The sequence below is a fragment of the Bradyrhizobium sp. UFLA05-153 genome (assembly GCF_054185185.1).
Genome location: NZ_JBBIAM010000003.1, coordinates 140,334 through 196,200, shown reverse-complemented (window position 1 = coordinate 196,200; position 55,867 = coordinate 140,334). Strand labels below are relative to the sequence as shown.

54 protein-coding genes, 1 tRNA gene and 1 pseudogene (1 of these 56 running past the window's edge) are annotated in these 55,867 nt (G+C 64.0%); 28 read left to right on the top strand and 28 right to left on the bottom strand.

Annotation, left to right across the window (positions count from 1 at the left end; translation table 11 throughout):
• The 3 genes from Q2941_RS03590 to Q2941_RS03580 form a co-directional block, all read left to right on the top strand.
• Window positions 1-221, top strand: partial view of a DUF1330 domain-containing protein gene (locus Q2941_RS03590; protein WP_035663427.1) — the 3' portion only. Its footprint begins 85 nt before the window's first position; the window shows 221 of its 306 coding nt (coding positions 86-306); its start codon lies beyond the left edge, outside the window; the stop codon is at window positions 219-221.
• 190 nt (window positions 222-411) lie between these two features.
• Complete coding sequence (gene dapB / locus Q2941_RS03585; protein WP_254109714.1) at window positions 412-1,227, top strand: 4-hydroxy-tetrahydrodipicolinate reductase; 816 nt, start codon at window positions 412-414, stop codon at window positions 1,225-1,227.
• Between the two features lie 30 nt (window positions 1,228-1,257).
• Complete coding sequence (locus Q2941_RS03580; RefSeq protein WP_027525154.1) at window positions 1,258-1,881, top strand: 2,3-bisphosphoglycerate-dependent phosphoglycerate mutase; 624 nt, start codon at window positions 1,258-1,260, stop codon at window positions 1,879-1,881.
• 104 nt (window positions 1,882-1,985) lie between these two features.
• Here the strand turns inward: Q2941_RS03580 and Q2941_RS03575 are convergent, their stop codons facing one another.
• Window positions 1,986-2,882: a methylated-DNA--[protein]-cysteine S-methyltransferase gene (locus Q2941_RS03575; protein WP_458191672.1), complete on the bottom strand. Its 897-nt coding sequence runs from the start codon at window positions 2,880-2,882 to the stop codon at window positions 1,986-1,988.
• Between the two features lie 54 nt (window positions 2,883-2,936).
• A complete protein-coding gene (locus tag Q2941_RS03570) occupies window positions 2,937-3,455 on the bottom strand; it encodes a DUF2244 domain-containing protein (RefSeq protein ID WP_254109718.1) in 519 nt (172 codons plus the stop codon).
• A gap of 22 nt (window positions 3,456-3,477) precedes the next feature.
• Here Q2941_RS03570 and nth point away from each other — a divergent pair, with 22 nt between their 5' ends.
• The 3 genes from nth (at window position 3,478) to Q2941_RS03555 (ending at window position 7,135) form a co-directional block, all read left to right on the top strand.
• Window positions 3,478-4,260 carry an endonuclease III gene (gene nth / locus Q2941_RS03565; RefSeq protein WP_458191671.1) on the top strand — a complete coding sequence of 261 codons (783 nt, stop codon included), beginning with the start codon at window positions 3,478-3,480 and terminating at the stop codon, window positions 4,258-4,260.
• A gap of 120 nt (window positions 4,261-4,380) precedes the next feature.
• Complete coding sequence (locus Q2941_RS03560) at window positions 4,381-5,520, top strand: HlyD family secretion protein (RefSeq protein WP_458191670.1); 1,140 nt, start codon at window positions 4,381-4,383, stop codon at window positions 5,518-5,520.
• Complete coding sequence (locus Q2941_RS03555) at window positions 5,507-7,135, top strand: MFS transporter (protein ID WP_458191669.1); 1,629 nt, start codon at window positions 5,507-5,509, stop codon at window positions 7,133-7,135. Before Q2941_RS03560 ends, Q2941_RS03555 begins: the two co-directional genes overlap by 14 nt.
• Before the next feature lie 170 nt (window positions 7,136-7,305).
• Here Q2941_RS03555 and Q2941_RS03550 read toward each other — a convergent pair whose 3' ends face one another.
• The 3 genes from Q2941_RS03550 to Q2941_RS03540 all read right to left on the bottom strand — a co-directional run bounded on the left by Q2941_RS03550 (window position 7,306) and on the right by Q2941_RS03540 (window position 10,063).
• Window positions 7,306-7,752, bottom strand: coding sequence for a hypothetical protein (locus Q2941_RS03550; RefSeq protein WP_063621741.1), 447 nt, complete (start codon window positions 7,750-7,752; stop codon window positions 7,306-7,308).
• A 309-nt stretch (window positions 7,753-8,061) separates the two neighbouring features.
• Window positions 8,062-8,802, bottom strand: a complete 741-nt coding sequence (locus Q2941_RS03545) for a sulfate transporter family protein (protein ID WP_254109726.1) — start codon at window positions 8,800-8,802, stop codon at window positions 8,062-8,064.
• Between the two features lie 88 nt (window positions 8,803-8,890).
• On the bottom strand, window positions 8,891-10,063 hold the full coding sequence (locus Q2941_RS03540; protein WP_027525161.1) for a phosphorylase family protein: 1,173 nt from the start codon (window positions 10,061-10,063) through the stop codon (window positions 8,891-8,893).
• A 271-nt stretch (window positions 10,064-10,334) separates the two neighbouring features.
• On the opposite strand from Q2941_RS03540, the gene Q2941_RS03535 reads away from it, so the two are divergent.
• Together Q2941_RS03535 and trpS are read left to right on the top strand one after the other, a co-directional pair.
• Complete coding sequence (locus Q2941_RS03535; protein WP_458191668.1) at window positions 10,335-11,957, top strand: S53 family peptidase; 1,623 nt, start codon at window positions 10,335-10,337, stop codon at window positions 11,955-11,957.
• A gap of 339 nt (window positions 11,958-12,296) precedes the next feature.
• The gene (trpS, locus tag Q2941_RS03530) at window positions 12,297-13,325 is read left to right on the top strand and encodes a tryptophan--tRNA ligase (protein ID WP_458191667.1); all 1,029 of its coding nucleotides are present in this window, start codon (window positions 12,297-12,299) and stop codon (window positions 13,323-13,325) included.
• 73 nt (window positions 13,326-13,398) lie between these two features.
• Here the strand turns inward: trpS and Q2941_RS03525 are convergent, their stop codons facing one another.
• The 3 genes from Q2941_RS03525 to Q2941_RS03515 all read right to left on the bottom strand — a co-directional run bounded on the left by Q2941_RS03525 (window position 13,399) and on the right by Q2941_RS03515 (window position 17,061).
• The gene (locus Q2941_RS03525) at window positions 13,399-13,800 is read right to left on the bottom strand and encodes a hypothetical protein (RefSeq protein WP_458191666.1); all 402 of its coding nucleotides are present in this window, start codon (window positions 13,798-13,800) and stop codon (window positions 13,399-13,401) included.
• 285 nt (window positions 13,801-14,085) lie between these two features.
• A complete protein-coding gene (gene nikR / locus Q2941_RS03520) occupies window positions 14,086-14,532 on the bottom strand; it encodes a nickel-responsive transcriptional regulator NikR (protein WP_027525164.1) in 447 nt (148 codons plus the stop codon).
• A 69-nt stretch (window positions 14,533-14,601) separates the two neighbouring features.
• Window positions 14,602-17,061, bottom strand: coding sequence for a heavy metal translocating P-type ATPase (locus Q2941_RS03515; protein WP_458191665.1), 2,460 nt, complete (start codon window positions 17,059-17,061; stop codon window positions 14,602-14,604).
• Between the two features lie 63 nt (window positions 17,062-17,124).
• Between Q2941_RS03515 and Q2941_RS03510 the strand changes: the two genes are divergently transcribed.
• Window positions 17,125-17,400: a metal-sensitive transcriptional regulator gene (locus Q2941_RS03510; RefSeq protein ID WP_027525166.1), complete on the top strand. Its 276-nt coding sequence runs from the start codon at window positions 17,125-17,127 to the stop codon at window positions 17,398-17,400.
• A gap of 186 nt (window positions 17,401-17,586) precedes the next feature.
• Here Q2941_RS03510 and Q2941_RS03505 read toward each other — a convergent pair whose 3' ends face one another.
• Window positions 17,587-18,570 carry a YiiX/YebB-like N1pC/P60 family cysteine hydrolase gene (locus Q2941_RS03505; RefSeq protein ID WP_458191664.1) on the bottom strand — a complete coding sequence of 328 codons (984 nt, stop codon included), beginning with the start codon at window positions 18,568-18,570 and terminating at the stop codon, window positions 17,587-17,589.
• Between the two features lie 190 nt (window positions 18,571-18,760).
• Between Q2941_RS03505 and Q2941_RS03500 the strand changes: the two genes are divergently transcribed.
• The gene (locus tag Q2941_RS03500; protein ID WP_458191663.1) at window positions 18,761-20,143 is read left to right on the top strand and encodes a flavin monoamine oxidase family protein; all 1,383 of its coding nucleotides are present in this window, start codon (window positions 18,761-18,763) and stop codon (window positions 20,141-20,143) included.
• A gap of 245 nt (window positions 20,144-20,388) precedes the next feature.
• Here Q2941_RS03500 and Q2941_RS03495 read toward each other — a convergent pair whose 3' ends face one another.
• The 5 genes from Q2941_RS03495 to rpmI form a co-directional block, all read right to left on the bottom strand.
• Window positions 20,389-21,159, bottom strand: coding sequence for a sulfite exporter TauE/SafE family protein (locus Q2941_RS03495; RefSeq protein WP_458191662.1), 771 nt, complete (start codon window positions 21,157-21,159; stop codon window positions 20,389-20,391).
• 55 nt (window positions 21,160-21,214) lie between these two features.
• On the bottom strand, window positions 21,215-23,623 hold the full coding sequence (pheT, locus tag Q2941_RS03490; protein WP_458191661.1) for a phenylalanine--tRNA ligase subunit beta: 2,409 nt from the start codon (window positions 23,621-23,623) through the stop codon (window positions 21,215-21,217).
• 127 nt (window positions 23,624-23,750) lie between these two features.
• The gene (pheS, locus tag Q2941_RS03485; RefSeq protein WP_027528249.1) at window positions 23,751-24,833 is read right to left on the bottom strand and encodes a phenylalanine--tRNA ligase subunit alpha; all 1,083 of its coding nucleotides are present in this window, start codon (window positions 24,831-24,833) and stop codon (window positions 23,751-23,753) included.
• A gap of 189 nt (window positions 24,834-25,022) precedes the next feature.
• Window positions 25,023-25,382, bottom strand: coding sequence for a 50S ribosomal protein L20 (gene rplT / locus Q2941_RS03480; RefSeq protein ID WP_027528250.1), 360 nt, complete (start codon window positions 25,380-25,382; stop codon window positions 25,023-25,025).
• Window positions 25,383-25,464: 82 nt separating this feature from the next.
• On the bottom strand, window positions 25,465-25,665 hold the full coding sequence (gene rpmI / locus Q2941_RS03475; RefSeq protein WP_008539890.1) for a 50S ribosomal protein L35: 201 nt from the start codon (window positions 25,663-25,665) through the stop codon (window positions 25,465-25,467).
• A gap of 276 nt (window positions 25,666-25,941) precedes the next feature.
• Here rpmI and Q2941_RS03470 point away from each other — a divergent pair, with 276 nt between their 5' ends.
• Window positions 25,942-26,343, top strand: a complete 402-nt coding sequence (locus tag Q2941_RS03470; RefSeq protein ID WP_027528251.1) for a hypothetical protein — start codon at window positions 25,942-25,944, stop codon at window positions 26,341-26,343.
• Window positions 26,344-26,403: 60 nt separating this feature from the next.
• Here Q2941_RS03470 and infC read toward each other — a convergent pair whose 3' ends face one another.
• Window positions 26,404-26,943 (bottom strand): translation initiation factor IF-3, encoded by a 540-nt coding sequence (gene infC, locus Q2941_RS03465; protein WP_027528252.1) that lies wholly within the window; start codon window positions 26,941-26,943, stop codon window positions 26,404-26,406.
• Window positions 26,944-27,187: 244 nt separating this feature from the next.
• On the opposite strand from infC, the gene Q2941_RS03460 reads away from it, so the two are divergent.
• Both Q2941_RS03460 and Q2941_RS03455 read left to right on the top strand, forming a co-directional pair.
• Window positions 27,188-27,976 carry an alpha/beta hydrolase gene (locus Q2941_RS03460; protein WP_254109736.1) on the top strand — a complete coding sequence of 263 codons (789 nt, stop codon included), beginning with the start codon at window positions 27,188-27,190 and terminating at the stop codon, window positions 27,974-27,976.
• A gap of 138 nt (window positions 27,977-28,114) precedes the next feature.
• Entirely contained in the window at window positions 28,115-28,582 is a 468-nt protein-coding gene (locus tag Q2941_RS03455; protein ID WP_458191660.1) for a nuclear transport factor 2 family protein, read from the top strand.
• Window positions 28,583-28,741: 159 nt separating this feature from the next.
• Here the strand turns inward: Q2941_RS03455 and Q2941_RS03450 are convergent.
• From Q2941_RS03450 to Q2941_RS03440, 3 genes and pseudogenes are all read right to left on the bottom strand, one after another.
• Window positions 28,742-29,285 (bottom strand): annotated as a pseudogene (locus tag Q2941_RS03450) (acyl-CoA thioesterase domain-containing protein).
• A gap of 197 nt (window positions 29,286-29,482) precedes the next feature.
• Window positions 29,483-30,661, bottom strand: coding sequence for a tRNA epoxyqueuosine(34) reductase QueG (queG, locus tag Q2941_RS03445; protein WP_458191659.1), 1,179 nt, complete (start codon window positions 30,659-30,661; stop codon window positions 29,483-29,485).
• The gene (locus tag Q2941_RS03440) at window positions 30,610-31,302 is read right to left on the bottom strand and encodes a glutathione S-transferase family protein (RefSeq protein WP_027528257.1); all 693 of its coding nucleotides are present in this window, start codon (window positions 31,300-31,302) and stop codon (window positions 30,610-30,612) included. The genes queG and Q2941_RS03440 overlap by 52 nt, the downstream gene beginning before the upstream one ends.
• A 168-nt stretch (window positions 31,303-31,470) precedes the next feature.
• On the opposite strand from Q2941_RS03440, the gene Q2941_RS03435 reads away from it, so the two are divergent.
• From Q2941_RS03435 to Q2941_RS03425, 3 genes are all read left to right on the top strand, one after another.
• Window positions 31,471-32,277, top strand: coding sequence for an undecaprenyl-diphosphate phosphatase (locus Q2941_RS03435; protein WP_458191658.1), 807 nt, complete (start codon window positions 31,471-31,473; stop codon window positions 32,275-32,277).
• 100 nt (window positions 32,278-32,377) lie between these two features.
• On the top strand, window positions 32,378-33,715 hold the full coding sequence (locus Q2941_RS03430; RefSeq protein WP_458191657.1) for an FAD-binding oxidoreductase: 1,338 nt from the start codon (window positions 32,378-32,380) through the stop codon (window positions 33,713-33,715).
• Window positions 33,712-34,452 carry an SDR family oxidoreductase gene (locus Q2941_RS03425; RefSeq protein WP_458191656.1) on the top strand — a complete coding sequence of 247 codons (741 nt, stop codon included), beginning with the start codon at window positions 33,712-33,714 and terminating at the stop codon, window positions 34,450-34,452. Before Q2941_RS03430 ends, Q2941_RS03425 begins: the two co-directional genes overlap by 4 nt.
• A 34-nt stretch (window positions 34,453-34,486) precedes the next feature.
• On the opposite strand, the gene Q2941_RS03420 is transcribed toward Q2941_RS03425, so the two are convergent.
• Window positions 34,487-35,380, bottom strand: coding sequence for a complex I NDUFA9 subunit family protein (locus Q2941_RS03420; RefSeq protein ID WP_458191655.1), 894 nt, complete (start codon window positions 35,378-35,380; stop codon window positions 34,487-34,489).
• Window positions 35,381-35,495: 115 nt separating this feature from the next.
• Between Q2941_RS03420 and Q2941_RS03415 the strand changes: the two genes are divergently transcribed.
• From Q2941_RS03415 to ptsN, 11 genes are all read left to right on the top strand, one after another.
• Window positions 35,496-35,582 (top strand) — tRNA-Leu (locus tag Q2941_RS03415).
• A 239-nt stretch (window positions 35,583-35,821) separates the two neighbouring features.
• Window positions 35,822-37,150 carry a UbiA family prenyltransferase gene (locus Q2941_RS03410; RefSeq protein ID WP_458191654.1) on the top strand — a complete coding sequence of 443 codons (1,329 nt, stop codon included), beginning with the start codon at window positions 35,822-35,824 and terminating at the stop codon, window positions 37,148-37,150.
• Window positions 37,150-38,889 carry a DUF6798 domain-containing protein gene (locus Q2941_RS03405; RefSeq protein WP_458191653.1) on the top strand — a complete coding sequence of 580 codons (1,740 nt, stop codon included), beginning with the start codon at window positions 37,150-37,152 and terminating at the stop codon, window positions 38,887-38,889. The genes Q2941_RS03410 and Q2941_RS03405 overlap by 1 nt, the downstream gene beginning before the upstream one ends.
• 18 nt (window positions 38,890-38,907) lie before the next feature.
• A complete protein-coding gene (locus Q2941_RS03400) occupies window positions 38,908-40,248 on the top strand; it encodes a hypothetical protein (RefSeq protein ID WP_458191652.1) in 1,341 nt (446 codons plus the stop codon).
• Window positions 40,249-40,410: 162 nt separating this feature from the next.
• Window positions 40,411-41,025: a ribonuclease D gene (locus Q2941_RS03395; protein ID WP_027528266.1), complete on the top strand. Its 615-nt coding sequence runs from the start codon at window positions 40,411-40,413 to the stop codon at window positions 41,023-41,025.
• Window positions 41,026-41,164: 139 nt separating this feature from the next.
• Complete coding sequence (gene lptC / locus Q2941_RS03390; RefSeq protein WP_027528267.1) at window positions 41,165-41,902, top strand: LPS export ABC transporter periplasmic protein LptC; 738 nt, start codon at window positions 41,165-41,167, stop codon at window positions 41,900-41,902.
• A complete protein-coding gene (locus Q2941_RS03385; protein WP_458191651.1) occupies window positions 41,899-42,609 on the top strand; it encodes an LptA/OstA family protein in 711 nt (236 codons plus the stop codon). Before lptC ends, Q2941_RS03385 begins: the two co-directional genes overlap by 4 nt.
• Before the next feature lie 212 nt (window positions 42,610-42,821).
• Window positions 42,822-43,808 (top strand): LPS export ABC transporter ATP-binding protein, encoded by a 987-nt coding sequence (lptB, locus tag Q2941_RS03380; protein WP_027528269.1) that lies wholly within the window; start codon window positions 42,822-42,824, stop codon window positions 43,806-43,808.
• A 91-nt stretch (window positions 43,809-43,899) separates the two neighbouring features.
• Window positions 43,900-45,522, top strand: coding sequence for an RNA polymerase factor sigma-54 (gene rpoN, locus Q2941_RS03375; protein ID WP_458191650.1), 1,623 nt, complete (start codon window positions 43,900-43,902; stop codon window positions 45,520-45,522).
• Between the two features lie 164 nt (window positions 45,523-45,686).
• Window positions 45,687-46,280 carry a ribosome hibernation-promoting factor, HPF/YfiA family gene (hpf, locus tag Q2941_RS03370; RefSeq protein ID WP_458191649.1) on the top strand — a complete coding sequence of 198 codons (594 nt, stop codon included), beginning with the start codon at window positions 45,687-45,689 and terminating at the stop codon, window positions 46,278-46,280.
• Window positions 46,281-46,516: 236 nt separating this feature from the next.
• On the top strand, window positions 46,517-46,978 hold the full coding sequence (gene ptsN / locus Q2941_RS03365) for a PTS IIA-like nitrogen regulatory protein PtsN (RefSeq protein ID WP_027528272.1): 462 nt from the start codon (window positions 46,517-46,519) through the stop codon (window positions 46,976-46,978).
• Window positions 46,979-47,230: 252 nt separating this feature from the next.
• Here ptsN and Q2941_RS03360 read toward each other — a convergent pair whose 3' ends face one another.
• From Q2941_RS03360 to Q2941_RS03325, 8 genes are all read right to left on the bottom strand, one after another.
• Complete coding sequence (locus tag Q2941_RS03360; protein ID WP_027528273.1) at window positions 47,231-47,503, bottom strand: BQ00720 family protein; 273 nt, start codon at window positions 47,501-47,503, stop codon at window positions 47,231-47,233.
• A 51-nt stretch (window positions 47,504-47,554) separates the two neighbouring features.
• Entirely contained in the window at window positions 47,555-47,980 is a 426-nt protein-coding gene (locus tag Q2941_RS03355) for an Hsp20 family protein (protein WP_011083554.1), read from the bottom strand.
• 303 nt (window positions 47,981-48,283) lie between these two features.
• Window positions 48,284-49,375 carry a sn-glycerol-3-phosphate import ATP-binding protein UgpC gene (locus Q2941_RS03350; protein ID WP_458191648.1) on the bottom strand — a complete coding sequence of 364 codons (1,092 nt, stop codon included), beginning with the start codon at window positions 49,373-49,375 and terminating at the stop codon, window positions 48,284-48,286.
• Between the two features lie 5 nt (window positions 49,376-49,380).
• Entirely contained in the window at window positions 49,381-50,229 is an 849-nt protein-coding gene (gene ugpE, locus Q2941_RS03345) for a sn-glycerol-3-phosphate ABC transporter permease UgpE (protein WP_254109746.1), read from the bottom strand.
• A complete protein-coding gene (gene ugpA / locus Q2941_RS03340) occupies window positions 50,229-51,110 on the bottom strand; it encodes a sn-glycerol-3-phosphate ABC transporter permease UgpA (protein WP_027528276.1) in 882 nt (293 codons plus the stop codon). The genes ugpE and ugpA overlap by 1 nt, the downstream gene beginning before the upstream one ends.
• A 48-nt stretch (window positions 51,111-51,158) precedes the next feature.
• Entirely contained in the window at window positions 51,159-52,478 is a 1,320-nt protein-coding gene (gene ugpB / locus Q2941_RS03335; RefSeq protein WP_254109747.1) for a sn-glycerol-3-phosphate ABC transporter substrate-binding protein UgpB, read from the bottom strand.
• 452 nt (window positions 52,479-52,930) lie between these two features.
• Complete coding sequence (locus tag Q2941_RS03330; RefSeq protein ID WP_458191647.1) at window positions 52,931-54,136, bottom strand: CaiB/BaiF CoA transferase family protein; 1,206 nt, start codon at window positions 54,134-54,136, stop codon at window positions 52,931-52,933.
• A gap of 185 nt (window positions 54,137-54,321) precedes the next feature.
• Entirely contained in the window at window positions 54,322-54,747 is a 426-nt protein-coding gene (locus Q2941_RS03325) for an organic hydroperoxide resistance protein (RefSeq protein ID WP_027528279.1), read from the bottom strand.
• 154 nt (window positions 54,748-54,901) lie between these two features.
• Here Q2941_RS03325 and Q2941_RS03320 point away from each other — a divergent pair, with 154 nt between their 5' ends.
• Window positions 54,902-55,363 carry a MarR family winged helix-turn-helix transcriptional regulator gene (locus Q2941_RS03320; protein ID WP_027528280.1) on the top strand — a complete coding sequence of 154 codons (462 nt, stop codon included), beginning with the start codon at window positions 54,902-54,904 and terminating at the stop codon, window positions 55,361-55,363.
• A 5-nt stretch (window positions 55,364-55,368) separates the two neighbouring features.
• Here the strand turns inward: Q2941_RS03320 and Q2941_RS03315 are convergent, their stop codons facing one another.
• A complete protein-coding gene (locus Q2941_RS03315) occupies window positions 55,369-55,608 on the bottom strand; it encodes a GIY-YIG nuclease family protein (RefSeq protein ID WP_458191646.1) in 240 nt (79 codons plus the stop codon).
• Between the last annotated feature and the right edge of the window lie 259 nt (window positions 55,609-55,867).

The window sequence follows — 55,867 nt, the reverse complement described above, 5'->3', positions numbered from 1 at the left end:
TCTTCAAGAAGTTCGGCGGACGCTACGCCGTGCGTGGCGGCAAGCTCACCAGCGTCGAGGGCCAGAGCCGCGCACGCAACGTCGTGATCGAATTTCCCGACTACGAGACCGCGCTCGCCTGCTACAACTCGCCGGAATACCAGGCCAACATCAAGGTGCGCCAGCCGCATTCGATCGCCGACCTCATCGTCATCGAGGGCTACGACGGCCCGCAGCCGTAAGGCTCGCTTCAACCCGCGGCGTCATTCCGGGATGGTCCGAAGGACCAGATCTCCGAGCGCAATTGCGCTTCGGGGAATCTCGAGATTCCGGGTTCGCCCTTCGGGCGCCCCGGAATGACAGGTGCCTGTGCCCCCTCGGTTGCCGGAACAGCATCCCCCCGCTACAACGGGCCCCGAAGAGGATCACACCATGTCCGAGATGCGCTTGATTGTTGCTGGAGCCGGCGGCCGGATGGGCCGGGCGTTGACGCGTGCGATTTCCGAGACCGAAGGTGCGGTGCTGGCCGGCGCGCTGGAAGCGCCCGGCTCGGAACTTTTGGGCAAGGATGCCGGCGTGCTCGCAGGGCTTCCGGCCAATGGCGTGCAAGTGTCGGCCGATCTCTGGGCGATGTCGGCAGAGGCCGACGGCATTCTCGACTTCACCGTGCCGGCCGCGACCATTGCCAATGTCGCGATCGCCGCGCAGCGCGGGCTCGTTCATGTCATCGGTACGACCGGCCTCTCGGCGTCGGACGACGCGGTGATCAAGAGCGTCACCAACCGCGCCGTCGTCGTCAAATCCGGCAATATGAGCCTCGGCGTCAATCTGCTCACCGCGCTGGTCAAGCGCGTGGCGCAGTCGCTTGGCGACACTTTTGATATCGAGATCGTCGAAACGCATCACCGTGCCAAGATCGATGCGCCCTCGGGCACGGCACTGATGTTGGGCGAAGCCGCAGCCAGCGGCCGCGGCATTTCGCTCGGGGATCATTCGGCCCGTGGCCGCGACGGCATCACAGGCGCGCGTCGCACCGGCGACATCGGCTTTGCCTCCTTGCGCGGCGGCACCGCGGCCGGCGATCACAGCGTGAGCTTCCTCGGCCCGTTCGAGCGGTTGACGCTGTCGCATCACGCCGAGGACCGCATGCTGTTCGCCCATGGCGCGCTGAAGGCGGCGCTGTGGGCCCATGGCAAGAAGCCGGGCCTCTACTCGATGGCCGACGTGCTCGGTCTCGGCGATACCTGATCAATCGAACGCAACGAACGGAAAGCAGGAATGAGCGAACGTCTTCTCGTGCTCGTGCGCCACGGCCAGAGCGAATGGAATCTGAAGAACCTGTTCACGGGGTGGAAGGATCCCGATCTCACCGAGCAGGGCGTGGCGGAAGCCAAGGAGGCCGGCCGCAAGCTGAAGGCGAAGGGCCTCGTCTTCGACGTCGCCTTCACCTCGGTGCTGACGCGCGCCCAGCACACGCTCGATCTCATTCTCACCGAGCTTGGCCAGACCGGCCTGCCCACGTCGAAGGATCTCGCGCTGAACGAGCGCGACTATGGCGATCTCTCCGGCCTCAACAAGGATGACGCACGCAAGAAATGGGGCGAGGAGCAGGTCCACGTCTGGCGCCGTTCCTACGACGTACCGCCGCCCGGCGGCGAAAGCCTGAAGGACACGCTCGCGCGCGCGCTGCCCTATTACGTGCAGGAGATCTTGCCGGGCGTGCTCAACGGCAAGCGCACGCTGGTCGCCGCCCACGGCAATTCGCTGCGCGCGCTGATCATGGTGCTGGAAAAGCTCTCGCCCGAAGGCATTTTGAAGCGCGAGCTGGCGACAGGTGTGCCGATCATCTACCGGCTGAATGCGGATTCGACGGTGGCGTCGAAGCTGGATCTGGCGAGCTAGTAAATTGAGGCGTCATTCCGGGGCGATCGAAGGGCGAACCCGGAATCTCGAGATTCCGGGTTCGATGCTGCGCATCGCCCCGGAATGACGGAGTAGGTGGCAAGCTATTGCACCCCGAGCTGCCCCGCTTCCCAGCCCAGCATCGCCTGCTTGCGGGTGACGCCCCAGTGATAGCCGGTGAGCTTGCCATCCTTGCCGAGCGCGCGGTGGCAGGGCACGACGAAGGAGACGGGGTTCTTGCCGACCGCGGCGCCGACGGCGCGTGAAGCCTTCGGGCTGTTGATCTTGCAGGCGATGTCCGAATAGGACACCGCGCGTCCCATCGGGATCTTCAACAGCGTCTCCCACACCCGCACCTCGAAGTCGGTGCCGATCATGACGACGCGCAGCGGCTGGTCCGGCCGCCACAGCTTTGTGTCGAAGATGCGCTGGGCGAGCGGCGCGGTGCCTTCATGATCCTCGACGTAAGTTGCCTTCGGCCAACGCCGCGTCATGTCGACGAGTGCGGTCTGCTCCTCGCCGGGATCAGCGAAGGCAAGTCCCGACAATCCGCGACTGGTCGCGATCACGATCGCGGTGCCGAACGGACATGGATGGAAACCGTAGCGCAAGGTCAGGCCCGCGCCGCCGTTCTTCCATTCGCCCGGTGACATCGCTTCGTGGGTGACGAAGAGATCGTGCAGCCGTCCCGGGCCCGAGAGACCCGAGTCGAGCGCAGCGTCGAGGATGCTCGCGGAATCGCGCAGCAGGTGCTTGGCATGGTCGAGCGTCAGCGCCTGCATGAAGGCCTTTGGCGTGATCGACGCCCAGCGGCGGAACAGGTGGTGCAGCTCATCCGGCGTGACGCCGGCCGCATCCGCCATCGCCTCGATGGTCGGTTGCGCGCGCCAGTTCTCCGAGATGAAGGCGATCGCGCGGCGCACGGAATCATAGTCCCGCAGCGCGGCATTCTGGGAGCCCGGCCTGGCCAGGCGCCGGTCATGTATGGCGAGTGTCATCATGACTGGAAATGTAGGACGAGCAGGCGCTCCAAACCACCCGATTTCTGACAGGGTTCAGGTGACCGGATTGTAGGTCGGGCCGCGCTTGGCGGCGTTCAGGGCGTCCAATAAAGCTTTGGAAAAGCTGGCCTTTTCATCGGGTCCCAAAAAGGTGCCGACCGACAGGCGGCGGCCGCGCGAGACCAGATAGACCCGCTCGATGCCGAACTCCTCGTCCGCTTCGAGATCGAGCTTCACCCAGAGCGGATTGAACACCCATTCGGCGACATGGCCGCGATGGCTGATCCGCCGCACGCGCAATTCGGAGACCGTGACCACGATCTCCTCGCTCGCCCGCGCGGTGCGGAAATTGACCTTGAAGGCCCACCAGATCACCAGCACGTCGAGACCGAAAAAGCCGAGCACCGGCCAGGCGCCCATCATCAGGAAGGCGATCCCGGTGACAAAGCTGACGACGCTCAGGAAAAGCATCACGACGAGAAAGCCGGTGCGGTTCAGCGAGCGATGCGGCGTCAGCAGCGCAGAGAAGATCTGCACCTCGCTCGCGCGCTCAAATTCGTTGCCTGTGCTCATGGCCTGTCAGTATATCCCGGTCATGGCAAAAATCACCCGCAAGGCGGCCGTCCGCAAATCCTCCGTGCCGAAGAAGAAGGCAAAGGCGAAAGCCGCCAAGCCCGCGCGGGCCGCAAAGACATCGCTCAAGGCCATAAAACCCAAGACGGTCAAGCCCAAGACAATAAAACCCTGGACACCGGCCGAGATCCACGAGGTCTTTTCCCGCTTCCGCAAGGCCAATCCGGCGCCGAAGGGGGAACTCGAGCATCTCAATCCCTTTACGCTGCTCGTTGCCGTCGTGCTGTCGGCCCAGGCCACGGACGCCGGTGTCAACAAGGCAACGCGCGAATTGTTTCAGGTCGCGGACACCCCGCAAAAGATGCTCGATCTCGGTGAGGAGCGCTTGCGCGACTACATCAAGACCGTCGGCCTCTATCGCACCAAGGCGAAGAACGTGATCGCGTTGTCGGCCAAGCTGTTGACCGATTTCGGCGGCGAGGTGCCGCGCACGCGCGCGGAGATCGAGTCGCTGCCGGGTGCCGGGCGCAAGACCGCCAATGTCGTGCTCAACATGGCCTTCGGCGAGCACACGATGGCGGTCGACACGCACGTCTTTCGCGTCGGCAACCGCACCGGCCTCGCGCCCGGCAAGACGCCGCTCGAGGTCGAGCTCGGTCTCGAAAAGGTGATCCCGGCCGAGTTCATGCTGCATGCCCATCATTGGCTGATCCTGCACGGCCGCTATACTTGCCTCTCGCGCAAGCCGCGCTGTGAGGTATGCCTGATCAACGATCTCTGCCGATGGCCGGAGAAGACGGTCTGAGGCAAAGTTTCTCCGTCATTCCGGGCTCGATGCTCCGGGCCGCGCTTCGCGGTCCCGTCGCATCGTCCCGGAATGACGATGATAGGAATTGTGTTCGCGACATGATTTCGGGGTGGTGCCGTGAGTCAACAAGAACAAGTCGGTTCGCCGCCGCCTGCCGCTCCCCTCGTCGCTTCCAGGCCGACGCAACGACCGGCTCCGAGCCTGTGGAGCCGGCTCGCCATTCCGCTGTTTGCCGTCATCGTCGCGCTCGGCTTCGTCGCGTTGGCGACCCTGCGTTTCGACGAATGGGTCGGCAGCGCGGCAATCCAGACCACCAATGATGCCTATGTCCGTGCCGAGCTGACGCGGCTTGCGAGTCGGGTGACGGGCGAGGTGCTCAACGTTGCGGTCACCGATTTCCAGCGCGTGCACGCCGGCGATCTCCTGATCCAGATCGATCCCGCCGATTATCAGGCGCAGGTCGCACAGGCCGAAGCGAACGTTGCTGCCGCGCAGGCTGCGCTGGACAATCTGAGCAATCAGGTCGAGCTGCAATATGCGACGATCGCGCAGGCCGAGGCGGCGCGGCTCTCCGCCGAAGCGCTGGAGGTCGAGGCGCGGCAGGAGCAGCAGCGCCAGCAATCGCTGTCGCAGACCGAGGCCGGTACGCGGCAGCGGCTGGAGCAGGCGGTCGCATCGCTCGCGAAGGCGCAGGCCGACGTGCGTGCAAGCCGCGCCGTGATCGCCGCGCAGCGCCACCAGCTCGAAGTCCTGCAAGGAACCAAGAAGCAGCGCGCCGCCGACCTCGAAGCGGCCAAGGCGACGCTTGCAAGCGCCAGGCTCAAGCTCGGCTACACCAGGATCACAGCGCCGTTCGACGGCGTCGTCGGCGAGCGCCAGGTGCAGCCCGGCGACTACGTCAATATCGGCACCAACCTCATCAACGTCGTGCCGCTGCCCAAAGTCTATGTGATCGCGAACTACAAGGAGACCCAGCTCACGCATGTGCAGCCGGGCCAGCCGGTTGACATCACTATCGACAGCTTCCCGCGCCAGCGCCTGCGCGGCCGCGTCGAGCGCATCGCGCCGGCGACCGGCTCGCAAGTGGCGCTGCTGCCGCCGGATAACGCGACCGGCAATTTCACCAAGGTCGTGCAGCGCGTTCCCGTGCGTATCCAGCTCGACGACAACCAGCCGCTCGTCGAGCGCCTCCTGCCGGGAATGTCCGTCGTCACCAGCATCCACACCGACGGTGCAGGGACGAATGGCGGCAAATGACGGTGCCGATCGCGGACCTCTCTCGCGCGGCGGCATCGCGCCACGACCGGTCTTCGCTGTCGGGGCCGTGCTGCTCGGTTCGTTCCTTGCCAATTTCGACAGCCGGCTGACCACGGTTGGCCTGCCTGATCTGCGCGGTGCGTTCTCGCTCGGCTTCGACGAGGGAGCCTGGCTCTCCACCGCCGGCATCGGCTCGCAGATCTTCATCGCGCCCGCGGTGGCCTGGCTGGCGACGGTGTTTGGCCTGCGTCGCGTGCTCGGTATCCCGAGCCTCGTCTACGCCGTCATCTCCTTCATCATTCCCTTCGTTCACGATTTTCCGGCGCTGATCGCCCTCAGCATCGTGCATGGCCTGCTGCTCGGCACCTTCGTGCCGGCGACGTTGATGATCGTGTTCCGCAACCTGCCGATCCGCTGGTGGCTGCCGGCGATTGCGATCTACGCGATCCGCGTCGGCTTTGCGCTGGATACCTCGACCTCGCTGGTCGGCTTTTATGTCGACCATCTTGGCTGGCAATGGCTGTACTGGCAGGGCGTCGTCATCGCGCCGCTGATGGGCCTGATGGTCTATCAGGGCACGCCGAGCGAGCCGGTCAATCACGACCTGCTGCGCCATGCCGATTGGGGCGGCATGGTGCTGCTCGGTGCCTCCGTGTCGATGATCTATGCCGGCCTCGACCAGGGCAACCGGCTGGACTGGCTGGAGTCGGGCACGGTGATGGCGCTGATCACCGGCGGAGCCGTCCTGTTCGTCGGCTTCCTCATCAACGAGTCGCTGGTCCGCCAGCCCTGGGCGCATGTCAACGTGCTGTTCTCGCGCAATGTCGGAATGTCGCTGATCTTGATCCTGCTCTATACGCTGACCAGCCTCTCCAACTCGTCGCTGGTGCCGAATTTCCTTGCCACCATCGGCCTGCTCAGGCCCGAACAGAGCGGCCTGTTGCTGCTCACCTATGGCGCGCTACCGATGTTCGTGCTGGTGCCGCTCTCGATCTGGCTGCTGCGGCATTTCGATACGCGGACGGTGGTGGTCGTGGGATTTGCCTGCTTTGCCGCGGCCAATCTCTGGGGCACCCAGCTCACCCACGAGTGGGCGCGCGCGGATTTCGTCGGCATCGTGCTGCTGCAGGCGATCGGACAGTCGCTGACCCTGTTGCCGCTCATCATCACGCTGCTGTCGAACTCCGACCCGAGCCGCGCGACAGCTTTTGCGGCCTATATCCAGATCATGCGGCTTGGCGGCGCCGAGGTCGGCGTTGCACTGATGGGAACATGGCTGCGGGTCCGCGAGCAGATCCATTCCAACTATCTCGGCCAGTACATTGCAACCGGGGACGTGGACGTGGTCAGGATGCTGAAGCAGCTTGCTGGCCGCTTCGCCGCCCATGGCTTGGGCGCGGCGCAGGCCCGCGCGGTCGGCACGCTCGCGGGCTTCGTGCAGCGCGAGGCCAATGTGCTCGCCTATATCGACGGCTTCTGGCTGTGCTTCTGGCTCGCGATCACAGCGCTCGGCTGCGTCGCACTGCTCACCCGCGCGCCGCCCGGACCGTTCACGCCGGCGCCGTTCGGTTTGGCCAAGTCGGTGCTGCGCAAGTGCGGAGTGGCGGTGACGTAGAGTGTCCGGATCTTGATCGGGTCGATCTAGAGCATGATCCGGAAAAGTGTGCAGCGGTTTTCCCTCGCGACAAACGCGGAACGCGTTTGCGCGGAGATCATGCTCAAACAATAACCTGAAGCGCGATGACGATTCATCCCAATCCCATCGCGCTTTAGGCGGCGTGCGGATCAGGCGATACTTCTGTCCTCCATCATCCGGCGTTTGACAGTTTCGCAAGTCTTGCGGACATCCTCCGTAAACAGCGCGCATTCTTCGATGCGCTTGAAAATCCTCTTGGCTTCCTCGCGATATGAGGCCGCGGTATCTCGCATGAAGGCAATCGTCGTGTGCACCTCGGCGGTCATCGCCTCGCATTTTTTCGCCGCGCTGATCAACTCGGTTCCCATAGCCTCGATCTCTTTGGCCGCGGCCTCATAGTCGCGCACGACGGCCTCGGCAGTGAGCTGGCCTACACGCGAAACCCCATCTCGATGCTCGACGTAGTCAGGCAATGGCTCGGATAGAGCCGGTGGGACAACCCAGCCGGGCGACCCGGGCAAAGCCGCCGTGACATCTGCTTCAAGCTTGGCCAGATCTACTGCCTTGTTTCTCGGAAATCTTTCGATGTTCGCCATGGATCAATTCTCCTACTGGACTCTAACCCTTTAGGAAATGGAGCCAATGCGCGAGAGATTCCTGACAACAGTCGCAGGCCCCGCTATTCCGCGGGACCCCCCGCCGGAATGGCGAGCTGATTGAGAATCCTGATTCGTGGCGAAAGATTCACGAAACTGCGGCGATGGTCCATCGTGAGGACGTCCTCCCCGGACGCCCACTTTCAGGCTCTCGATCGCAGGAGCACCCCAACCTCCGCCGCAAAGCGGGAGAGGGAGCGATCTCCTTGGCGGTCCGCAACCGGACTCAGGCGATCGGTCTAATCGTCGTCAGCGCATATACCGTGCCGGCTCGATCAGCTCCGGTCGCCGGCCCGACAGGCGTTTGTGCATGTGGACCATGAAGGCCATGCCGAAGATCGGCGTCGCCAGGTTGACGATCGGGATCGACACGAAGGCGGCGATGATCAGGCCGGCGGCGAAGATGGTTGCCGCATTGTCGCGCCGCATCGCCTTGGCTTCCTCCGGCGGGCGGAAGCGCATGGCGGCAAGCTCGAAATATTCGCGGCCCAGAAGCCATGCGGTGGCGATGAAGAAGATCAGGAAGCCGGCGCCCGCCAGGAACACGAAGGGCAGCACGATCAGATAGACCAGGATGGTCAGCAGCGCCGTCTTGACGCCCTCATGGATGGCCATCGTGAACGGCAGCGCGACGCCGGGGCGCTCGGCCGGATAGTGCTCGCGCTCGACATGATCGGCGACGTCGTCGACGAACAGGCTCGCCACCAGCGAGGTGATCGCGGGCATCAGGAGGATTCCGCCGAAGACGACGCCAAGGCCGGCCGCGATCGAGACGATCCAGGACAGCACCTCGAGGGCGGAGTGCCAGCCGGGGCCGAGCAGCCCCTCGAGCCAGACCTCGCCATAGGTGGCAAACCAGCTGAGCAGACGCTGCAAGCCGACCGCCAGCACGGTGATCAGCACGAGCGCGACGCCGATCGAGCGCCACAGGATCGAGCGCATCGGCGGCGAGATGATCTGCGACAGCGCCTTGACGGCGGCATCAAGCATCGGGGTACCTCTCACGAGAATTCACTCGCGAGAGGTAGACATGCCGGCCGCTTTCGGCAAGGGAGGCTGACCTGCCGCTGCGTGCGGCCTATTCTTCGGCCGCGATGCTGGCCCAGCAGGTGATTGCGCTACAGACCGAGCTCCAGCGGCCAAAACCCTTGTAGATCTGGGCCGCGACCTGCTCCTGCTGCTTCAGCGTGCCCTCGGCCTTGATCTGAGGGTCGGAGACGTTGCGGATCGCAAGCCAGCGCGGCGCCTTCGCGCCCATGTCCTTGGCGACGAGCCCGAGGATCGCATCGCCCATCTCGGAGACGTCACCGAGGCCCTGGAGATGGAAATGATCGTCCGAGGTGTCGAAGCCGAAGAAATCGGTGGTGACCACGGACGAGCTCAATCCGCTCGGCTTCACCACGAAGATTTTTGGCGGCCGCGTATTGTCCTTCGGCAGTTGCCCGGCATTGGCCTTGAACAGCGCCTTGGCCTCTGCAAAACGCGTCGTCTTCGCCGACTTGCTCGAAAAATGCTCTTGCGCGAACGGCTGCTTCTTGAACTTCGACAGGCAGTCGAAGCGAACGATCGGGCTGACGATGACGTCGCCAACCTCGACCTGCTTGCCGATGCCGCCGGCGGTTCCCGTGGTGATGACGAGCGAGGGCTGCACCTCCTGGATGATCTGGCGCCAGACGTCGATGTTCGGCAATTGCGGGCCGTCCTGCGACATGTGCGAATCGGACTTGAAGATCACGACCTTCTTCTTGCCGATCGTGGTGGTCCAGTAGGTGCCGAGCCGCTTCAGCTCCATGGCCGGGCAGCCGTTCCGCATCTTCTTGGAGATGGTCGTGAAATTGTGCTTGTAGGGCAGGTAGTCGTTGCGGGAGTCCTTGCCCGGCGTCAGCACGCGGCTGAGCGCATGGCCCTCGTCGACGGTCCAGGTCACCACCAGCACGTCGGCGCGCGGCAACGGGCTGTTGCCGTTGCCCCTCGGCTTCGGCCCGGTCTGCGGCGCGAGCCCCTTCGGCCAGGGAATGTCGGTGAAGCGCGACAGCCCGGTCGCGGTCGAGAAGGCCATGAACTCGCGGCCCGCAGGCGATTCCGAATCGAAATCGATGATCTCGCGCTGAAAATCTTCCGGAGAAACTTTTGCGGACCGTTTCACCGCTGCGTCCGCCAGGCGCTTGACAGTATAGGTCTCGCGCGGCGGCGGCGTCGTGATCGGATCGAAACCAAGATTTCTCTGAACCCATTTGCGGTCAGCCAGCATCGCTCAACTCCTGCGCCAATTGATTTTGAGAGTATCTTCCATTGGTCGGCCAAGCACGCCGACGGTTGCAATTTTAAATTGAGTTCGCTGACATCGATTGGTCCGAGCCACTGACCAATTCTGTTCCGGATTGAGATGTCGATGTTTTGATCGGTATAACAAAGGTATTTCTGAAAAAAGATCGTCAAATATCTGAACCAATTTCGACCTCAGATTACACCTATAGTTGAATACCGGCAATCGCCCTTCCAATCACAAACGGAGGAAGTCAGTGGCGCTGGCGAACAGCGCGCGGAAGTTGCCGAAGGGGGCCAAGCTGGTTGGCGCGGCCGATCCCAAGCAGGAGATCGAGATCAGCGTCCGCCTGCGCGCCAAGCGCTCCGACGATGACACCGTGATGGCGCTGGGTGCGCAATTGCCGCGTGAACGGCAATATCTTTCCCGCAGCGAATTTGCCGAGCAGATGGGTGCCGATCCCGCTGATGTCGCCAAGATCGACAATTTTGCCCATCACCACGATCTCAACGTCAAGAGCGTGCATCTGGCCTCGCGCACAGTGAAGCTGACCGGCACGGTGAAGGCGCTGAGCGCGGCCTTCGGCGTCAAGCTCAACAAGGTCAAGCATGAGGGCGGGACCTACCGGATGCGCAAGGGCAGCGTGCAGATCCCGGCCGAGCTCGAGGGGATCGTCATTGGCGTGCACGGGCTCGACAATCGCCCGGTCGCGCGTCCGCACTTCCGGCACAAGCGGATCGGACGGGCGGCGATCGCGCGCGCGGCGCAGAGCCGCAGCTTCTCGGTCGAGCAGATCGCCCAGCTCTACAACTTTCCAGACGGCGAGACCGGCGCCGGCCAGTGCATCGCCATCATCGAGCTCAACGACATCGACCAGAAGGGCAAGCCGACAGGAGCCGGTTACAAGACATCGGACCTGAAGACATTCTTCAAGAAGGCGGGAATCCCGATGCCGCAGATCGCGCCGACGAGCGTCGACGGCGGAGCCAACAAACCCGGCCATTCCGAAGCCGACGGCGAGGTCGTGCTCGACATCGAGGTGGCCGGCGCGATCGCGCCCGGCGCCAAGATCGTGGTCTATTTTGCGCCCAACACCACCAACGGCTTCATCGATGCGGTGAAGGCTGCAGTCCACGACAGCGTGCGAAAACCCTCGGTGATCTCGATCAGCTGGGGTGGCCCGGAAGATCCGGAGAACTCGCAACAGTTCCTCGACGGTCTCAATGAGGCGATCCGCGACGCGGCCGCAATGGGCGTCACCGTCTGTGTCGCCTCCGGTGATAACGGGTCGGCTGACATGGGCGAAGGTTGGGACGGCAAGCCGCATGCTGACTTCCCGGCGTCGAGCCCGTTTGCGCTGGCCTGCGGCGGCACCAATCTCACGGCGCCGAACGGCCACATCCAGGAAGTGGTCTGGAACGGCGGGCCGGAGGATGGAGCGGGCGGCGGCGGCGTCAGCATCGTGTTCGCCCAGCCAAAGTACCAGGCCAACGCCCATGTCCCGAAATCGCCGGCACATCACAGCGGGCGCGGCGTGCCCGATATCGCGGGCGACGCCGATCCGGCCACCGGCTATCAGATCTTCCTCAATGGCGCCGGCGCCACGATCGGCGGCACCAGCGCAGTGGCGCCGCTGATGGCGGGGTTGATCGCGCGGATCAATGAAGCCACGACCAAGAAGTTCGGCAAGACGGTCGGTTTCATCAATCCGCTGATCTACGCAGCCGGCGCGCAAGGCGCGTTTCGCGACATCACCAGCGGCAACAACGACATCACCGGTCAGTTGCACGGCATGTACAAGGCCGGCCCCGGCTGGGATGCCTGTTCCGGGCTCGGCGTTCCCAACGGCACCAAGTTGCAGGATCTGCTGGCGGCGTGATTCGCGCGTGCTTCTCCCTCTCCCCGTTCTTACGGGGAGAGGTTGGGGTGAGGGGCTGCATCCGCGATCACGGAGAGAGTGAGACGCGCCGAGTGCGCCTCCTTTCCGGGGCGTGGCGTCGGTCACGCCGCATCGGCCGGCTTGCCGATGCATCCGAGCTGTGCGAATAAGCTGATATGACCGACCCGATGACCCCTTTCATCTGCACCTGGTGGCGCTCCTTCTGAAGGAGCGGCGCGTCGTCATGTCTTTCATTCGACCATCGCCGCCGTGTTCGGCATGGTCGTGATCCCAGGAACCCACTGTCGAAGCGCGGCGGCTCCAATCCCGGAGACGTCAATGCTTTCCCCTGCGCAAGACAAGCCGACCATCAAGCCGATCATCCTGACCGGTGATCGCCCTACCGGCCCGCTGCATCTCGGGCACTATGCGGGCTCGCTGCGAAACCGCGTCGCGCTGCAGCGGTCGCACCGGCAATACGTCCTCATCGCCGATCATCAGGCGCTGACCGACAACTTCGACGATCCCGACAAGGTGAAGCGCAACGTCATCGAGGTGGCGCTGGATTATCTCGCCGTCGGCATCGATCCCTCCGAGACGACGATCTGTCTGCAATCGGCACTGCCGGCGCTGGCGGAGCTGTCATTGCTTTATCTGAACTTCGTCACCGTGGCGCGGCTTGAGCGCAACCCGACAGTCAAGGCGGAAATCCAGATGCGCGGCTTCGAGCGCGACATCCCGGCCGGTTTCCTCTGCTATCCCGTCGCGCAAGCTGCCGATATCACCGCGTTCAGGGCGAGCGTCGTTCCCGTGGGCGAGGATCAGGCGCCGATGATCGAGCAGACCAACGAGATCGTGCGGCGGATCAACCGCCAGGTCGGACGAAGACTATTGCCGGAAGCCGAAGCGATGATCCCGGCCACGGGGCGGCTTCCCGGCATCGACGGCCGGGCGAAGATGAGCAAGTCGCTGGGCAACAGCATCGCCCTGTCGGCGTCGCCGGGTGAGATTCGCGAGGCCGTGCGCAAAATGTACACCGACCCCCGACATGTCAGGGCCAGCGACCCCGGACAGGTCGAGGGCAATGTCGTCTTCACCTATCTCGATGCATTCGCCGAGGATCAGGCCGAGGTGGAGGAGCTCAAGGCGCGCTATCGGGCAGGGGGCCTCGGCGACGTCAAGGTCAAGAAACGCCTGGAAGATATCTTGCAAGCCTTGCTCGCGCCGGTCCGGGAACGCCGACACCGGCTCGCGCGGGATCAATCCCATGTACTGGCAGAGCTACGCAAAGGAACCGAGCGCGCGAAAGAGGTCACGCAGGCGACGCTCGACGAGGTCAAGGCAGGCTTGGGGTTGTTTTCGTTTTGAAGCTGTGCCGAGGCGGATGACGCTCTCTTCCCTCCTCCCCCTTGTGGAAGAAGGTGGCGCGAAGCGCCGGATGTTATGTCATGCTGCCCGGCATGAAGCATCGGATGTCGATCCTCAGCACAGACGGCTCTGCATAAGACCTTATATAAACCGGCCAGACCATCGCCCGGCCAACCTGGTTCGGTTCTTTGATCACCGCATCGTCCGGGACGTCCCACCATTCACCTCCTGTACGGACGCGATAGTGGTCGTTCTTGCTTTCCCAATCGACCTCCGACAACGCTTTCCCGTCAGCGTCGGAGCAACAAAGCCCTTTACCTGACCTGAGCTTCTCGAACCAACCTTTGAGGGGAGAGTTTGCATAGCGGCCATCGACATCGCCGGCGACCGCTTTGTGAAGTGCTGAAACAGGGCCAGCGAGAATGAGTACAACGACCGACGTGGCAAGGATCGTCCTGTCTCGTGGGGCAATCATTGCGTGGATCTTTTTTTCGAGGGCTGAGCGGACGACCCCGGCTACAGGTGAGGATGACCGGGGCCGCCGACGATCCTCAGCTACAGTGCCTGAAAGGCGCCCCCCAAGGATCACGACTGATGCTTAGAAAAGAATCAAAAAGCGGTCTTGTGATTGCGCGCCAACATTTTTGCTTCTTGCGCCTCGCTTCGAGATACGAGCATTCAGTCACGCGCTTCGCGAAAGAGACCCCTCACGCCTTCCCACAAGGAGAGAGGGTGCACCGTGCGTGCGGCGAAGGCTACGTCACCCATGCTTGTGCGCGTGCTTGCGCGGCTTTGTTTGCTTGCCTTCACCCGTCGGGATCATCACCACGCGGCCGTAGCGCACGCCGCGTTCGGCGATGATGTGGTCGGCGAAATGCTTGACCTCGTCGGCTGATCCCCTGAGCGCCGTCATCTCCATGCAATTGTCGTCGTCGAGATGGACGTGCAGCGTTGCGAGCGCGAGATCGTGATGGCCATGGAATTCCTGTACCAGGCGCTTGGAGAGATCGCGCGCCGCGTGGTCGTAGACATAGACGAGGCCTGCAACGCAGGGACCCGTCTGCGCGGTGTCCTCCGCCGTCTGCTGCAACCCCGCCCTGGCGAGGTCGCGGATGATCTCCGATCGGTTCTGGTAGCCGCGCGCCTGCGCCGCCGCATCGATCTCCGCCAGCAAATCGTCCTCGATCGTGATCGTAATCCGCTGCATTGACGGCTCCCCAGCGTGCCGCGCGACCTCGCGCGGTTTGGAAGCCGTTTTACACGGATTTCGCAGGCGTCACAGCCGTGTTGCGCGAAGCCGCAGCGCGTTGCCGACGACGCTGACCGACGACAGCGCCATCGCGGCGGCCGCGATGATCGGCGACAGCAGGATGCCGAAGGCCGGATAGAGGATGCCGGCCGCGATGGGGATGCCGGCCGCGTTGTAGATGAAGGCGAAGAACAGGTTTTGCCGGATGTTGCGCATCGTCGCCTGCGACAGTTTTCGCGCGCGAACGATTCCCGTGAGGTCACCTTTGAGCAGCGTGACGCCGGCGCTTTCCATGGCCACGTCCGTGCCCGTGCCCATGGCGATGCCGACCTCGGCCGCCGCCAGCGCCGGCGCGTCGTTGACGCCGTCGCCGGCCATCGCGACGCTGCGGCCCGACGTCTGAAGCCTGGTCACGACCGCGCTCTTCTGATCCGGCAGCACCTCGGCTTCGACGTCGGTAATGCCGAGTCGGTGCGCGACGGCCTCTGCCGTGGTGCGGTTGTCACCGGTCAGCATGATCACCTTGATGCCCTCGGCGGCGAGATCCTTCAACGCCTGCGGGGTCGACGCCTTGACCGGATCGGCGATCGCGAACAGCCCGGCCAGCGTGCCGTCGACCGCCATGTTGATGACGGTGGCGCCGTCCTGGCGCAGCCGCTCTGCTTCCGCAGCGAGCGGCGTCGTGTCGATGCCTTCAGTGGCAAGATATTTTGCGTTGCCGAGCACGATGGTCGTACCGTCGACCTTGCCGGTCGCACCCTTGCCGGTCGGCGAATCGAACTCGTCGACCTGACCGATGCTGAGCTGTTTCTCCTTCGCCGCACGCAAAATCGCATCGGCCAGCGGGTGCTCGCTGGCGCGCTCGACGCTGGCGGCAAGGCGCAGGATCTCATCCTCGGCGAGACCTTCGGCCGGGACGATGGCGACGACCTTCGGCTTGCCCTCGGTCAGCGTTCCCGTCTTGTCGACCACGAGCGTGTCGATCTTTTCCATCCGCTCGAGCGCCTCGGCGTTCTTGATCAAAACGCCTGCCTGCGCGCCGCGGCCGACGCCGACCATGATCGACATCGGGGTTGCAAGGCCAAGTGCGCAGGGACAGGCGATGATGAGCACACTTACGGCGGCGACCAGGCCAAAGGCGAGGCGTGGCTCCGGGCCGAACCAGGCCCATGCGGCGAAGGCGATGATGGCGACGGCGATCACCGTCGGCACGAACCAGCCGGCGACCTGGTCGGCTAGGCGCTGGATCGGCGCGCGCGAGCGCTGGGCGTCGGCGACCATCTGCACGATCTGCGACAGCAGCGTCTCGCGCCCGACCTTTTCGGCCCGCATGATGAAGCTGCCGGATTGGTTCAGCGTGCCGGCAATGACCTTGGCGCCGGTCTCCTTGGTGACCGGCATCGATTCGCCGGTGACGAGGGATTCATCGAGCGAGGAACGCCCTTCAAGCAAAATGCCGTCGACCGGCACCTTCTCGCCGGGGCGGACACGCAAGCGGTCGCCGGCATGCAGCGTATCGATCTCGACCTCGTGCTCGCTGCCATCGGACTCGACGCGCCGCGCGGTCTTCGGAGCGAGCTGGAGCAGCGCCTTGATCGCGCCTGACGTTGCATCGCGGGCGCGCAGCTCGAGGACCTGGCCGAGCAGCACCAGCACGGTGATGACAGCGGCCGCCTCGAAATAGACTGCGACCGCACCCTCATGACCCCTGAAGGTCGCGGGAAAGATTTGCGGCGCCAGCGTGCCGAACAGGCTGTAGACGTAAGCGACGCCCGTGCCCATCGCGATCAGCGTGAACATGTTGAGGTTGCGCGTGACGAGCGATTGCCAGCCGCGCACGAAGAACGGCCAGCCGGCCCACAGCACGACGGGCGTGGCGAATACGAGCTGGATCCAGTTCGAGAGCGTCGGATCGATCCAGTTGTGCGGGCCCGCTAGATGGCCCCCCATCTCCAGCACCACCGGTGGCAATGCCAGCGCGCCGCCGATCCAGAACCGCCGCGTCATGTCGGCGAGCTCGGGGTTGGGGCCGGTGTCGAGGCTCGCCACCTCCGGCTCCAGCGCCATGCCGCAGATCGGGCAGCTGCCGGGGCCGACCTGGCGGATCTCCGGATGCATCGGGCAGGTGTAGATCGTGCCTGCGGGCATCTCTGGCTCGCTCGACTCTTCCGTTCCCGTGGCGAGATATCTGGCGGGATCGGCCGCGAATTTGGCGCGACAGCCGGCGGAGCAGAAGTGAAAAGTCTCGCCGTGATGTTCGAAGCGGTGCTTCGACGTCGCGGGATCGACCATCATGCCGCAGACGGGATCGCGGACCTTGTCGCCGGGCGCAGCGTGATGGTGATGGGCATGGCCGGCATGATCGCCATGGCCGCCGCAGCAGGATGATGCCGCGGGCTTTTCCGCGGGCGGGGCAGCCTTGGCGGAACAGCCGCATCCGGAGTGCTTTGCGGTCGCGTCGACCTGCTTGTGTTCGGCTTCGTTCATTCCAGCGCTCCGGCCTTGGCCCAGGTGCTTGCAACCCATACCCGGTAGGGGTATATAGACGTCATGCGCAAGGACATCAAGGCATCCGTCGGCAAACGCCTCGGCCGGATCGAAGGGCAGGTCCGCGGCCTCTCCAAGATGGTCGACGAGGACCGCTACTGCATCGACATCGTGACGCAGATCTCTGCGGTGCGCGCCGCGCTGCGCCGCGTCGAGGAGGAGATCCTGAAAGACCACGTCGCGCACTGCGTCGAGCACGCGATCTCGAGCGGCAACAAGACGGATCAGCGGGAAAAGATCGCGGAGTTGATGGCGGTGATCAGCCGCGCGGAACGGTGAGTTTCACACTCGCCGTCGTTGCAGAAGCGCCCGGTATCTCCCCACGTCGTCCTGGCGAAAGCCAGGACCCATACCGCGGAATCTATCGATTGTGTGCGGTCGGAGTCTCGAACGACGTGTCTTCGCCAAACTACTTCCAGGGGTAATGGGTCCTGGCTTTCGCCAGGACGACGTCGGGGTTGGCATCTACGCCGCGAAATCGCACGCCCGCGCACTGCGGCGGGGGTGGTACATGGCGATGCTCTTCAAAAACGGAAAGCGTTCCTTGACTGGAACGCGCGCGGCGGTATCGGCCTTGGCCGCACTCACTTCTTGAGCCGGAACTTCAGCCGGCGCTTCTTCGTCAAGCGCTTCAGGAACGAGCGGCGGCGAACGGAGCGTTTCTGGAAACACACTGAAAGTGCCCGCCACCTCCTCGAGCGGCTTCTGCTTGTCGGCCCAGTGCAAGGCCGTGTAGTCGAAGCCGTGCACGATGGTGGGTTTGACGACCTCGAAATAGGGCGAGATGTCGAAGTCGCGGGGCATGTAGAGCGAGGAATCGCGGATGTGCAGGATCTCGCGGCGCGCCTGCCGGCTGCCGGCCTTGGTGATCTTGGGCAGGATCGGATAGCGCACGGCGTCGAAGGCCTGCGCGATCAGCGCCGAGCAGATGATCTTGGTGGGATCGCCGGAGCCGATAGCGATCATGCGTCGCCGCCAGCGCTGCGGAATCGGCAGCGGGAACAGATAGCGCATCAGGTCCAGGATGTTCTTGGTGTCGTAGCCGAAGCCGATGCGGTTGATGGCGTAGCGGCAGACGGTGGTCCGGTCCTCGTAGGACAGTCCCACCGGACGGCACAGCCTTGTATGATACGGAAAATATTTCGACAGCGGCGCGGAGGTGACGCCTTCCCCGATATTGGCCTCGATCAGCACATGCGGTTCGCCGTCGGGCTCGGCGGTCCCGTCAACCGGACCGACATAGAGGGCTGCGTGCGACCAGGTCGACTGCGTGAGATATTTGATGATGCCGGAGATGCGGTTGTTGCCCTCGACCAGCAGCACGTCGCCGGGCTGGATGACGCCGCGAAGATGCTCGGGATCGCTCGGCGTGAACGGCTCGTAGCCCGGCACCTCCTTGGAGAGGTACGCGGAAATCAACTTGCCGACTGAGTCTAGGACGGTCCCCATTGCGAGCTCCCCGCAGCCTATTCCGGCTGCCTTTTTCCCTTCTCTATCATGGTCGATACGCGTTGCAATTTGGTTCATTGCGCACGGCGATCAAGTACGATTGATTCACCATGATGGTTGCCGCGCTGCGCCAGATACGGCAAGGTTCGCTAGCTGTTCCCGTTCGCTTCAAGTCCCCGGAAACCATGACATGACAATCACGCGCCGCAGCTTCCTATCGGCGTCGGCGGCGTTCGCCGCAGCACCGGTCCTGCGCGCGACCGCGGCACCCCTGCCGCGCGAGGCCGACGTCGTCGTGATCGGCGCCGGCGCGGCCGGCATCGCTGCAGCGCGGCGGGTGATGGCTGCCAATCGCAAGGTTGTGGTGGTGGAAGCGGCAAGCCAGATCGGCGGCCGCTGCATCACGGACAGCACCACGTTCGATGCGGCGTTCGATCGCGGCGCGCGCTGGATGCACAACCCCGACACCAACCCGATGATCCGCCTTGCGCGTAGCGTCGGGCTCGACGTGTCACCGGCTCCCGTCGGTCAGAAGATGCGCATCGGCCGCCGCAACGCGCGCGCCGGCGAGACCGAGGAATTTCTGGCGGCGCTGGTGCGCGCCAATCGCGCCATTGATGAAGCATCGCGCGGCAAGCTCGACACCTCCTGCGCGTCGGTACTGCCCAAGGAGCTCGGCGACTGGGCGGGCACGGCCGAATTCCTGCTGGGCGCGAACTTTGCCGGCAAGGACCTCAAGGAGCTTTCGGTCATCGACAAGGCCCGCGCGCAGGACCGCAACTCCGCGATCGCCTGCAAGCAGGGTCTGGGCACGCTGATCACCAGGCTCGGCGAGCAGATGCCGGTAGCGCTGTCGACGCCGGCGAGCCGCATCCTCTGGAGCAACCGCGACGTCAGCGTCGAGACATCAGCCGGCAAGATTGTCGCGCGCGCCGCCATCATCACGGTCTCGACGAACGTGCTCACTGCAGGCGCGATCAAGTTCGCGCCTGACATCCCCAAGCGCACGCTCGATGCAGCCTCCAAGCTCAGCCTCGGCAGCTACGATCACATCGTGCTGCAACTGCCGGGCAATCCGCTCGGGCTCGCGCGCGACGACATCCTGATCGAGCAGAGCAACTCGACCCGCACCGCGCAGCTGTTCGCCAATATCGGTGGTTCCTCGTTGTGCTCGATCGACGTCGGCGGCTCCTTTGGCCGCGACCTGTCGGAACAGGGCGAGCAGGCGATGGCTGCATTCGCCAGGGAATGGCTCACGAAACTGTTCGGCAGTGAGGCCACGGCGGGAATCAAGAAGATCAGCGCGACGCGCTGGAACGCCTCGCCGTTCGTGATGGGCGCGATGTCGGCGTCCGCGCCCGGTGGGCAGCTTTCGCGAAAAATCCTGACCGAGCCGATCGGCTGCATGTATCTCGCGGGCGAAGCGACGCACGATACGCTCTGGGGCACCGTCGACGGCGCCTGGGAGAGCGGCGAGCGCGCCGCCGAAGCCGCGCTCCGCCGCATCGGCGCGCTAAGGGATGAGCCTGCCGAATTGCCGACGCAATCGACGAAGCGGCGGCAGAAACGTTAGCCGTTGTTCTGTAAAAACGCCCCAAACTCAACTCGTCGTCCCGGCGAAGGCCGGGACCCATAACCACAGGGAGTGGTTATCGCACGAGATTGGTGACCACGAGTCTTCGCAAAACTACTCCCTGTGGTTATGGGTCCCGGATCTACGCTTCGCTTGTCCGGGACGACGAGCGGAGTTTGGCGCGCGCGCTCGCCTTACGACACTAACCGGAGTCCTGGCTTTCACCAGGACGACCGTGGAGGGAATTACCGCAACACCCCATCCAACGCCGGCAGGCCGAAAATGACGGCCATCGCGATCAGCGCGTAGCAGATGGCGCGAAACACTTTTTCGCTGGCACGCCCGAACAGTGACGCGCCGAAGGCGACACCTGCCGCGTAGACCGGGCCGACGACAAGGGAGAGCAGCAGCGTATCGCGCGTGATCAGGCCGGTCGTCGCGTAGCTCACCATCGAAAGCGAATCCGAGGCACCGAAGAACAGCACGATGTTGGCGCGGGCGACCGTCGCGACGATGGGGCGGCCGAGCCAGTAGCCGACGATCGGCGGGCCGCCGGTCTGCGCGAGGCCGCTGCAAAAGCCGGAGAGGCCGCCGATGCCGACCGAAAGCCAGGCGTGATCCTTGCCGCGATAGCGCCAGCCCGACAGCAGAAGCATCAAGAGCGCGGCGACGAAGCAGGAGATGATCCAGCGCGTGGTGACGGGATCGAGCACGCTGAGGAAGTAGGTGCCGATGGGCACGCCGATCAGCGCGCCCAGCACGATCACGGCCGTGGCCTTGCGATCCGCCTTGCGCCAGGCGTCCGGAAGCAGCGGTGCCGCAGAGACGAAATCGATGATGAGCAGCAGTGCGGCGACGAGCCGCGGCTGCGCGACGCTGCTCGCAAGCGGCATGAAGATCAGCGCAGCGCCGAAACCCGAGAAGCCGCGCGCGGTGCCTGCGACGAACGCGATGGCGCAAAGCGCCATCGCAATGGTGAGGCTGACATCCCTGGGGAGGAGGTCGGAAAGACTCATGCTCTACAATTTCAGGAGCATGATGTTGTCCGAAAACCGCTTCGCACTTTCGGCATCATGCTCGCAGCGTGCCGCCGGTCTTCTTCGTCACCTCGGCCACGATCTTGGCGGCCACCGCTTCGATCTCCTGATCGGTCAGCGTCTTCTCGCGCGGCTGGATCGTCACCGCAATCGCGATCGACTTCTTGCCGTCGTCGATGCCCTTGCCTTCATAGACGTCGAACACGTTGACCGCGGTGATCAGCTTCTTGTCCACCGCCTGCGCCGTGCGGACGATGTCGCCGGCCTTCACGCCGCGATCGACGATGAAGGCGAAGTCGCGCGAGACCGGCTGGAACGCGGACAGCTCGATTACGGGCTTTGCCCGCGTCGGCTTCTTCTTGGCCTCGGGAATGCGGTCGAGGATCACCTCGAACGCCATCACGGGGCTGTCGGCGCCGAGCGCTTCCAGCGCGCGCGGGTGCATCTCGCCGAAATAGCCGAGCACGTTCTGCGGGCCGATCTGGATGGTGCCGGAGCGGCCCGGATGCAGCCATTTTGGTCCCCCCGCAACGATCTGCAGCGCCTGCATCGGCGCGCCGGCTGCAGCTAACACCGCCAGCGCATCGGCCTTGGCATCGAACGCGTCGGCCGCGGCAGAGCCCGACCAGTGACGGCCCAGGCCTTCCGACGCGGCAAAACCGCGACGAACACCCGACGCCGCCATGAATTGATCCTGCGGACGATCGCCCTTGAAGAGCTGCCCGACCTCGAACAGCGCGACATCGCCAAAACCGCGGTCGGCATTGGTCTGCGCTGCGGCGATCAGGCCCGGTAGCAGGCTCGGCCGCATGTCGGAGAGATCGGATGCGATCGGATTGGCGAGCTCGAGCTCGCGCTGGCCGCCGCCGAACAGTTCAGCCGCCGGCTTGGCGATGAACGACCACGTCACCGCCTCGACCATGCCTCGGGTCGCGAGCGCGCGCCTGGCCCGGCGGGTGCGGAGCTGCAGCACCGTCAGCACCGGCTTGCGCGCATCCTCGCCGCGCTCGAACGGCGTCTCCGGCACCTTGTCGACGCCAAAGATGCGGACGATCTCCTCGACGATGTCGGCCTTGCCGTGCACGTCGGTGCGCCAGGAAGGCACCGCGACCTTCACGGTCGGACCTGCGCCCGCCATCATGAAGCCGAGATGGCTGAGGATGCGCTTTATCTCGACCTGCGGCACCTCGATGCCGGAGAGACGCTTGACCTCGGACAGCGGGAAATCGATGACGCGGTCATCGCCGAAGGCCTTGCCGGTCACGAAGGTTTCCGACGGCGTGCCGCCGCACATCTCCATCACGAGCTTCGTCGCGAGCTCCAGGCCCGGCACCATGAAGGCCGGATCGACGCCGCGTTCGAAGCGGTAGCGCGCGTCGGAATTGATGCCGAGCTTGCGGCCGGTCTGCGCGATATTGATCTCGTTCCACAGCGCCGATTCGATTAGCACGTCGGTGGTGTTCTCGTCGCAGCCCGAGGCCTCGCCGCCCATGATGCCGGCGAGCGATTCGACGCCATGCTCGTCGGCGATGACGCAGATGTTGGAGTCCAGATTGTAGTTGCGGCCGTCGAGCGCGAGCAGCCTCTCGCCGTCGCGGGCGCGGCGCACGACGAGATTGCCCGTCACCTTCTTGGCGTCGAACACGTGCAGCGGGCGCGCGCGATCGAAGGTCATGAAGTTGGTGATGTCGACCAGCGCGTTGATCGGGCGCAGCCCGATCGCGGTCAGCCGCTTTTGCAGCCATTCCGGCGAGGGGCCGTTCTTCACCCCGCGCACCAGGCGCAGCGCGAACCCCGGACAGAGCGTCGTGTCCTCGACCGTCACCTTCACCGGGCAGGGGAATTCGCCCTTCACGGCCTTGATGGTCGGATCCTTGAACTTGCCCATGTCGGCAGCGGCGAGGTCGCGCGCGATGCCGTGCACGCCGGTGCAGTCCTGCCGGTTCGGCGTCAGGTTGATCTCGATCACGGGATCGCCGAGGCCGGCCCATTCGGCATAGCCCGCGCCGATCGGCGCATCCGCCGGCAATTCCATGATGCCGTCGTGATCATTGGAAATCTGCAGTTCGGCCGCCGAGCACAACATGCCGCGGCTCTCGACGCCGCGGATGGTGCCGACGCCGAGCGTGATGTCCTTGCCGGGAATGTAAGTCCCGGGGGCCGAGAACACGCTGACGAGCCCGGTGCGCGCATTCGGCGCGCCGCATACGACCTGCACCGGTGCACCGCCGTCACCCGTGTCGACCATGCAGACGCGCAGCCGATCCGCGTTCGGATGCTGCTCGGCGGAAATCACCTTCGCGATCGTGAAGGGTTTCAGCGTCTTCGCCTTGTCCTCGATGTTCTCGACCTCGAGCCCGATCATGGTGAGCTTCTCGGTGAGCTTGTCGAGCGTCTCGTCGGTATCGAGATGGTCCTTCAGCCAGGAGAGGGTGAATTTCATGGCTGCGTGCCTCGGGTCTGGTGAGTATTCACTGAGTTGCTTTGGTCGGTGTCAGAGCTCCCTCCCGCCTTGTGGGCCACAAGGGGGGAGGGAACGGAGAAAGACTTCGTGGGTCCGAGCACCACCATCACGCGCTCAGCCCTCCTGCCAGCGTCGGGACTTCCAGCGGCTTGAAGCCGTAGTGGGACAGCCAGCGGACGTCGCTGTCGAACAGCTGGCGCAGGTCGGCGATGCCGTATTTCAGCATGGCGATGCGGTCGATGCCCATGCCCCAGGCAAAACCCTGGTACTCGTCGGGATCGATGCCGCAGGCGCGCAGCACGTTCGGGTGCACCATGCCGCAGCCGAGAATCTCCAGCCAGTCCTCACCTTCGCCGAAGCGGATCTCGCCCTTGTCGCGGCGGCACTGGATGTCGACTTCCAGGGACGGCTCCGTGAACGGGAAGAACGACGGTCGGAAGCGCATGTTGATGTGGTCGACCTCGAAGAACGCCTTGCAGAACTCGTGCAGGATCCATTTGAGGTGGCCGAGATGCGAGCTCTTGTCGATCACGAGGCCTTCGACCTGGTGGAACTGCGGCGTGTGGGTCGCATCCGAATCGATGCGGTAGGTGCGGCCCGGGCAGATCACGCGGATCGGCGGCTTCTGGCTCAGCATGGTGCGCACCTGCACCGGCGAGGTGTGGGTGCGAAGCAGCATGCGCGAGCCGTCCTCCTTCGGATGGAAGAAGAAGGTGTCGTGCATCTCGCGCGCGGGATGGCCGACCGGGAAGTTCAGCTTTGTGAAGTTGTAGTCGTCGGTCTCGACATCGGGACCTTCGGCGACCGAAAAGCCCATGTCGGCGAAGATGGTGGTCAGCTCGTCCCAGACCTGGCTCAGCGGATGGATACGGCCGGCCTCAGTCGCAGCGTCGCGCGGCGGCAAGGTGACGTCGATGGTCTCGGCAGCGAGCCGTGCATCGAGCGCTGCCGACTTCAGGACGTCGCGCCGCGCGGCAAGCGCCTGGCCGACCTTGTCCTTGGCCTGGTTGATCGCCGCGCCTTGGGTCTTGCGTTCGTCGGGCGACATTTTTCCGAGCGTGGCAAGCAGCGCGGAGATCGAGCCCTTCTTGCCGAGCGCGGAGACGCGGACGGCTTCGAGCGCGGCCTCGTCGTTGGCGGCCGCGACATCGGCGATGATCTGGGATTCGAGGTTGGCAAGATCGGTCATGGCAATCCCTTTTGGCCAGGATGCGTAGCCGATGCTCCTAGCCCGTCACACCCGGCGTTTCGCCGGGCATCCACGTCTGAGAAGTGTGTTTGCGCGAGAGATGACGGCCAGGGCAGTTAAAGCGCGACAACGCGCCTTGGCCCGGGCCATCACAAGCTGAAAGCTGCGCAGAGCACAGTGGAGGACGGCTTACGCCGCCAGCGCGGCCTTGGCCTTCTCGGCGATCGCCTGGAACGCGGCGGGCTCGCGGATCGCGAGATCCGACAGCACCTTGCGGTCCACGGTAATGCCCGACTTGGCAAGGCCGTCGATAAATCGGCTGTAGGTCAGGCCGAACGGACGCACGGCGGCATTGAGGCGCTGGATCCAGAGCGCGCGGAAGGTGCGCTTGCGGCGCTTGCGGTCGCGGAAGGCATACTGCGCGGCCTTCTCGACGGCCGGCTTGGCGGCGCGGATCGTGTTCTTGCGGCGGCCGTAGAAACCCTTGGCGGCCTTGTAGACTTTCTTGTGCTTGGCGTGGGCGGTCACACCGCGTTTGACGCGAGACATGACAAAAATCCTTCAGAGATGACTTTGGTTTTCGGAAGCGCCTGCGCGGACGCAGGCTCGGCTGAATTGATCGTGGACGCGATCAGGCGTTCGGCAAGAAGTACTTCTTGACGTTGTCGCCGTCGGTCTTGAACAGCACGCGGGTGCCGCGGAGCTGACGGATCTGCTTCTTCGTCCGCTTGATCATGCCGTGACGCTTGCCGCGCTGGGCGTGCATCACTTTGCCGGTAGCAGTCACCTTGAAGCGCTTTTTAGCGCCCGACTTGGTCTTCAACTTGGGCATTTGGCTCTCCTAATGGCCATAACAGAGTACCGCCCGCGAAGGCGGCTGGCCGTCAAAAATGCTCGTTAGAGCGTTGATTGTGCTCAGGTTTCTACGAACCAGCGTGAAACCCGCACGGGCACCGCCACGGCAGCCCTTAAATCAGCCGGGCGATGAAGGCTGGGCTTATGGCAGAGGTGAGGCCAATTGGCAATGATGAACCGCGGAAACGGGCTCGCAGACTATTTGACGTTGCCACTCTTATTGTCATGCCTTGCCGCCTGGAGGCGGACCAAAATGGCCCATTTTCCGCAGTCGCTTTCGTCTCGTGTTCTTCCCCGCCTTGGCACCGTTGCACTCCTCGCCGCGATCGGTGCCGCCGCACTGCCATCAGCCGCCGATGCCCGGCTTGGCGGCTATGACGGGGTCTGGAACGTCACCTTTGCCACCACGCGCGGCAATTGCAGCTCCGGCTACATGGTTCCGTTCACGGTGATCGGCAGCCGCGTGACCTCGGCCGGCGGCGGCCGGGTGTCCGGTAGGGTCAACCGCGCCGGTTCCGTTGCGGTCCAGGTCTCGGTCGGCGCCTCCCATGCCAGTGGCGGCGGCCGGCTTGCAGGTAGCGCCGGGGCCGGCTCCTGGAGCGGAATCATCTCCGGCGACCGCTGTAGCGGCACGTGGCAGGCGACGCGAAGCTGAAAACGAAACGGCCCGCCAGATGGCTGACGGGCCGTTGACCTCATAAGAGCTAAATCCGGCTCAGCGCGGCGCCAGCACCATGACGACCTGACGGCCCTCGAACCTGGCGTCCTGCTCGACCTTGGCGAGCTCGGCGACGTCGCTCTTGATCTTGTCCAAAAGCTTCGTGCCGATCTCCTGGTGCGCCATTTCGCGGCCGCGATAGCGCAGCGTGATCTTGACCTTGTCGCCCTCTTCGAAGAACCGCTGCATCGCGCGCATCTTCACGTCGTAGTCGTGATCGTCGATCATCGGGCGGAGCTTGATCTCCTTGATCTCGACGGTCTTCTGCCGCTTGCGGGCTTCAGCGGCCTTTTTCTGGGCGGAATACTTGTACTTCCCGTAGTCCATAATCTTGCAGACGGGAGGGCTGGTATTCGGCGAAATCTCCACGAGATCCATGCCGGCTTCCTGGGCCATCTTGATGGCCATCATGGTCTCGACCGTACCTTTGTTGTCACCGGTCTGATCGATCAGCTGGATCTGCGCATTGCGAATATCATCATTGATGCGCGGCCCGTCTTTGGCGGCAGGGGCCGGGGCTCTATTGGGACGACGAATGTTGGTTCTCCAAAGTTGTGAACGAAGCGGGTAGTCTGAAGGAAGATGCGTCTGCGGGCAAGCAAGTCGCGCCTCGCACGCGAAAAACCCTCAAATGCGAGGCATTTTGGTCACGCCCATCCCCACGCCGCTCGACATAGACACCTTGTCCCGGTTCCGCAAGCGTCCCTAAAGGCCAATGCCGATCCGGGCGTGCCGCGGAAGCACCAGACAGCTCAAACCGCACAGCAAGAGTAAACGTTCCATGACGAATTCGACTGCCAACCAGGCTCCCACCTTCATCGATGTCGGCGAGGGTCCATCGCCGCGGCGGATCGCAGTCCGCAGCCGGGCCGGGAAGGGGCCCGGGCTGTTCTGGCTCGGCGGTTTCAAGTCGGACATGCAGGGCACCAAGGCCGTGGCGCTGGACGATTGGGCGGCGGCGCATGGCCGCGCCTCGGTCCGGTTCGACTATTCCGGCCACGGCGAATCCGGCGGCAATTTTGCCGACGGCACTATCGGCCGATGGCTCGAGGAAAGCGTCGCGGTGTTCGAGCGGTTCTGCGAGGGCCCGCAAGTTGTGATCGGTTCCTCCATGGGCGGCTGGATGGCGCTGCTGCTCGCGCGCGAAATCAGGAAGCGGGCCGGCAGAGCGTCGCTGGCGGGCCTGGTGCTCATCGCGCCGGCGCCTGATTTCACGGAAGAACTGATGTGGAAGAATTTCCCGGCCAATGTGAAGAAGGAGATCGAGACCACGGGCCTCTGGCTTCGGCCGTCGGAGTATGGCGACGGCTCGCCCTATCCGATTACGCGAAACCTGATCGAGGAAGGCCGCAACCATCTTCTGCTCGGCAGCGCCATCGACGTCGGCTGTCCCGTGCGCATCCTGCAGGGCGCCAAGGACCCCGACGTGCCGTGGCAGCACGCCTTTGCACTGACGCACCGACTGCCCGCCGATGACGTCGTGCTGACGCTGATCCAGGACGGCGATCACCGCCTGTCGCGCCCGCAGGACATCGCGCGCATCCTTGCCGCGGTCGCGGAGATCGGGTGAAGTTTCGAGCTCGATGTCATTGCCCGCGAAAGCGGGCAATCCAGTACTCCGAGACGCCTGCGATTGAACGGTGAAGCCGCGGCGTACTGGATGCCCCGGTCAAGCCGGGGCATGACAGACAAGTGTGAGGAGAGGCCCATGACCATCACCGCCATGCTGCGCGCGTTCTGCGACGCGGTCGAGCAACGCAATGGCAAGGCCTTTGCCGATCTCTTCACTGAGGACGGCGTCTATCACGACGTGTTCTACGGCGCCTTCGGCGGTCGCGCAGCGATCGCCGAGATGATCGACGACCGGTTCTATCGCACGGCGACCGATTTCCACTGGGACATGCATGAGCCGGTGTCCGACGGTACCACGCTCTATGCGCGCTACACCTTCAGCTATCGCTCGACGCTGCCGGAAGCGAAGGGTGCGCGCGCGATGTTCGAGGGTGTTGCGATCATCAAGCTCAGGGACGGTGGAATCGCGGAGTACCACGAGGTCGCCAACACCGCGCCGGCCTTCGTCGACCTGAAGTTCGCCCCGGAGCGCATCGCGAAGATCGTTGCCAAGCAAGGCGCGGCGCTCAAGACGCGGCCGGAGATGAAGCGGCATCTGGCGTGAGTCTCTCCACACTGTCATTCCGGGGCGCGCCACTTGGCGCGAGCTATGATGCGCAATTGCGCATCTGAGAATCCATACTCCCGACTGGTGGTTATGGATTCCGGGCCTGCGCCTTCGGCGCATCCCGGAATGACGACGTGGAGAGATAGAAGCGCGCGCCTACCGCTTCGACGGATTTGCCATCGGCTTGCGCTGCGCCAGTGCGGCCACCGTCGAGGTGCCGATCGGTCCCTGCTCGTCATGGAGCCAGCATTCGCCGATCGCGATGCCGTCGGCGGAGTGGTGGTTCACCACCTCGAAGCCGATCCATTCCGTCACCGGCAGGCGATGCAGATACACGGTGACGTCGCTGTTGATGAAGGCGAGCCCCTGATCGCCGGCATTGGCGAAAGGGCTGACACGAGGCGCGCGCCATGCTGACTCCGCCGGAGACGAATTCCGCCTCCACCACGCGGATGCGTAGACCGTCGCGCACGAGCCGCGTGGTGATCTCGACCGGCTTGTCGATCGTCGGCAGGCGAAACATGTCGACCGTGAGCCGCGCCGGCACGAACTCGGGGCCGCAGTAGCGCTGCTCGATGCCGAAGCCGAGCAGGCCGACGACGACGCGTCCGTGCAGCGACTTCGGATCCCAGGGACCGTTGGCAACTTCCGTCGGATGGAATGTATTGCCGGTGCGCGTGAAGAAGGGCGTAGCTGTCATGACGCGCGACCTTGAAGGAACGCGCGGGGAAATCAAGGTCCCCAACCCTCATGGTGAGGAGCACTGTGTGCGTGCCTCACATACCGCTGTCATCGTCCGCGAAGGCGGACGATCCAGTATTCCAGAGGCGGTGACGAATACGGAGAAGCCGCGGCGTACTGGATGCCCCGGTCAAGCCGGGGCATGACGGCGGAGGGTTAGGAGGCCGCGCGCCACTCCTCGCGCACGCTGTCGTCGTGCTCCGCGGGCATCGCGGCCGTCCTCATCGCCGCAAAGTCCTCGTGCGACAACAATTGCCCCAGCGCCCACACCGCCGCTCCGCGCACCAGCGGGCTTGCATCGTCCAGCAATCGCCGTGCCTCCTCCGCCAGTGCCGCATCGCCGGAGTTGCCGATCGCGATCAGCACGTTGCGCAGGAAGCGATCGCGGCCGATGCGCTTCACCGGCGACTTCGTGAACAGCGCGCGGAACGCCGCGTCGTCGAGCCGCGCGAGCTCGGCCAGATCAGGCGCGCGCAGCGCCTCGCGTGCGACGAGCTTTGCCTCGCGGCCCTCTTGCGCGAACTTGTTCCAGGGGCAGGCGGCGAGGCAGTCGTCGCAGCCATAGATGCGGTTGCCGAGCGCTCTTCGGAATTCGTGCGGGATCGGCCCCTTGTTCTCGATGGTCAGGTAGGAGATGCAGCGCCGCGCATCGAGCTTGTAGGGCGCGGGAAACGCCGCGGTCGGGCAAATGTCGAGGCATGCACGGCACGAGCCGCAATGATCGATCTCGCTCTCATCGCGCGGCAGCTTCAGCGTGGTGTAGATCGCGCCGAGGAACAGCCAGGAGCCGAACTCGCGCGAGACGAGGTTGGTGTGCTTGCCCTGCCAGCCGAGATGTGCAGCCTGTGCCAAGGGCTTCTCCATCACGGCCGCGGTGTCGACGAACACCTTGACCTCGCAAGGTGCAGTCGCGACCAGCCAGCGCGCCAGCGCTTTCAGGCGTTTCTTGATCAGGTCGTGATAGTCGTCGCCCTGCGCATAGACCGAGATCGCGGCGCGAGAGCGCTGCTTCAGGATCTCCAGCGGATCTTGATCGGGGCCGTAATTGACGCCGAGCATGATCACGGAACGTACGTCGCTCCACAGACCGCGCGGATCGACGCGACGCTCCGGCTGCGCCGCAAGCCAATCCATGTCGCCATGGGCTCCGGCCGCGATGAACTCGAGAAAGTGCTTTCCGGCGCCTTCGATCGCGCCCGGCTCAGTGACGCCGATGCAGTCGAAGCCCAGGGTTTGCGCCTCGCGCGCAAGCGCCGTCTTCAGGTCGGACAGATCGGCTTCGGTCAGAAATCCAGGTCCACATAGGTCCGCGACGCCGGCACGCCGGCCAGCCATTCGCTGAGCAGCGGGCGGAACGAGGGGCGGGATTTGACCCGCGCGTACCACGCCTTTGCTGCGTCGTCCTCGCTCCATGGCACGTCGCCCAGATAGTCGATCGCCGAAAGATGCGCCGCGGCGGCGAGATCCGCATAGGTCGGCCGGTCGCCGGCGAGGAAGTTTCGCGTCTGCGCCAGCCAGCCGATATAGGCCAGATGATAGCGCACATTGGCCTTGGCGGCGCGCATCACGTCCGCCGAGGGCGGGCCGCCGCCATTCTCCTCGCTCATGAAACGCTTGTAGATGCGTTCGGTCACCAGCGGATGAGAGACTTCCTCGAAGAATTTTTCGTTGAACCACGCCATCAGCCGCCGCACCTCGATGCGCTCGGCAATTGTTTCCGGCATCAGCCGCTTGACGCCCATCGCGGCGCCATGGGCCTCGTCGATATATTCGGCGATGATCGTGGCGCCAGGAACTGACGGCTGGTCCTCGGTCGCCAGCACCGGGGTGGTGCCCGCCGGATTGAGCGTCAGAAAGGCCTCGCGCCGTTCCCAGACGCGCTCTTCCACCAGCTTCAGGTCGAGCCCGTACTCGCCGATGATCAGGCGAATGAAGCGCGAATGCGGGCAGAACGGGTGATGAAACAGCGTGAACATGCCTTTGACTATGTCGGGGGTGCTTAAGAATCCATCAATGTTTGTTCGGCGCCAGACTAGTCTTCCAAAACCGCGAGGCAACCCCGTGTAACTCGCATTTAGCGATTGCGGCAGAGGGACGAATAGGCGAGAAGAGCCCCGCTTTTCCTGCCGAAATGGATCGTAAATATGTCAGACGCAATACGGGCAGTGATCCTCGGCATCATCGAGGGCGTGACCGAGTTCCTCCCCGTTTCCTCCACCGGACACCTTTTGCTTGCCGAGCGCTTCTTTGGTCTCGGCGAAGGCGCGTTCTGGGACTCCTTTACCGTCCTGATCCAGCTCGGCGCGATCCTCGCGATCGTCGGCCTCTACTTCAAGAAGCTGTGGGATGTCGCGATCGGCATGTTTTCGGGCGATGCCTATGCGCGCCGCTTCGTGATCGGCGTGCTGGTCGCGTTCCTCCCCGCAGTCATCGTCGGCCTCGTTGCCGGCAAATACATCAAGAGCATGCTCTTCAATCCATGGGTGGTGTGCTTCACGCTGATCGTCGGCGGCGCCATCCTGCTCTGGGTTGATCAGCTCGATCTCAAGCCGCGCGAGCATGATGCGACGCGGTTTCCGCTTCTGACCTATCTGTTGATCGGCATGGCGCAATGCCTGGCGATGATTCCGGGCGTGTCGCGCTCGGGCGCCAGCATCGTCGCCGCGATGCTGCTCGGGGCGGACAAGCGCGCGGCGGCGGAATTCTCGTTCTTCCTCGCCATCCCCACCATGATCGGCGCCTTCGCCTATGACTTTTACAAGAACCGCGGCGAGATGACGATGGACCACATGGGCATCGTCGCGATCGGCTTCGTGGTGTCGTTCGTCACCGCGATCATCGTGGTGAAGACCTTCCTCGAATACGTCACGCGCCATGGCTTCACGCTGTTCGCCTGGTGGCGCGTCATCGTCGGCTCGCTCGGCCTGATTGCGCTGGCGCTGGGGCGGTAATTCCGTCGACAATCGCGCAGCTTTCTCAACGTAATGTAAGTGTTTCGACGGTAGGCAGTTTCCAAAGCAGGCCGGCTTGCGCCTCGCGAAGGAGCTGAACATGGCGCTGATCAGCGGCTGGGGACGTTTCCCGGTCGTCGATACCGACCTCCTGACGCCGCGATCGTTCGGTGCGGTCGGCGATGCCATCGCCGCGACCTCCGGCGGTGTCGCGCGTGGCAACGGCCGCGCCTATGGCGATGCCGGCATCGGCGTCAGCCAGACCCTCGCCATGACCGCCTTCGACCGCGTCAGGTCGTTCGATCCGGCGACCGGGCGCATTCGCCTCGAGGCCGGCGTGCTGCTGTCAGACCTGATCGAGACGTTCGGTCCGCGCGGCTTTCTGCCTTACGTCGTGCCGGGCACCCGGTTCGTGTCGGTCGGCGGCGCCATCGCTGCCGACGTGCACGGCAAGAACCATCATTGCGAGGGTGGCTTCGGCCGCTATGTCGACAGCATCCTGCTCCGCACTGGTGCGGGGGAGACCATCGAGGCCTCGCGCGAGGTGAATCCGGATGTCTTTCTCGCAACCATCGGCGGCATGGGGCTGACCGGTGTGATCCTCGAGGCGACGCTCAGGCTCCGGCCGGTCGAGACCGGTTGGATCCGCGAGCGGGTGATCTCGGCGTCCGATCTGCATGCGGCGATGCGCGCGCTCGATGCCGGCGACTCCGCGACCTATTCGGTGGCATGGATCGATTGCGTGGCGCGCGGCAGTGACCTCGGCCGCTCGCTGATCTATCTCGGCGAGCATGCCAGCGCCAGCGAGCTGCCTGATGGTGCCGAAACCTTTCCCCGCGGGCAGGATCCGCGTCTCAACGTGCCCATCGACCTTCCGTCGATGACGCTGAACCGCTACTCGGTCCGTGCCTTCAACGAGCTCTATTACCGCATGGGTGCGCGCCGCGCCGGCGGCAGTCATTTGGTGTCGATATTTCCCTATTTCTTTCCGCTCGACGGCGTCGGCGCCTGGAATCGCATCTACGGCCGTCGCGGTTTCCTGCAGCATCAATGCGTGATCCCGCACGAAGGCGCGCTTGGCGTACTCGGTGACATCCTCGACCGCGTCTCGCGGCGCGGCGATGCCTCGTTCCTCGCCGTGCTCAAGAAGCTCGGCCAGGGCGACGGCCTGATGTCGTTTCCGATGCCCGGCTACACGCTGGCGCTGGATTTCCCGGCGAGCGGAAACATCATGAATTTCCTCGACGAGATCGACCGTCTCGTCGTCGCCGCCGGCGGCCGCCTTTATCTCGCGAAGGACGCGCGTCAGTCGCGCAGCACCTTCGAGGCCGGCTATCCGGCCCTGCAACGCTTCAAGGAGATCCGGGCATCGCTCGATCCCATGGCAAAAATCCGCTCAAAGCTTTCGCAGCGACTGTTTGATGAGGTGCAGCCGTGAACTCTCGCAAGATCACACTGGTGTTAGGGGGCAGCTCCGATATCGGACGCGCCACCGCGCGCAGCTTCGCCAAGGCCGGCTGGGATGTTCAGCTCGCTGGCCGCGATGCCGCGGCGCTCGAACCGGATGCCGCTGACCTGAACGCGCGCTATGGCATCGGCGCCAGCACGCATCGCTTCGACGTGCTGGATACCGCTTCGTTCGACGGCTTCGTAGCTGGTTTGCCGGCGCTACCCGATGTCGTCATCTCGATCGTCGGCCTGCTGGGCTCGCAGGAAACGGCAGAGCGCGATCTCGATCACGCCACGACGATCATGCGCTCCAACTACGAAGGCCCGGCGCTGATCCTCGGCCTGTTCGCCGAAAAATTTTTGGCGCGCGGCAGTGGCTCGATCGTCGGGGTGTCCTCGGTCGCGGGTGACCGCGGCCGTGCCTCGAATTACGTCTACGGCTCCGCGAAGGCCGGGTTTTCCGCATTCCTGTCGGGCCTGCGCGCCCGCGCCAGCCGAAGTGGCGTTCACGTCGTCACCGTCAAGCCCGGCTTCGTGCGCACCAAGATGACCGAGGGCATGAAGCTGATCGGCCCGTTGACCGTGGAGGCTCCCGTCGTCGGGGATGCCATCTTTGGCGCCGTCGAGCGCCGGACCGACGTCGTCTATGTCAGCGGCAAATGGCGCCTCGTGATGTTCATCATCAAGGCGCTGCCCGAAGCCGTGTTCAAGAAGCTGAAGTTCTGAAGGTGCGCTCCCTCGCCCCGCTTGCGGGGAGAGGTTAGGCTACGCCGTTCTTGCGCTGGAACTGTCCGGCGGGGCGGAAGCGCCAGAGATATTGCGGGGCGATCCCCTCCAGCGAATCCGGCGTGATGCCGAGGCCTTCCAGCGTCAGCCCGGCCGCCTTGGCGGCATCCGAGACGACATTGTCCTTCTCGAGCAGCGTGACCTGGTCCGGCGTCAGCTTGAATGCGCCCGGCGCGAATTGCAGGAAGCTGGCCTGGAAGCGGGCAAGCCCGAACGGCAGCGGCACCAGCATGCGCTTGCGATCGGTGATCGCGAGGATCGTCTCGATGATCTCGCGCATGGTCAGGACTTCGGTTCCGCCGAGCTCGTAGGTCGCGCCCGCCTTGGCCTTGCCGTCGACGGCGTCCGCGATCGCGGTGGCGACGTCGCCGACATAGACCGGCTGCATCCGGGTCGTCTCGCCGATCAGCGGCAGCACCGGCGACATCCGCGCCAGCGCGGCAAAGCGGTTGGTGAACTGGTCCTCGGGGCCAAACACCACCGAGGGACGGAAAATCGTGGCCGAAGGCACCGCCGCCAGCACGGCCTGCTCGCCGAGCGCCTTGGCGCGGGCATAGCGCGAGGCCGACTGCTCGTCGGCGCCGATCGCGGAGACATGCACCAGGGCGGCTCCGGCGGCGGCCGCGGCCTTGGCGACGGTCTCGGCGCCCTTGGCCTGGACGGCATCGAAGGTCTGGCTCCCGCTTTCGGCGAGGATGCCGACCAGATTGATCACGACATGCGAATCACGCAGCGCCGCCTCGACCGAAGCCGGGTAGCGCAGATTGGCCTGCACGGTATGGACCTGGCCGACCTTGCCCGAGGGCTGCAGGAAGCCGGCGAGCTCCGGCCGCCGGACCGCGACCCGGACCCTGTCTCTTATACACATGATGTGTATAAGAGACAGGTATCGGGCCGGTTTGCGATGCGCAATCGGCTCGCCACGTTGGATTTGACAAGCGCGTCATCGATCCGTAGTAACCGCCCCCGTGCCCAACAGGCATGCCCAGGTGGCGGAATTGGTAGACGCGCTGGCTTCAGGTGCCAGTGGCTTCACGGCCGTGAAGGTTCGAGTCCTTTCCTGGGCACCATTTTTCTCGGTAGCTCCCTGATGTGATGGCCGAATCGGGGCCTTGGCGCTGCCATTGGTCGGAATGGGCCGCCCCGCGCCGAGCCATTTCGGCCGGTTCCTGATCCCCGAAATCCCACCGCACCTTCTCCAGTCCGATTAAGCCGTCCTTAGCGTTTGGAAATTACGGTTTTAGCCGTCCATTTCCCTGCTCCCCGGCCGCTGGCCGGCCATGCCAGCCAGTTAAGAGCGCGTATTCGAATGGAGCAGCCCCAATGGCAGCACGATCTCCTTGAACTGGAGCCGCAGCCGGTCCCGACGGCCGCTCCGCGTGCGCTGGTCCTTGAGCTCGAAGGCGCGCTGCTGCGCTCGGATCTGTTGCTGGAGGCGCTGCTTTGCGAGCCCGGACACATGCTCGGCCGCCTGCGCGCCGCCGGGAGCTGGCGCAAGGACAAGCTCCTGCACCTCGTCGAGGGCGCCAGGCTCGACTATGCCAGCCTTCCCTATGAGCAGGACGTCCTGAACCTGGCGCTCGCAGCGCGCGCGCAGGGCCGCAAGGTCTATGTGACCGCCTCCCGGCTGCGCCACCATGCCGAGGGCATCGCCGCGCATCTCGGTTTCGACGGCGTGGTCGCGACCGCTGATCTCGACGACTTCGACTATGTCGGCCATCGTGATGCCCCGGGTGCCGATCGCAAGGCCGGCCTGAAGACTTCGGTCGGCCTGAAGGTTTGGGTGAACGCGCTCCGCGTCTATCAATACGCCAAGAATACGCTGGTCTTCGTTCCCCTGGTGACGGCGCATCAGATGAGCCTGTCGGCGCTCGGCGCTGCGCTCCTGGCCTTCCTGGCGTTCTCGGCCTGCGCGTCCGGCGCCTATCTGATGAACGATCTCTTGGATCTTTCGGCCGACCGCCAGCATCCGACTAAGCGCCATCGCGCGCTTGCGGCCGGCGATCTGCCGATCGCCTCTGCGCTGCTCGCGATTCCCGTGCTGTGGCTCGGCGCGTTCGCCGCCAGCCTCTGCATCTCCGGCGTCTTCACCGCGGTGCTCGCCGCCTATCTCGGCACCACGATAGCCTATTCGCTGCTCCTCAAGCGCAAGATGCTGCTCGACGTCGTCACGCTCGCCGGCCTCTATACGCTGCGTATCGTCGGCGGCGCTGTCGGTATCGGCGTGGTGCTGTCCGAATGGCTGTTGATGTTCTCGCTGTTCGTGTTCACCTCGCTGGCGCTGATCAAGCGCTTCAGCGAGCTGACATTGCGCCAGGGCGCGGGCCTCTCCGATCCCGCCAACCGCGACTACAGGATCGGCGATCTCCAGGTCATCGCGGCGATGGCGTCGGCGAGTGGCATGAACGCGGTGATCGTGTTCTCGCTCTACGTCTCGTCCTCGGCGGTGATGACGCTCTACAGCCGTCCCTGGATGCTGTGGCTGCTCAATCCGCTCCTGCTCTACTGGTTCGGCCGCGCGCTGATGATGGCGCATCGCCGCGAGATGCCGGACGACCCGATCCTCTACACCTTCAGAGACAACGCCAGCCGTATCACGGTGATGGCGATGATCTGCATCATGCTGGCAGCGATCTGATGACCGAGACAAGTCTGAATATGCCAATCGACCGGGAGGGCGCCGCGAGCGTTCCCGCTCCCCTCATCGAGACGCTGACGATTGCGCTGGCCGGCTCGCTATTGTCGATCCTGACGAGTGGATTCGTCTTCGGTGTCGACAACAACATCTTCCACCTTCCGATCGTTGCCGGCCTCTTCAATGAGCCGCAGTATCAGGACGACGCGTTCATCCAGTCGATGCGCTACTTTGCATCCGGCGTCTGGATCGTCTTGAGCGACAGCCAGAAATATTTTGACCACACCGAGCTGGTTTTCTTCGTCCTGAATTTTCTGTCGAGGCTGTTCTCTGTCCTCGGCTTCCTGTGCTGCGCGTCGCTCCTCGGCATCACCGATCGGCGCGACAGGATTGTGTTCACCTTGCTCGTCTGCTCGATGCCGCTGCTTTTGGGCTATAGCCCTGCCGGTACCGGCGGCCTGTTCATCAACTATTTCACGCACTCGGAAATCGCCAACGGCACCATTCTCTTAGGCGTCTATTTCGCGGCCCGGGGGCGCTTCACGGCGGCGACCGTCGCCCTCGGCGTCACGTTCTTCGTCAATGCGTTCATGGCGATCTGGCTCGCGCCGCTGCTGGCGTTCATCGGCATCTACCTTCTGATCAAGAAGGAGACGACCATCGCTGCGGTCTGTTCGCGGACCGCGATCGGCCTCGTGATCTCCGCGCCGATCATGTTTCCGGTGCTGCACGCGATCCTGTCCAATCCCGAGCTAGGCAAGTCGCTTGGCGTGGACTATGCCGCCTATCTCCGCGAATATTTTGCCGGCCACTCCCTGATCGATTCGATCTCGATGTCCGGCATCCTCCAGATAACGGAGATCGCGGCCCTCGGTGCAATCGCGCTTTACTGGTTCGGGCCGACGGGCCGGGAGCTGCAGGTCGCCTATCTCGGGGCGATCCTCCTCTATCTGCTCGGCGTCGTCCTGCCATCCCTGAGCACGTCACCTTTCCTCCTCAACATTCAGCTGCTTCGCTCGGGTACGATCATTCATCTGTTGGCGGGCCTCGCCATTGCCGCGCTCGCCACGTGCTGGTTGCGTCGTGACAGTTCTGCCCTGTTCCTGCCCGGCTGCGCGATCGTGCTGGCGCTCTATCTGGGCGATGTCGCATTCCTGATTGCCATTCCAATCATCCTGGCAGCCCGGCATATTCGCGAAGCGACGGAAACCGTGCCTGCCTATCGTCGCAGGGTAGGATACGCGTTGCTGGCCATGGCCGGATGCGTGCTGTTTCCGCTGGGCGCCTGGAACTATTTCGTGTTCGATCGGGCCTATTCCGAGGGGGCGCAGGAATGGGCGGATGTAGGCAATTGGGCGCGCATGTCGACGCCGACAAGCGCTACTTTCATCGTGCCGCCGAGACCCGACCTTGACGCAAAACCGACGCCGTCGATTGCGGACATTGCCCTGTCGCGGCAGGGCAACTTCGAATTCGTCTCGCACCGCCGGGTCTGGGTCGACTACAAGCGCGGTGCGGCGGCGATGTGGACGCCGTCCTACTACGCGGTCTGGCACCAGCGCATGACCGAGACGGCCGGACTCGGAGATCACGCATCAAAGCTCGCCTATGCCGCGCGCGAGGGCATCGGCTATGTCGTCGACAAGTGCGATGCGTTGTCGTCGCAGGACAGCAGCAGCGTGCTGTTCCGCACCGCCCATCTCTGCGTATCCGCCGCGAAGCGCCAGGCCGCAGGGCTCTGAAGGCGCCGGGCGCTCCACATGGCCAACGGCAACGTACAGCGGCCGAACGTGATGGAGACGCCGGTCGGGAAAGCTGGGCTCGCCTTGTCGTATCCCGGTGGCGGCATCGGCCAACTGCCGAACGCCTGGTTGATGCTTTTTGCTGCGCTCCTCGCCATCCCGGTCCTTGCAAGCTTCGTCGTCGACGGCAACTCGAGCGGGCAACTCGGGTGGGACCTTCACGTGAACTGCGCGGGGGTCGATGCCTATGTTGCGGGGCTTGACCCCTACTTCATCGGCAATTTGAAGAACACCACGTTCGCATACCCCTATCTGCCGGTGACATTGGATGTCTTCCGGCCCCTGTGCTCCACGGGACTGCTCGTTGATCATCACAGCGCCGTCTATCTCGTCCTCGGCATTCTCTGCGGACTGCTGTTGCCCAGTCTTGGCGCGCCCCGTGCGGGCCTGCGCGATACATGTCTCAGAGTGCTTTGTGCCCTCGGAGCGTTCGTCGGCTTCGAATGGACACTGGCGTCCGGGAATTTTTCGATTCTGACCGGCTTGCTGACGGCGGTTGCGCTGGCGCTCTTGCTCAGTCCGCTTGAAGAGGAAGACAAGACGAGCTTCATGCTGCGCTTGACCGGTGCCGCCGTGCTCGGCCTCGTGACATCATTCAAGCTGGTCTTCTGTCCCGTCCTTGCTTCACTCTACTTCCTGCCGCAGCCGCGCTTTCGCAAGCTCATCCTGATCGCCGTCGCAGTCGGCATGTTCATTTTGCCGATCCTGATCTCGATGGTGTTTTACGCCGACCTCTTCCCAAGCTGGTTCCGCGCCATCTCCGGTCAAATTCCCGGGCAGCTTGGCGTTGCCCAGGACAGGATGAATCCCTCGCTCTTCATTCTCGTCCAGGGCCTGGCAAAACGTTGGGATGTGGCGGGCAGCGAAGCGCTCGTGTTCGCCCTCTATGGGCTTGCGGCGATCGCGCTCGTGCTGGCGCCATTCGCCTTGTCCGTATCGCGCGCCATCGCCGGTCGGGTCTCGCCCGAGACCGGATGGCTTGCGAACAGGTTGGATCGATGGCTGATCGATCATCCCCGCGACGCCGCGCGCATCACGGTTCTGGCGATGTATGCGCTCTATCTCTGTTCGCCGCGGCTCAAGGAATATGCCTTCTTTGAACTGGCGATCTATGCCGCCGTTCTCATCGTCAATCTTCCGGCCACGGCGATAGTGGCCGTTCTGACCGTAGCAATCCTCATTCCGACCCTGGTCTCGATCTCCGGCGGCGCCATCGAAGGCGGCTTCCTTCAGCTTTTCGCAGCGCTGCTGTGCTTCTGGGTCTTCCTGGCTGATTTTGGCAAGTATCAGCGTCCCTGAGGTCGGCTTGCGCGGATATCTGCCAGCGGATACACCGCCGAAGCGGGGACGAAGGGCTAGCCCAGACTTTTCGGATTTCGCTCGCGCGCCCGACCCTCGCCAGTTCCCGTTCCGCCCATTAGCCTGCAAGGCTGCATCGATTCGACTGAGGTTTGAAACGCCATGACCGTACGCCTGCATCGCGGCGATCTGCCGGACCTGTCCCGCTACACCGGGTCGGTCGCGATCGACACCGAGACCATGGGCCTGAATCCGCATCGCGACCGGCTCTGCGTCGTGCAGCTCTCGCCGGGCGACGGCAGCGCCGACGTGGTTCAGATCCCCAAGGGGCACACCGACGCGCCGAACCTGAAGGCGCTGCTCGCCAATCCCTCGATCACGAAGATCTTCCATTTCGCGCGGTTCGACATCGCCGTGCTGTATGAGGCCTTCGGTGTGATGACGACGCCGCTCTACTGCACCAAGATCGCCTCGCGCCTGACCCGCACCTACACCGATCGCCACGGCCTCAAGGACCTCGTCCGCGAGGTGCTCAATGTCGATCTCTCCAAGCAGCAGCAATCGAGCGATTGGGGCGCAGACAGCCTCAGCGAGCCGCAGCTCGCCTACGCCGCCTCCGACGTGCTGCACCTGCACAGCTTGCGCGAACGGCTGGATGCCATGCTGGTGCGGGAGGGCCGCACCGCGCTGGCCCAGGCCTGTTTCGACTTCCTGCCGACGCGGGCGAAGCTCGATTTGCAGGGCTGGGAGGCCGAGGACATTTTTGCGCACTCCTAAGGAGATCCTGCCGGCCGGGAGGGTGCCTCGGGGCGCCCCGGCCGCCCCGTTTCGGACACAGTCGTAACGGCCTGTCGCGGGCTGCATATTCCGGCGGCGCCGGGTACAATCGGGCGTCAACGGGCGCCCCGGAGCAGCAGTGAGTTCGGTCCAGACCCCAGCCTATGATGCCTTGGAGGCGCGCTTCGCGGCAGCGGCGCGCCACAGCCGGCTGGTCCACATTCTGCGCATCGCCGTGCCGGTGACCGTCGTCATGGCGATGGCCATGATCATCTTCGTCTCGGCCTTCAACAAGTTCCGGACCACCAAGGAAGTGGCTTTCGATCCCGGAAACCTGGTGGTCTCCGGCACCAAGATCACGATGGAAACGCCGCACCTGTCGGGCTACACGCCCGACCAGCGGCCCTATGAGCTCTGGGCCAAGACCGCGACCCAGGACATCAGGGATGCCGATCATGTCGATTTGCACAAGCTCAGGGCCAAGCTCCTGATGCAGGATCAATCGACCGTGTTCCTCGATGCCCTCAACGGAACCTTCGACAACAAGCAGCAGCAGCTCGATCTGCGCAAGGATATCTTCCTGCGGACGTCGTCGGGCTATGAGGCCCGTCTCAGCCAGGCCTTCGTCGACATGGCCAACAACACGGTCACCTCGGATGAGCATGTCGACGTCAAGCTGACCAACGGCACCCTGACCTCCGACCGCCTGAAGATCATGGAGGGCGGCGAGGTGATCCGCTTCGAAGGCCACGTCGTGATGTATCTGGACAAGCTAGGCAATGACGAGCCGGCGGCCGCGCCACCAGCACCTGCCGAGCCCGCGCGACCACCCGCGAAAACGCGCTCGCTCCAAAACAAGTCTGCGACCTCGAGATGATCTCCATGACGAAGCACCTTTTGCGCAACGGTTTTTCGAAGAGCGTTGCGTTCAGCGCCGGCGCGCTCACGCTTGGTGCGGCACTTGTCGCAGCAGTGCATGCGCAGAGCACCATGCAGGGCGTGCCCAACGCCATGCAGGGGTTTTCGCAGAACCGCGATCAGCCGATCCAGATCGAGGCCGCCTCGCTCGAAATGCGCGACAAGAAGAAGGAAGCGACCTTCGCCGGCAACGTGAAGGTCGTGCAGGGCGACACCACCATGACGTCGAAGACGCTGGTCGTGTTCTACGAATCCGGCGGCGACAAGCCCGCGGCACCGCAGCCGGCGGCGAAAAACGCCAAGGCGGCGGCACCGATGCAATCGGCAACGCCAGGACCGAACGGCAGCTCCTCGATCAAGCGGCTGGAAGCGCGCGGCAATGTCGTGGTGACCCAGAAGGACCAGGTGGTGACCGGCGAGACCGCGGTGTTCGACACCAAGACCAATCTCATTACCATGCTCGGCGGCGTGGTCCTGACCCAGTGCAAGAACGTGCTGCGCGGCGACCGCCTGATGGTCGACATGACCACCGGGGTGTCGCGTGTGGAATCCGACAGCGGCAAGGTGCAGGCCCTGCTCCCGCAGGGCGGCGGCGGCGATTGCGGCTCCTCCAAGCCCGGCGCCGGCCCGCCTTTGGCGCTGCCCGGCGCAAGCAAACAGAAGTAAATTCAACAACTTGTGTACGGCGCTGTCGGAGCGAGGTTGAAGCCCGCCCGACAAGACTGTATCTACCCCAGCGGACTCGGCAGCGGGATCCGCCGATAAGGGATCGAGGGTGTTTCTCTGGGCAGGAGGCATCCTTTCACTCATGCTGTGCCGGCGAATCGCGCCGGGGCGGCAAATCGCGGGATCACCGTGAAAGGCTTGAGACAGCGGGGATGGTCGATTTATTCAGCATGTTCCGTCGGCGCCCCGCCAAACGTGGCCGGCCAGGATTTGCGCGCCTGCGCGACGACATCACCGCGCTCGGTGACAGCGTCGGCAGCCTTCTGACCAGCCCGGTGCGGGACGCGCCGCCGATCGCGCGCGAGCAGCCGATACCGGCGCAGGAACCGCCGCGGCCTCGTCCCCAACCCGCCGCCAGGCCGGCCCAGACCGCCACCAAGACCAACGGTTCGGGCGGTCCGCAGCTCTTGCGCCGGCCCGGCTTGCTGGCTGTGCACAGTGTGGAAAAGAGCTTTGGCAGCCGCCAGGTGGTGCGCGGCGTCAGCATCTATGTGCGCCGCGGCGAGGCCGTCGGTCTGCTCGGGCCGAACGGCGCCGGCAAGACCACCGTGTTCTACATGATCACCGGGCTGATCAAGGCCGATCGCGGCGCGATCGAACTCGACGGCCATGACGTGACGAAGCTGCCGATGTATCAGCGCGCGCGGCTTGGCATCGGCTATTTGCCGCAGGAGGCCTCGATCTTCCGCGGCCTCACTGTCGAGCAGAACATCCGCGCCGTGCTCGAAGTAGTGGAACCCTCGCGCAAGAAGCGCGAGCAGCAGCTCGACTCGCTGCTCGACGAGTTCAACATCACGCGCTTGCGAAAATCGCCGTCGATCGCGCTGTCCGGCGGCGAGCGCCGCCGCGTCGAGATCGCGCGTGCGCTCGCGACCCGCCCCAACTACATGCTGCTCGACGAGCCCTTCGCCGGCATCGATCCGATCGCGGTCGGCGACATCCAGGACCTGGTGCGCCACCTTACCAACCGCGGCATCGGCGTCTTGATCACCGACCATAACGTGCGCGAGACGCTCGGCCTCACCGATCGCGCCTATATCGTCTATGCCGGTGAAATCTTGACCGAGGGTAGTCCGGATGAGATCGTCAACGACCCGGACGTTCGCCGCCTTTACCTTGGCGAGGAGTTCCGCCTCTAGCCCGTTTTTTGCTTTCGTCAAGACGTGTACATCGGGCTCAGACTAGGATAAGCAAAAATCGGACCAAATTTTTGGGAACGGTTCTTGCTTCATGGCGCTGACGCAGAGATTAGAGTTCCGGCAGTCGCAGTCGCTGGTGATGACGCCGCAGTTGATGCAGGCGATCAAGCTGCTACAACTGTCCAATCTCGATCTCACGACCTTCGTGGAGGAGGAACTCGAGCGCAATCCGCTGCTCGAGCGGGCGAGCGACGAGCAGCCCCCAGGCGATGCCCCGACGGAAACGGCCCAATTCAGCGATAGCGACGATTCCGGCGGCAGCCATGGCGACGAGCCGGGCGGCGGTTCAGGCGAAGCCTTCGAGCCGGGTCAGGAAGAGTGGATGAGCAAGGATCTCGGCACCCGCGCCGAGATCGAGCAGACGCTGGATACCGGGCTGGACAACGTCTTCTCGGAAGAGCCGGCGGAAGCCGCGGCGCGCAATGCGCAGGATGCGGCGCCGAGCGTCTATACCGAATGGGGCGGCGGCGCCTCCGGTGACGAGGACTACAATCTCGAAGCTTTTGTCGCGGCAGAGACGACGCTGTCCGACCACCTCGCCGAGCAGCTCTCGGTCGCGTTCACCGCGCCGGCGCAGCGCATGATCGGGCAGTATCTCATCGACCTCGTCGATGAGGCCGGCTATCTGCCGCCGGATCTCGGCCAGGCCGCCGAGCGGCTTGGTGCATCGCAGCAGGATGTCGCGGACGTTCTTGCGGTGCTGCAAAAATTCGATCCGCCCGGCGTCTGCGCGCGCAATTTGAGCGAATGCCTAGCGATCCAGCTTCGGGAGCTCGATCGTTACGACCCGGCGATGCAGGCGCTGGTCGAGAATCTCGATCTCCTGGCCAAGCGCGACATCGCTTCCTTGCGCAAGGTCTGCGGCGTCGACGACGAGGATATCGCCGACATGATCGGTGAGATCCGCCGCCTCGATCCCAAGCCCGGCATGAAGTTCGGCTCCTCGCGCCTCCAGACCATGGTGCCGGACGTCTATGTCCGTCCGGGTCCCGACGGCGGCTGGCATGTCGAACTCAACAGCGACACTCTGCCGCGCGTGCTCGTGAACCAGACCTATTACTCCAAGCTGTCGAAGAAAATCGGCAAGGATGGCGACAAGTCCTATTTCACCGATGCCTTGCAGAACGCGACTTGGCTGGTGCGCGCGCTCGATCAGCGCGCCCGCACCATCCTGAAGGTCGCAACCGAGATCGTGCGCCAGCAGGACGGCTTCTTCACCCATGGTGTCGCGCACTTGAGGCCGCTCAACCTGAAAGCGGTTGCTGACGCCATCCAGATGCATGAATCCACGGTGTCGCGCGTCACCGCCAACAAATACATGGCGACAAATCGCGGCACCTTTGAACTGAAGTATTTCTTCACAGCGTCGATCGCGTCGGCCGATGGCGGCGAGGCGCATTCCGCCGAAGCCGTCCGCCACCACATCAAGCAGCTGATCGATTCGGAGGAGCCGTCCGCAATCCTGTCGGACGACACGATCGTGGAACGGTTGCGTGCGTCCGGCATTGATATCGCCCGGCGCACGGTTGCGAAGTACCGCGAAGCCATGCGCATTCCCTCTTCGGTACAACGCCGTCGCGACAAGCAGAGCGCTCTTGGGAACGTCCTCTCTACCGCACTGTCCGATCGCTCCCGCAACACCGAGCCGGCCTGATTGCGCGCGCCTCAAATCGCGCTACTCTCAATCTCCCTTGAGATCGGCCCAGGCTCGAGCATGATCCGGCAAAGTGCGAAGCGGTTTTCCGAAAAGAGCATGCTCAAACAACAACCTAACGCGCGATGTCATCGCGCTTTGGCACCAACCAGGCGAGGCATCATATGACTCTCCGGATTTCGGGCAAAAGCATCAGCGTCGGCGAAGCCCTCCGCGGCCGCGTCGCCGAGCGCACGGACGAGGTCTTGCGCAAATATTTTGACGGCAATTATTCCGGCCACATTACGCTGAGCAAGGACGGGTTCGGCTTCCGCACCGATTGCGCGCTGCACCTCGATTCGGGGATCACGCTGGAAGCCGATTCGAACGCGTCGGATGCCTATGCCAGCGCCGACCAGGCGCTGCTGATGATCGAGAAGCGGCTCAAGCGCTACAAGAGCAGGCTGAAGGACCGGTCGGCCCGCAAGACAGCCGCGGCCTCCGCGGCACTGGCCGCGCTGGACGCCACGGCTTACGTCCTGGAAGCCCCGGGCGAGGGCGAGGACGAAGTCACCGGCTACAGCCCCGTCATCATCGCGGAATCGACCACCTCCTTGAGGCAGCTCTCGGTCAGCGAGGCGGTCATGGAACTCGACCTCAGCGGCGCCCATTGCCTGGTATTTCAGCATGGCTCGAGCGGCCGGGTGAACATCATTTACCGCCGGGCGGATGGCAATGTCGGCTGGATCGACCCTCCTGGGTCCAATTCCGGGAGTTAGCCCAGCCTGCCATCGAGGGTTCTGGGACCTTCCCCGTATGACTCCTGTGTTTAAGGATGAGCACGGTAAAAGGCGCTTGCGGGAGTTGGCACCGGGATTGCGTTGGAGTAGAAGCGCCCCACATCAGGATCGGGGCTAAGTCCGCCTCCTGCTTCACCTTATTGACGCCGGCCAAATCTGGTCTACCAACTTGGCCAATTCGGAACCTGACGGCTTAATTCACCTCGGAAAGCTCCATGCCGATTACCGATCTGGTCGCACCCGAGGCGATTCTCCCGGCATTGAAAGTCAACAGCAAGAAGCAGGCCTTGCAGGAACTCGCTGCCAAGGCCGCCGAGCTCACGGGGCAGAACGAACGCTCTGTCTTCGAGGTGCTGTTGCAGCGGGAAAAGCTCGGCACCACCGCGGTCGGTTATGGCGTCGCGATTCCCCACGGCAAGCTGCCCAAGCTGGAAAAGATTTTTGGCCTGTTCGCGCGGCTCGATCGCCCGATCGATTTCGAGGCGATGGACGGCCAGCCGGTCGATCTCGTCTTCCTGCTGCTCGCACCTGAAGGCGCGGGCGCCGATCATCTGAAGGCGCTGGCGCGTATCGCCCGCCTGTTGCGTGACCAGGACATCGCCAAGAAGCTGCGCGCCTCGCGCGATGCGCAGGCGATCTACTCCGTGCTCGCGCTGCCGCCGGCAAGCGCGGCGTAATTCGGCAAGCCGATCGGGCTGCTGATCCGCCCGGTGTTCTCACCTTGAGAGGTGGCGTCTCCACAAGCGCCGTCATTGCGAGGAGCGAAGCGACGAAGCAATCCAGATTGCCTCCGCGGAAGCAGCCTGGATTGCTTCGCTACGCTCGCAATGACGAGGAGACTGCAAGCGATCTGCAGCTCAAAGCAAAACGGGCATGCCTTCGTGTGAAGGCATGCCCGCTTGAAATTCTATCGATGCGAAGCGCGCGGCTCAGTGCACGCTCACCGCCTGCAACTCGTTGCTCCAGGCATTGGCGATCGCGGCTTCGCGGCTGTCGGTCAGCATGATCGGCGTGCCGTCGGCGGCGTGGAGCGCGAAGAGCTTGAGGCCTGGCGCAATCTTGGGCGCCTCGGGAAACAGGTCGGGTACGTCCTCCGAGCGGATCTGCTTCACGTAGGCGATGTGGCCCTCGCCGAGGGTTGCCAGCGTCTCCGGTGAGACGTTGTTGGCTTCGTATTCGAACGCAACATGACCGTTACTCATGGTCTCGACTCCTCTCTCGAAACTAAGCGGTCGAGTCCGCTACTCGTTCCATTATTCGTGCTCATTGATAGCGATTGTCTTAACGATCCTTTCCGGTTCCGGCCGGGCAAGATCGATCGACAACAGCCCGTTCTTCAGATCCGCACCCAGCACCAGCATCCCCTCCGCCAGCACGAAGGTGCGCTGGAAGTGGCGCGCGGCGATGCCGCGATGGATGTATTGCCGGGTCTTGTCGTCCTGCTGACGCCCGCGGATCACGAGCTGGTTTTCCTCAATGGTTACATCGAGTTGGTCGCGGGTGAATCCGGCGACCGCCAGCGTGATGCGCAAGCGCTCGGGCTGGCCGTCCGACCGGTCGCACCTCTCGATATTGTACGGAGGATAACCGTCGGCGCCTTTGACGACCCGATCGAGCACGCGCTCGATCTCGTCGAAGCCCAGAAGGAACGGACTGGATAACGTGGGAACACGAGACATAGTTTACAAAGTCCTCGCGGAAAGCGACTTTGACGTTTCAGGGCCCTGAATGGCACCCCTTGTGACCCAATATGGGCACATCCCCGTGCAGGTTCAAGCACCTAGCGGGGGGCTGTGGATTCGTCTTTCCGGGACGGCGCGAAGCGCCGAACCCGGAATCTACAGTTTGTGGCGCGAGGTTCCCCATTGCGCAATTGCGCAATGGGGATCTCGCTGACGCGAGCCCTGGAATGACCAAGTCTCACGCCGGCTACTTTGCATGGGGTTGTTTTCGATATTTTTAATGCCCCGTGACGGAAAGCCTCAGGCCTCGATCCGCTTGCGGCCGTCGGCGCTGAACAGATGCAGCTTCTCGCGCACCGCGGCGACGCGGATCTTCTGACCGATCGCGGGTGCCTCGGCTCCGGGGATCCGGACGATGACCTCGCCGGGCGGCAGCTCGCCGGGCGTCGCGGAGACCTGCTTCTCGTCCTGCCGGCGTGAGCCGTAGACGAAGGTTTCGGCGCCGACCCGTTCGATGGCTTCCACGGTGAGGGCAAGCGCGACGCCGCCGGCCGGCGTCTGGTCGGTGATGACGAAGTCCTCCGGGCGGATGCCGAGGATGCCGGCCTCCGCCGCGCGGCCATTGCTGCCGAGCTGCGTCTTGACCTCGTCCGGCCGCGTCGACATCAGATTCATCGGCGGCGCGCCGATGAAGGAGGCGACGAAGGTGGTGGCCGGCTTCTCGTAGATCGCGAGCGGATTGCCGATCTGCTCGACCTGGCCGCCATTCATCACGACGAGGATGTCGGCCAGCGTCATCGCCTCGAGCTGGTCGTGGGTGACGTAGATCGACGTGGTGTTCAGCCGGCGCTGCAACTTGCGGATCTCGACCCGCATCGCGATGCGCAGCTTGGCATCGAGATTGGACAGGGGCTCGTCGAACAGGAACACCTTTGGCTGGCGCACGATGGCGCGGCCCATGGCGACGCGCTGGCGCTGGCCGCCGGAGAGCTGGCGCGGCTTGCGCTCGAGCATCGGTGCGAGCTCGAGCACGCGCGCGGCTTCCTCAACGCGGGTCTTGATCTCGGCTTCCGCCATGCCGCGATTGCGCAAGCCGTAGGCCATGTTGTTGTAGACGCTCATATGCGGATAGAGCGCGTAGTTCTGGAACACCATCGCGATGTCGCGTTCGGCGGGCTCGACCTGGTTGACGACGCGGCCGCCGATGTCGATCTCGCCGCCGGAGATGGTCTCGAGCCCCGCGACCATGCGGAGCAGCGTCGACTTGCCGCAGCCGGAGGGACCGACCAGCACGCAGAACTGACCGTCGCCGACATCGACGTCGACGCCCTTGATGGCCTCGAAGCCGCCCGGATAGGTCTTGCGGACATTGCGCAGGGTGACGTTGGCCATAGTCTCTACTTCTCCGTCTCGACCAGTCCGCGCACGAACAGTTTCTGCATCGCGACGACGACGAACACCGGCGGCAGCATCGCGAGCACGGCGGTCGCCATCACGATCGGCCATTCGGTCAGCGCGTCGTTCGTGGTCATCATCTTGCGGATGCCGACCTGGATGGTCTGCATGTCGTCGCGGGTCGTGATCAACAGCGGCCAGAGATACTGATTCCAGCCGAGGATGAAGAGGATCACGAACAGCGCCGCCATGTTGGTGCGCGACAGCGGCAGCAGCGTATCCCAGAAGAAGCGCAGAGGTCCCGCGCCGTCGATCCGCGAGGCTTCCAATAGCTCGTCCGGCACCGTCATGAAGAATTGGCGGAAGAGGAGCGTCGCGGTGGCCGACGCGATCAGCGGCAGCGACAGGCCGGCAAAGCTGTCGAGCATGTGCAGGTCGGCGACGATCTTGTAGGTCGGATAGATGCGCACCTCGACCGGCAGCATCAAGGTGATGAAGACGATCCAGAAGATCGCCATCCGGAACGGAAAGCGGAAATAGACGATCGCATAGGCCGAGATGATCGAGATCGCGATCTTGCCGACCGCGATCAGCATCGCCATGATCAGCGAGTTGAGCATCATGTTGCCGACGGGCTCGCGGGTCGTTCCGCTCGTGCCGACGAAGATGGTCTGGTAGTAGACCTCGAGGAAGTGCCCGCCCGGCAGCAGCGACATCTGTCCGTTGGCGATCAGCGCGTTGTCCTGGGTGGAGGCGACGATCGCGATGTAGACGGGGAAGGCGACGATCGCGATCCCGATCCACAGGATGATATGGGCGACGTAGCGGCGGATGCCCTCTTGCTCGACCATCAGTAGGTCACCTTGCGTTCGACGAAGCGGAACTGGATTGCCGTCAGCACGATGACGAGCACCATCAGGATCACCGACTGTGCCGCGGAGCTGCCGAGATTTCCGCCCAGGAGCCCCTCGGTATAGACCTTGTAGACCAGCGTTACCGTCGATGTTCCAGGACCGCCACGTGTCATCGTATCGATGATGCCGAAGGTGTCGAAGAAAGCGTAGACGATGTTGATGACCAGGAGGAAGAAGATGGTCGGCGACAGCAGCGGGAAGGTCACGGTCCAGAACCGCCGCATCGGGCGGGCGCCGTCGATCGCGGCCGCTTCCATCACGCTCCTCGGGATGGCCTGGAGGCCGGCGAGGAAGAACAGGAAATTGTAGGAGACCTGCTTCCAGGCGGCGGCGAGGATGACCAGCGTTGCCGCCTGATTGCCATTGAGCAGCGGATTCCAGTCGACACCCATGTCGCGCAAATAGCGCGAGAGCACACCGAGCGAGGGGTGCAGCATGAAGATCCAGAGCACGCCGACGACGGGCGGAGCGACCGCATAGGGCCAGATCAGCAGCGTGCGATAGAGCGTGCCGCCGCGCATCGGCCTGTCCGCCATCACGGCGAGCAGCAGCGCCAGGGACAGCGACGAGACGGCGATCGCGAACGAGAAGAAGAAGGTCCGGACGATCGCCTCGAAATAAGCGGGCTCCCCAAACAATTCCACGTAGTTGTCGAACCAGACGAAGCTGGTCGAGAGTCCGAAGGCGTCCTGGAGCAGGAAGGACTGGATGACGGCCTGCAGGGCAGGCCAGTAGAAAAAGATCAGGACGATCGCGAGCTGCGGTGCAACCAGCGCGAACGGCAATAGCCTTGATTGGAAAATGGCTTGCTTTTGCATGATGTGAGGTGAGCGGCAGGCCGCGAGATCGGCCTGCCGCTCATCGCCTTATTTCACGGCGGTCTTTTCGAACTGCCGGAGCATCGTGTTGCCGCGTTCGACGGCGGTATCGAGCGCCTGCTTGGCGGTCTTCTTGCCGGCGAGCGCCTGCTCGATCTCTTCCGACCAGACGTCGCGGAGCTGGACCATGTTGCCGAGCCGCAGGCCGCGCGAATTCTCGGTCGGCTCCTTGTTGGTCAGCTCGATCAGCGGCGTTTCGAGATACGGCTGATCCTTGTAGAAGCCCTCTGCCTTCGCCTTCTCATAGGCCGCCTTGGTGATCGGCAGATAGCCGGACGCCTTGTGGATGTAGACCTGACGATCGGTATCGGAGAGGAAGGTCAGGAATTTCGCGACGCCCTTGTACTCGTCGGCCGATTTGCCGCCCATGATCCACAGCGATGCGCCGCCGATGATCGAGTTCTGCGGCGCGCCCTTGACGTCGGGATAGTAAGGCATCGGCACCGCGGTGAAGTTGAACTTGGCCTGTGCCTTGACGTTGCCGAAGAAGGCCGAAGAGGTCAGGTAGATCGGGCATTCGCCGGAGGTGAAGCGGCCTTCGCCGGTGTTGGTGCGGCCAGCATAGTCGTAGGTCTTGTCCTTCTGCAGCTCGACCAGGTTTTCGAGATGCTTGACCTGGAGCGGACCGTTGAACTCGAGAACCGTGTCGAAGCCATCGAGACCATTGGCCTTGGACGAGAGCGGCACGTTGTGCCAGGCGGAGAGCTGCTCGAGATTGACCCAGGTCACCCACGAGCCGGAGAAGCCGCAGGTGGAATAGCCGGCGGCCTTCAGCTTCTTGGCGTCCTCGAAGACTTCAGGCCAGGTCTTCGGCGGCTCTGCGATGTTGGCCTTCTTGAGCGCGTCGAGATTGATCCACATGACCGTGGACGACGAATTGAAGGGGAAGGACAGCATCTCGCCCTTCGAGGTCGAATAGTAGCCGGTGATCGCGGGCAGGTAGGCCTTGGGGTCGAACTTCTCGCCGGTCTCGGCCATCAGCTTGTAGACCGGTTTGACGGCGCCGGTCGCGGCCATCATGGTCGCGGTGCCGACTTCGAACACCTGCATGATGTGCGGCGCGTTGCCGGCGCGGAACGCCGCAATGCCGGCGTTCATCGTGTCGGCGTAGTTGCCCTTGTAGGTCGGAATCACCTTGTAGTCGCTCTGCGACGCATTGAAGTCGTTGGCGAGCTTGACGATGACGTCGTTGTTCGCGCCGGTCATCGCGTGCCACCACTGGATTTCCGTCGCGGCCTGCGCCGTCGAGGCGGCAAGGCCGAACGTGGCGGCAATGGCGGCAGCCGCAGCGAATTGTCGAAGAGCCATTAAGAAAACCTCCCTTGGGCCGTCATCAAAGTGCGCATGCGCTAGCAGCGCCATATGACGTTCACGTGACTGTGTAAGCGGCCGAAACGAAAGCGGCAAGCGCCGGAAAAGGGAAGCCGTCAAATAGGCGAAGACGTCCGCGTACGGGGAGCCCGTTCGCGGCGCGCAGTCGTGGGGCGCGCCGCAGTGCGGCATTGGATGACGTGAAGTTAATGATCAGGCCGCGGGTTCGAAAACCTCTCCCGCTTGCGGGAGAGGCCGAGGCCGCCTTCGGCGGCCGTTCTTCTAACAGACGCCGAAGCAAAGCCTCGGCTATGGCGTAGCGCCGGGTGAGGGTTCTATCCTCATGGGGATTGTCCCGTTGCGGAGACACCCTCTCCCCAACCTCTCCCGCAAGCCGGAGAGGGGGCGCAGTGCCTTTGCGGCGACGCTGAAGGCTATTCCATGAAACCCTAGCGCTTGCGCTCGGGGCCGCAGACCGTGCCCATCTCGACCATCGCCTCGATCTCGGCGCTGGAATATCCGAACTCGCCGAGCACTTCTGTGGCGTGCTGGCTGAATTTCGGCGGCACGCGGCGCAGGCTAGGCTTGCTGCGATCGAGCCGGATCGGCGAGGCGACGCCCTTGTACCAGTCCTTCTCGATGATATCGCCGCGGTAGATCGTGTGCGGATTGTTCAACGCCTGGTCGATCTTCTGCACGGGACCTGCGGGCAGTCCGGCGGCGAGCAGGCGATCGCACAGCGGCTCGGCCTCATGCTGGCTGAACACCGCGGCAAGCTCGGCGCGCAGCGCCTCGCGATTGGCGATGCGGTCCTTGTTGCGCGCAAAGCGCGGATCGGTGCCGAGCTCGGGCTTGCCGATCTCCTTGGCCAGCTTGCGGAAGGTGCCGTCATTGCCGACGCCGATGAAGATGTCGTCCGTGCGGGTCGGGAAGATCGCGTAGGGCACGAGATTGGGATGCTCGTTGCCGGTCAGGCCAGGGGGCTTGCCATGCATGAAGTAGTTCGCGGTGTGCGGATGCATGATCGCAAGGCCGGTCTCGTAGAGCGTGGTCTCGAGGAATTGCCCAAGCCCTGAGCGCTGCCGCTCCGAAAGCGCCATCAAAATGCCGATCGCCGCATAAAGTCCGGTGGTGATGTCGACCAGCGGCACGCCGATCCGCATCGGCCCGCTCTCTCGCGAGCCCGTCGCCGCGATCATGCCGGTCATGGCCTGGATGATGGCGTCGTAGCCGGGATTGCCGCCGCGCGGGCCGTCGGCGCCGAAGCCGCAGATCCGGCAATGCACGAGGCGCGGGAATTTTTCGCGCAGCACCTCGTTGCCGATGCCCCATTTCTCCAGCGTGCCGGGCTTGAAATTCTCGATCAGGACGTCGGCCGTCTCCAGCATCTTGAGCAGCACGACGCGGCCGCCTTCGGAGGCGAGGTCGAGGCCGATCGAGCGCTTGTTGCGGTTGATGCCGACGAAGTAGGCCGCGTCCTCCTCATGGAAGGGAGGTCCCCACTCGCGCACCTCATCGCCTGCGGGCGGCTCGACCTTGATCACGTCGGCGCCGTGGTCGGCGAGAATTTGCGTGCAATAGGGGCCGCCGAGCACGCGCGTGAGATCGATGACGCGCAGTCCCCTCATTGCGCCGGATGCGGCTTCGGAAGTCATGACGGCAACCTTCGCTTAAGGGAGGATCATGTTCGATCACTGGCCTAGCGAGGTTCGCGAGAGCCGGCAATGGCTCCCGGGGTGGGGCCGCATGCGCCGCCGCGGCCAATCCCGCGGCGTGGCATATCAAGGCGGCGAGTGGCTGGCGCGAGGGGGATCTCGGGCCAGCCAGCCCGCCTCTGGTTTTAGGCAACCTTCAGGCGGACGTCGACGTTGCCACGGGTCGCGTTGGAGTACGGGCAAACCTGATGGGCCTTCTCGACCAGCGCCTCGGCCTCCGCGCGGGGAACGCCGGGCAGCGAAACCAGCAGTTCGACCTCGAGGCCGAAGCCGCCTTCCGAACGCGGGCCGATGCCGACCGTCGAGGTCACCGCGGTGTCGGCGGGAACCTTCGGCCCGCCCTGGGAGGCCACGAACTTCATCGCGCCGATGAAGCAGGCGGCATAGCCGGCCGCAAACAGCTGCTCGGGATTGTTGCCCGCCCCGCCTCCGCCGCCGAGCTCCTTCGGGGTGGTGAGCTTCACGTCCAGCGCGCCGTCGAGGGTCGCAGCGTGGCCGTCGCGGCCGCCGGTGGCCTTGGCGCTGGTCTTGTAGAGGACATTCACGGACATCTTGGGTCTCCCTGGTTTCCGGTTGGGGTGCCGCATATATTGCAGACAATTAGATTGTGTGCAATATAAATTTTGCGCGGCCTCACATTTAATTGTTCGCAATTGAATGTGCTCCGCCCCAGAATGTCGAAGCGAATCTCGTGAGGTTTTTCCCATGGCTCGGAAACAACTGGCCGCTGACCAGCCGCTGCGGCTCGATAACCAGATCTGCTTTGCGGTCTATTCCGCCGCGCACGCCTTCAACCGTGTCTACAAGCCGCTGCTGGACCGGCTCGGCCTGACCTATCCGCAATATCTGGTGATGCTGGTGCTGTGGGAGCGCGACGGCGTGCCGCTGAAGGACATCGGCGAGCGGCTGTTTCTGGACTCCGGCACGCTCACGCCGCTGCTCAAGCGCCTCGAAGCCGCGCAGCTCGTCAAGCGCACCCGCTCGACCGAGGACGAGCGCCAGGTGCTGATCGCGCTGACGCCGCAGGGACAGGCATTGAAGGACAAGGCGCGCAGCGTGCCGCAGTCGATCCTGGCCGCATCCGACTGCACGGTGCCCGAACTGGTCGCGATGAAAAACGAGATCGTCGCGCTGCGCGACCGGTTGAATGCGGTGATTGGGGAGTAGGGGGCTTAGCAGAGCCGCTTTTTCGAAAAGGCGCGGCCTGAGTGCGACTTCAGATATTTTTCGAACGCCAATGCTTTCAGTTTGTCAGGGAAAGCGCAGTACCAGACCAGCTTCCACGGCTTGAATTTCGCGGTGTGAGCGGATTTGCCGGTGTTGTGCTCCGGAACCCGTCGCTTCAAGTCTTCCGTAGCGCCGATATATTCCTGGTCGGGGAACTCGATGCTGCGGATAATGTAGACGACCACATTGATGGCTCACGTCGGGGCAGTCGTCTGAGGGGGCGGGGATAGAGCGTCGGGCAGTCCGTCTTCGCCCTTTGGGCTTCGCCGGACACCACGCTTCACCCTTCGGGCTCTGCGCGGCTGCGCCACGCGTAGCCGGGTGAAAGGCCAAACAGCTTAGCAGGCGGGAGAAGAGAATTGAACCAGTCCGTCTTCGCCCTTTGGGCTTCGCCGGACACCACGCTTCACCCTTCGGGCTCTGCGCGGCTGCGCCACGCGTAGC

Bases quoted from the DNA above. Each gene is read 5' to 3' on its own strand.
- dapB (WP_254109714.1), top strand. From the start codon at position 412: ATGTCCGAGATGCGCTTGATTGTTGCTGGAGCCGGCGGCCGGATGGGC.
- Q2941_RS03580 (WP_027525154.1), top strand. From the start codon at position 1,258: ATGAGCGAACGTCTTCTCGTGCTCGTGCGCCACGGCCAGAGCGAATGG.
- Q2941_RS03575 (WP_458191672.1), bottom strand. From the start codon at position 2,882: ATGATGACACTCGCCATACATGACCGGCGCCTGGCCAGGCCGGGCTCC.
- Q2941_RS03570 (WP_254109718.1), bottom strand. From the start codon at position 3,455: ATGAGCACAGGCAACGAATTTGAGCGCGCGAGCGAGGTGCAGATCTTC.
- nth (WP_458191671.1), top strand. From the start codon at position 3,478: ATGGCAAAAATCACCCGCAAGGCGGCCGTCCGCAAATCCTCCGTGCCG.
- Q2941_RS03555 (WP_458191669.1), top strand. From the start codon at position 5,507: ATGGCGGCAAATGACGGTGCCGATCGCGGACCTCTCTCGCGCGGCGGC.
- Q2941_RS03550 (WP_063621741.1), bottom strand. From the start codon at position 7,752: ATGGCGAACATCGAAAGATTTCCGAGAAACAAGGCAGTAGATCTGGCC.
- Q2941_RS03545 (WP_254109726.1), bottom strand. From the start codon at position 8,802: ATGCTTGATGCCGCCGTCAAGGCGCTGTCGCAGATCATCTCGCCGCCG.
- Q2941_RS03540 (WP_027525161.1), bottom strand. From the start codon at position 10,063: ATGCTGGCTGACCGCAAATGGGTTCAGAGAAATCTTGGTTTCGATCCG.
- trpS (WP_458191667.1), top strand. From the start codon at position 12,297: ATGCTTTCCCCTGCGCAAGACAAGCCGACCATCAAGCCGATCATCCTG.
- Q2941_RS03525 (WP_458191666.1), bottom strand. From the start codon at position 13,800: ATGATTGCCCCACGAGACAGGACGATCCTTGCCACGTCGGTCGTTGTA.
- nikR (WP_027525164.1), bottom strand. From the start codon at position 14,532: ATGCAGCGGATTACGATCACGATCGAGGACGATTTGCTGGCGGAGATC.
- Q2941_RS03515 (WP_458191665.1), bottom strand. From the start codon at position 17,061: ATGAACGAAGCCGAACACAAGCAGGTCGACGCGACCGCAAAGCACTCC.
- Q2941_RS03510 (WP_027525166.1), top strand. From the start codon at position 17,125: ATGCGCAAGGACATCAAGGCATCCGTCGGCAAACGCCTCGGCCGGATC.
- Q2941_RS03505 (WP_458191664.1), bottom strand. From the start codon at position 18,570: ATGGGGACCGTCCTAGACTCAGTCGGCAAGTTGATTTCCGCGTACCTC.
- Q2941_RS03500 (WP_458191663.1), top strand. From the start codon at position 18,761: ATGACAATCACGCGCCGCAGCTTCCTATCGGCGTCGGCGGCGTTCGCC.
- Q2941_RS03495 (WP_458191662.1), bottom strand. From the start codon at position 21,159: ATGAGTCTTTCCGACCTCCTCCCCAGGGATGTCAGCCTCACCATTGCG.
- pheT (WP_458191661.1), bottom strand. From the start codon at position 23,623: ATGAAATTCACCCTCTCCTGGCTGAAGGACCATCTCGATACCGACGAG.
- pheS (WP_027528249.1), bottom strand. From the start codon at position 24,833: ATGACCGATCTTGCCAACCTCGAATCCCAGATCATCGCCGATGTCGCG.
- rplT (WP_027528250.1), bottom strand. From the start codon at position 25,382: ATGTCTCGCGTCAAACGCGGTGTGACCGCCCACGCCAAGCACAAGAAA.
- rpmI (WP_008539890.1), bottom strand. From the start codon at position 25,665: ATGCCCAAGTTGAAGACCAAGTCGGGCGCTAAAAAGCGCTTCAAGGTG.
- Q2941_RS03470 (WP_027528251.1), top strand. From the start codon at position 25,942: ATGGCCCATTTTCCGCAGTCGCTTTCGTCTCGTGTTCTTCCCCGCCTT.
- Q2941_RS03460 (WP_254109736.1), top strand. From the start codon at position 27,188: ATGACGAATTCGACTGCCAACCAGGCTCCCACCTTCATCGATGTCGGC.
- Q2941_RS03455 (WP_458191660.1), top strand. From the start codon at position 28,115: ATGACCATCACCGCCATGCTGCGCGCGTTCTGCGACGCGGTCGAGCAA.
- queG (WP_458191659.1), bottom strand. From the start codon at position 30,661: ATGGCTGGCCGGCGTGCCGGCGTCGCGGACCTATGTGGACCTGGATTT.
- Q2941_RS03440 (WP_027528257.1), bottom strand. From the start codon at position 31,302: ATGTTCACGCTGTTTCATCACCCGTTCTGCCCGCATTCGCGCTTCATT.
- Q2941_RS03435 (WP_458191658.1), top strand. From the start codon at position 31,471: ATGTCAGACGCAATACGGGCAGTGATCCTCGGCATCATCGAGGGCGTG.
- Q2941_RS03430 (WP_458191657.1), top strand. From the start codon at position 32,378: ATGGCGCTGATCAGCGGCTGGGGACGTTTCCCGGTCGTCGATACCGAC.
- Q2941_RS03420 (WP_458191655.1), bottom strand. From the start codon at position 35,380: ATGTGTATAAGAGACAGGGTCCGGGTCGCGGTCCGGCGGCCGGAGCTC.
- Q2941_RS03410 (WP_458191654.1), top strand. From the start codon at position 35,822: ATGGAGCAGCCCCAATGGCAGCACGATCTCCTTGAACTGGAGCCGCAG.
- Q2941_RS03405 (WP_458191653.1), top strand. From the start codon at position 37,150: ATGACCGAGACAAGTCTGAATATGCCAATCGACCGGGAGGGCGCCGCG.
- Q2941_RS03400 (WP_458191652.1), top strand. From the start codon at position 38,908: ATGGCCAACGGCAACGTACAGCGGCCGAACGTGATGGAGACGCCGGTC.
- Q2941_RS03395 (WP_027528266.1), top strand. From the start codon at position 40,411: ATGACCGTACGCCTGCATCGCGGCGATCTGCCGGACCTGTCCCGCTAC.
- Q2941_RS03385 (WP_458191651.1), top strand. From the start codon at position 41,899: ATGATCTCCATGACGAAGCACCTTTTGCGCAACGGTTTTTCGAAGAGC.
- lptB (WP_027528269.1), top strand. From the start codon at position 42,822: ATGGTCGATTTATTCAGCATGTTCCGTCGGCGCCCCGCCAAACGTGGC.
- rpoN (WP_458191650.1), top strand. From the start codon at position 43,900: ATGGCGCTGACGCAGAGATTAGAGTTCCGGCAGTCGCAGTCGCTGGTG.
- hpf (WP_458191649.1), top strand. From the start codon at position 45,687: ATGACTCTCCGGATTTCGGGCAAAAGCATCAGCGTCGGCGAAGCCCTC.
- ptsN (WP_027528272.1), top strand. From the start codon at position 46,517: ATGCCGATTACCGATCTGGTCGCACCCGAGGCGATTCTCCCGGCATTG.
- Q2941_RS03360 (WP_027528273.1), bottom strand. From the start codon at position 47,503: ATGAGTAACGGTCATGTTGCGTTCGAATACGAAGCCAACAACGTCTCA.
- Q2941_RS03355 (WP_011083554.1), bottom strand. From the start codon at position 47,980: ATGTCTCGTGTTCCCACGTTATCCAGTCCGTTCCTTCTGGGCTTCGAC.
- Q2941_RS03350 (WP_458191648.1), bottom strand. From the start codon at position 49,375: ATGGCCAACGTCACCCTGCGCAATGTCCGCAAGACCTATCCGGGCGGC.
- ugpE (WP_254109746.1), bottom strand. From the start codon at position 50,229: ATGGTCGAGCAAGAGGGCATCCGCCGCTACGTCGCCCATATCATCCTG.
- ugpA (WP_027528276.1), bottom strand. From the start codon at position 51,110: ATGCAAAAGCAAGCCATTTTCCAATCAAGGCTATTGCCGTTCGCGCTG.
- ugpB (WP_254109747.1), bottom strand. From the start codon at position 52,478: ATGGCTCTTCGACAATTCGCTGCGGCTGCCGCCATTGCCGCCACGTTC.
- Q2941_RS03330 (WP_458191647.1), bottom strand. From the start codon at position 54,136: ATGACTTCCGAAGCCGCATCCGGCGCAATGAGGGGACTGCGCGTCATC.
- Q2941_RS03325 (WP_027528279.1), bottom strand. From the start codon at position 54,747: ATGTCCGTGAATGTCCTCTACAAGACCAGCGCCAAGGCCACCGGCGGC.
- Q2941_RS03320 (WP_027528280.1), top strand. From the start codon at position 54,902: ATGGCTCGGAAACAACTGGCCGCTGACCAGCCGCTGCGGCTCGATAAC.